This is a genomic window from Kluyvera genomosp. 1, assembly GCF_001266615.1.
Classification (GTDB): Bacteria; Pseudomonadota; Gammaproteobacteria; order Enterobacterales; family Enterobacteriaceae; genus Kluyvera; species Kluyvera cryocrescens_A.
Genome location: NZ_LGHZ01000001.1, coordinates 1 through 54,925 on the forward strand (window position 1 = coordinate 1; position 54,925 = coordinate 54,925).

The window sequence follows — 54,925 nt, forward strand, 5'->3', positions numbered from 1 at the left end:
CGTGGGCTCGGAGATGTGTATAAGAGACAGAAGCAGCGCAGCAGGCCGAAAGCGAAGCCGCGCCAGTTGACGCTGAAGAAACGGTAGACCCGCGTAAAGCCGCTGTAGAAGCCGCTATTGCACGCGCGAAGGCACGCAAAGCAGCGCAGCAAAATATCGATGAACCCGCCGCCAACGACGACTCACGCAAAGCTGCCGTCGCCGCTGCGATTGCCCGAGTTCAAGCCAGGAAAGCCGCTCAGGCCGTTAACGAGGATTAAATGGTTTTCAAAATCGCAAGTTCCCCTTATACCCATAACCATCGCCAGACATCGCGCATCATGATGCTGGTCGTGATTGCCGCCCTGCCAGGGATCCTGGTGCAGAGTTGGTTCTTTGGTTGGGGGACCGTTATTCAGCTGATGCTGGCAATTGTGAGTGCCTGGATTGCCGAGTCACTGGTGCTCCGTCTGCGTAAACAGAATATTGTTCAGACGCTGGCAGACAACTCCGCCCTGCTGACCGGGCTGCTGTTAGCTATCAGTATTCCGCCGTTTGCGCCATGGTGGATGGTGGTACTTGGCACCGTGTTTGCCGTCATTATTGCCAAACAGCTGTACGGTGGTTTGGGGCAAAACCCTTTCAACCCAGCAATGATTGGTTACGTGGTACTGTTGATATCCTTCCCGATACAGATGACCTCATGGTTGCCGCCGCATGACATTGCGGCCACCGTACCCGGTTTTGTCGACGCGATTCAGATGATTTTTACTGGCCACACCGCTACCGGTCAGGACATGACTGCGCTGAGAATGGGCATCGATGGCATCAGCCAGGCCACTCCGCTGGATACCTTTAAGACCTCGCTTCATGCGGGGCAGCCGGTTGAGCAAATCCTTAATGGCGCAATCTACCACGGCGCGCTGGCTGGCATTGGCTGGCAGTGGGTGAATATTGCCTATCTGGTCGGGGGGCTGTTCCTGCTGTGGCAAAAAGCCATTCGCTGGCACATCCCGGTGAGCTTCCTGGTCAGCCTCGCGGTCTGTTCCACGCTCGGCTGGCTGCTGCATCCTGAAAACGTTGCCTCCCCGCAGATGCATATCCTTTCTGGCGCAACCATGCTCGGCGCATTCTTTATCCTGACTGACCCGGTAACGGCCTCCACCACCAATCGCGGTCGCCTGATTTTTGGCGCGCTAGCCGGGCTACTGGTGTGGCTGATTCGTAGTTTTGGCGGTTATCCGGACGGCGTGGCCTTTGCTGTTTTATTGGCGAACATTACCGTGCCGCTGATCGACTACTACACGCGCCCGCGTACCTACGGACACCGTTAAGGACTCACCATGTTAAAAACCATGCGTAAACACGGTGTCACGCTGGCGCTGTTCGCCGCCGGATCGACAGGTCTGACGGCAGCCATTAACCAGCTCACCAAGCACACCATTGATGAACAGGCTGAAAAGCAGCAAAACGCGCTATTCCAGCAGGTGGTGCCCGCTGACAGCTATAATAATGCGCTGCTGAAAAGCTGTTTTGTGGTGACCGCACCTGAGCTAGGGAAAGGGCAACATAAAGTCTATATCGCCCGCATGGACGATAAGCCGGTTGCTGCCGTGCTGGAGGCCACCGCTCCGGATGGCTACTCTGGCGCAATTCAGCTTTTAGTCGGTGCCGATTTCAACGGCACCGTGCTCGGCACCCGCGTGACGGAACACCATGAAACACCAGGGCTTGGTGATAAGATTGAACTGCGCCTGTCGAACTGGATTACCTTCTTTGCGGGGAAGAAAATCAGCGGCACCAACGACGCCCAGTGGGCGGTGAAAAAAGATGGCGGTCAGTTTGATCAGTTTACTGGGGCTACCATTACCCCTCGCGCCGTCGTCAATGCCGTTAAGCGTGCCGGGCTGTATGCCGAAACGCTGCCAAACCAACTTTCACAACTGCAAGCCTGTGGAGAATAAATCATGAGCGAGGTTAAAGAGGTTATCGTCCAGGGGCTGTGGAAAAATAACTCCGCGCTAGTTCAACTACTAGGGATGTGTCCACTGCTGGCGGTCACCTCTACGGCGACCAACGCCCTTGGCCTGGGGCTGGCAACCACGCTGGTGCTAACCCTGACCAACCTGGCCATTTCCAGCCTTCGTCGCTGGACGCCAGCTGAAATTCGCATCCCGATTTATGTGATGATCATTGCGTCGGTGGTGAGCGCCGTGCAGATGCTGATCAACGCCTATGCGTTTGGTCTGTACCAGTCGTTGGGGATCTTTATTCCGCTTATCGTCACCAACTGTATCGTGGTTGGTCGTGCCGAAGCCTTTGCCGCCAAGAAAGGGCCTGCGCTGTCGGCGCTCGATGGCTTTGCCATTGGTATGGGGGCAACCTGCACCATGTTTGTGTTGGGATCGATTCGCGAACTGTTAGGTAACGGAACACTGTTTGATGGCGCGGATGGTCTGCTAGGAAGTTGGGCAAAATCACTGCGTATTGAACTGTTCCATACCGACACACCATTCCTCCTGGCCATGCTGCCGCCGGGCGCATTTATCGGCCTAGGCATGCTGCTGGCAATCAAATATTTGATCGATGAACGGACGAAACAGCGTCGTGCTAAAGCCGTTGCGGCTGAAAGCGTCGATGTTGATGCGGCAGAGAAAGCCTGATGAATAAAGCCAAACGCCTTGAGATCTTGACTCGCCTGCGCGACAACAATCCGCATCCGACTACGGAACTGAACTTTACCTCGCCATTTGAACTGCTGATTGCCGTGCTGTTGTCCGCTCAGGCCACCGACGTCAGCGTCAACAAAGCCACCGCAAAGCTCTACCCCGTGGCCAATACGCCGCAGGGGATGCTGAACTTGGGCGTTGATGGGGTAAAGGAATACATCAAAACTATCGGGCTGTTTAATAGCAAAGCCGAAAACGTTATTAAAACCTGCCGAATGCTGCTGGAGCTGCACGGCGGTGAAGTCCCGGAAGATCGTGCCGCGCTGGAAGCACTACCGGGCGTCGGGCGTAAGACAGCGAACGTGGTATTGAACACCGCGTTCGGTTGGCCGACTATCGCCGTCGATACACACATCTTTCGCGTGTGTAATCGCACAAACTTTGCACCAGGCAAAAACGTTGAGCAGGTCGAAGAGAAGCTGCTAAAGGTTGTTCCCGCTGAGTTTAAAGTCGATTGCCACCATTGGTTAATCCTGCACGGACGCTATACCTGTATTGCACGTAAACCACGCTGCGGATCGTGCATTATTGAAGATCTGTGTGAATATAAAGAGAAAATCGAGCTTTAGACCATTTTACGCGGTGTCGCAAGTCAGCCCACCGCGCCCTCCTCTCACGCTAAACCCACGTTTAATCCCATATAATTATTCACTATTTGGCATTTATAACGCCTATATACCGTTTTTACAGGTTAAACATGTCATCGCTAGCGAAAATTTCTATACAATCGCTGACAAGATCATGCGAGCAACACAATGTTGCATTAATGTTTCTTTACGTAGAAATGGCCTACATCATCACAATGCAACTTTTGCAATGCACAAGACGATCATCCAGCATTTTTTAAGAATTCAGCCTATATCACTATATTCAAGCGTCATCAGCAGAAGATATGGTTAATATCCAGTTTTTACCGGTCTATCTTAGAATAATAAACCATCTATTTTTAAAGCATGAAATTTAACGCTGAATAACATTTGTATTGCTGGTTAATTATACCAGTCTTTTTATTTGTAACAGAGTATTGCAAAGGCCTTGTCTGAAAGCGCAGGATAGTGAACATTACTTCCCGTTTCCCTCCAGAATAACTATAAGGTGGATGCCAAAATGAGCACTCCGCCCAGTACACCCCCCAGAGATTGGGATGTAAATAAGAGGTATATGTGTCTACTGCAAACAATAAACCAACTGAAAGCGTAAGTTTAAACGCCTTCAAACAACCTAAAGCGTTTTATCTCATCTTCTCTATTGAGTTATGGGAGCGTTTTGGCTTCTACGGCCTGCAAGGCATTATGGCCGTTTACCTGGTTAAACAGCTGGGTATGTCTGAAGCAGACTCCATCACTCTGTTCTCTTCCTTCAGTGCATTAGTTTACGGTCTGGTTGCTATCGGCGGCTGGCTGGGCGACAAAGTGCTGGGCACGAAACGCGTGATCATGCTGGGCGCCGTGGTGCTGGCAATCGGCTATGCGCTGGTTGCATGGTCCGGCCACGATGCGGGTGTCGTTTATATGGGTATGGCGACCATCGCCGTGGGTAATGGCCTGTTCAAAGCCAACCCATCTTCCCTGCTTTCTACCTGCTATTCCAAAGACGATCCGCGTCTGGACGGTGCATTCACCATGTACTACATGTCCGTGAACATCGGTTCGTTCTTCTCCATGCTGGCGACACCTTGGCTCGCCGCGAAATACGGCTGGAGCACCGCGTTCGCACTGAGCGTTGTGGGTATGCTGATTACCGTTGTTAACTTCGCATTCTGCCAGCGTTGGGTTAAACAGTATGGTTCCAAACCTGACTTTGAACCGACTAACTACCGCAACCTGCTGCTGACTATCGTCGGCGTCGTTATCCTGGTCACCGTAGCCACCTGGCTGCTTCACCACCAGGAAATCGCGCGTATGGTTCTGGGCGTCATTGCACTGGGTATCGTTTTCATCTTCGGTAAAGAAGCCTTTGCAATGCAGGGTGCAGCACGTCGTAAGATGATTGTGGCCTTCATCCTGATGCTGGAAGCGATTATCTTCTTCGTTCTCTACAGCCAGATGCCGACCTCTTTGAACTTCTTCGCAATTCGTAACGTTGAACACTCCATCCTGGGTATCGCGTTCGAACCGGAACAGTATCAGGCCCTGAACCCGTTCTGGATCATCATTGGTAGCCCGATTCTGGCAGCCATCTACAACAAAATGGGTGACACCCTGCCGATGCCAACCAAGTTCGCTATTGGTATGGTGCTGTGCTCCGGAGCATTCCTGGTCTTGCCGCTGGGCGCGAAATTCGCCAGCGACGCAGGTATTGTCTCCGTTAACTGGCTGATTATCAGCTACGGTCTGCAGAGTATCGGTGAGCTGATGATCTCTGGCCTGGGCCTGGCGATGGTTGCACAGCTGGTTCCACAGCGCCTGATGGGCTTCATCATGGGTAGCTGGTTCCTGACCACTGCTGGCGCAAACATCATCGGCGGTTATGTTGCCGGTATGATGGCGGTACCAGAAAACGTCACCGACCCGGTCATGTCGCTGGAAGTCTATGGACGCGTATTCCTGCAGATTGGTGTTGCCACTGCCGTTGTCGCCGTGCTGATGCTGCTGACCGCACCAAAACTGAACCGCATGACTCAGGACGATCCGAAGTCTGCTGCGGAGAGTGAAGCCGCTTCCGCGTAATGTCATCGGGAAACGTATAATTTTGGGCCGCTAACTTCCGTTAGCGGCTTTTTTTTTGTCCGCTCAAGCACTAACATACCTGCATATCCGCCAGCCGCCCTTCTGCTGATGGACCACAAAAATAATCATAGTCTGAAGGAGTTACCCATGAAACTGTTCTACAAACCTGGCGCCTGTTCCCTGGCATCGCACATCACCCTACGGGAAAGCGGAAAAGACTTTTCGCTGATTGGCGTCGACCTGATGCACAAACGTATGGAGAACGGCGACGATTTTCTGCAGGTAAACCCGAAGGGCCAGGTTCCGGCGCTGCTGCTGGACGATAACACCCTGCTAACTGAGGGCGTGGCGATCATGCAGTACATTGCCGACAGCGTTTCTGACCGCCAACTGCTGGCGCCGGTGGGGACCATCAACCGTTACAAGACGCTGGAATGGCTGAACTTTATCGCGACCGAACTGCATAAAGGTTTCACACCGCTGTTCCGCCCGGACACCCCGGAAGAGTACAAACCGACGGTGCGCGCACTGCTGGATAAAAAGCTGGCCTACGTTGATGAGTCACTGGCAGAAACTCAGTGGATTAGCGGCTCACGCTTTACCATTGCCGATGCGTATCTGTTTACCGTGCTGCGCTGGGCCTTTGCCGTGAAGCTGGAGATGTCGGGATATAAGAATATTGCAGACTATATGGCTCGCGTTGCTGCCCGTCCGGCCGTTGCGGCAGCCATCGCTGCTGAAGGGTTGAAATAAGACTCTACGCGATTATCGCGTTACTATGGAGCCCGGCGGTCAGAACGCCGCCGGGTACACTTCACGAATTACAGTCGCGTAGCGCTGAAGTCGTGTTCCGGCTTTGCAATCCGGTCCTGGGCTGCAACCACCTGCAGCTCGTACTCGCCCATCTCTTTTGTCGTCAGCATGATTTCATACACCGCCGCGGTAACGTGTTCAAGTGCATCGCGCAGCGACGCTCCTTGCAGCAGTTTCACCAGCAGTAGACCGCTGGTCACATCGCCAACGCCGACCGGATGACGTGCGCCGAAGTCGACAAGCGGGCGGCTGATATGCCACGCTTCTTCCGCCGTAACCAGCAGCATTTCGAAACGATCCTGGCTATAACCCGCACGCGCCAGATGTTTTACCAACACAACTTCAGGCCCCTGAGCAATCAACTCGCGCGCCGTGCGTACCGCGTCATCGACATCTTTCACTTCGTGGCCGGAGAGAATTTCCAGCTCAATTAGGTTCGGGGCAATGATGTCGCTCGCCGGCAATGCATGACGTGTGTGGAATTCAGCCACGCCTGGCGCCACGATACAGCCTTTTTCCGGATGTCCCATCACCGGATCGCAGAAGAATTTCGCCTGCGGGTTCGCCGCTTTGACCTGACGAACGATGCCGAGAATATGCTCGCCCTGCTCCGCAGAACCCAAATAACCGCTCAACACGGCGCTGCAGCGTGATAGCTGGTCGATATCTGCGATACCCTGCACAATCTCGGTCAAGTGCGCTGGCGGCATCACGCAGCCCGTCCACTTACCGTATTGCGTGTGGTTGGAGAATTGAACGGTGTTCAATGGCCAGACGTTCGCGCCCAGACGGCGCATAGGAAACTCGGCTGCACTGTTGCCCGCATGACCGAAAACAACGTGGGACTGAATGGCGAGGATGTTGTTCATTAGTTCTACTCAGACGACAAAAAAGAAGGGGGCGTAGTTTCCCACGCCCCCCTGTTTCGGAATATTACTTCCAGCAGATCAAACAGTAGTTTTTCTTACCGCGACGCAACAGCGTATAGCGTCCGAACAGTATATCACTGTCCTGGAAGAAGTATTCTGGATCGGCCTGTTTTTCACCGTTGATGGTGACAGCGTTAGAGGCGATAGTTTTACGCGCCTGGCCGCGGGACGGCTGCAGCTCGGAGTCCACCAGCGCCTGCATCAGATCTGCGCCTTTGTCCATCTCAACCATCGGCACGCCATCCTGCGCCAACTGCTCGAAGTCCGCTTCGCTCAGCGCACTCAAGGAACCGCTGAACAGACTGTCGGTGATACGTTTTGCCGCCACCAGACCTTCTTCACCGTGAACCAGACGGGTCACCAGCTCGGCCAGTACATACTGGGCGCGTGGCGCTTTACCGCTGTTTTTGTCTTCTTCTTCCAGGGCATTGATCTCTTCAATGTCCATGAAGGTGAAGAACTTCAGGAAGCGGTAAACGTCGGCGTCAGCCGTGTTAATCCAGAACTGGTAGAATTTGTACGGACTGGTTTTTTTCGGATCCAGCCATACCGCGCCGCCTTCGGTCTTGCCGAATTTGGTGCCATCAGCTTTGGTGATCAGCGGAACGGTCAGACCGAATACCTGATTCTGGTGCAGACGACGGGTCAAATCGATACCGGAGGTGATGTTACCCCACTGGTCGGAACCCCCGATCTGCAGCGCGACGCCGTGCAGTTTGTTCAGGCAGGCAAAATCATAACCCTGAAGCAGGTTGTAAGAGAATTCAGTGAAGGAAATCCCCTGATCGTCACGGTTCAGACGCTGCTTCACCGCTTCTTTGTTGATCATCTGGTTAACAGAGAAATGCTTGCCGATGTCACGCAGGAAAGTCAGCACGTTCATGCCGCCAAACCAGTCGTAGTTGTTGGCCGCGATTGCTGAGTTGTCGCCACAGTCGAAGTCGAGGAATGGTGCAACTTGTTTACGGATTTTAGCAACCCATTCCTGCACGGTGTCTTCGGTGTTCAGTTTACGCTCGGCGGCTTTAAAGCTTGGGTCACCAATCAGACCGGTCGCACCACCCACCAGCGCAACAGGTTTATGCCCTGCCTGCTGGAAGCGTTTCAGGCATAACAAAGGAACAAGATGCCCCAAATGCAAGCTGTCAGCGGTAGGATCGAAGCCGCAATAGAGCGCGATCGGGCCTTGCGCCAGTCGCTCTGCTAACGCTACCTCGTCCGTTACCTGGGCAACTAGCCCCCGCTCTTGCAGTTGTTTAATCAAGTTACTGCTTGCCATCAAATTCTCCATCTATATCCGACTGCACCTTTGCCGGTACACGACTTTTCGCCAGACGCGAAAGCCTTATAGAATAAAGCGCTGACGCTTTCTGCGCTAGCGCTTAAAACAACAAATTTCGGCGTTTACGGTGCCAGACGGTCAATTTTCCACGCGTCAGCTTCACGCTGGTATAAAAAACGATCGTGTAGGCGATGTTCACCGCCCTGCCAGAACTCCATCTGTTCAATGCTCACGCGGAAACCACCCCAGAAGCTCGGCAGCGGAACATCCCCCTGCTGGAACTTTTGCTTCAGTTCAAGAAATTTGCTTTCGAGAATCCCACGCGCTGAGATACGGCTGGACTGTTTAGATACCCACGCGCCAATCTGGCTGTCGCGTGGACGGCTGTGGAAATATTTCATCACTTCCAGCGTCGACAGGCGTTCCGCTTTACCAATGACCATCACCTGGCGATCCAACATATGCCATGGGAACAACAAACTGATGTGTGGGTTCTTTTCCAACTGATGCGCTTTGCGGCTGCCAAGGTTGGTGTAAAACACCAGCCCCTTCTCGTCATAGTGTTTGAGCAGCACAATGCGCTGATACGGTTGACCGTTCTCATCCACCGTTGCCACGACCATCGCCGTAGGATCGGCCAGACGAGCCTCACAAGCTTGCCCAAGCCAGCGTTCGAAAAGCGGGAGAGGTTCGGCGGGGAGATCGTGGCGACGAAGGCCGCCACGGGTGTATTCTCGGCGCAGATGCGCGATTTGCTGCAGATCTTCGTTATCAGACATGGCGTTTGAAATCGTTGTCAGTAGGTGGCGTTATTGTGCGCCGCCCGTCCGAAAATCTCAACGCTTGGGGTTTTGTAACTTACAGTTATTCAGCACGATATGGTCGCGTTTATAAACGGTTGCTTCATCGCCTTTCGACCAGAACACGTAGATACCGTCGGTATAACGCGCTCCTGATGCAGAGATGCCCTGCGGCAGATTCAACTGCTGATTGTCATAAACGAAGCTCACCTGCTGACGCGGGTTATTGAGTTGAACCGTTAACGGTTTTTCGTCGCACTGATATTCCAGCGTGTCGGTTTGCATACGTTCCATAAACTGGTTATAGGTGCTACAGCCGGCAAGCATCAAAGGGATAACAGCAATAAGAAGTTTTTTCATTGTATTGGGCCTTTCGACATTCCTGGTCAAGGAGTGATTTTCTCACTCACGTGTTATTTCAGTCTACAGGCCCATGGTAAAAGAAGATTTCAGTTAACTCTTATTATTCTGTGGGTTCGCGGGGAAAATAGCCCCTAAGACAGTCGCTTCAGAGGCACCGGTTACCGAAGGCAGATTCCCCGGCAGGCCAGCAACCGTACGCCAGGCAAGCCAGGCAAATGCCAACGCTTCCATATCGTCGCCGCTAATACCGTATTCATCGGTGGTGGCCACCTCTGTACCCGCCAATAGCCCGGCCAGACGCGCCATCACCAGTGGATTTCGGCTTCCACCGCCGCAAACCAGCAGACGATCGCAGCCGCCGCTCAGCAGCACCTGTTCGCTAATCGTGACGGCTGTCAGCTCCGTAAGCGTCGCCTGAACGTCCTGCGGGCGCAAACCTGGGTAACGCGCCAGCAGCTGCGCCAACCAGCCATAGTTGAAATACTCGCGCCCGGTACTCTTTGGCGCAGGAGCGGCAAAATACGGGTCGCTCAACATATCCTGCAACAGCGGCAGTATGACCTTACCTTCATTAGCCCACTCGGCATCTTTATCGTATGGTTTACCAAGGCTTCGCCAGATCCACGCATCCATCAGCATATTGCCAGGGCCGGTATCAAATCCCCTCACCGGTTGGCCCGGCACCAGCAGGGAAAGATTGGCAATACCGCCAATGTTGAGGATCATTCGTCGCTCGCTTTGGTGGGCTAACAACGCCTGGTGAAAGGCGGGGACCAGAGGTGCGCCCTGCCCACCGAGCGCCATATCACGACGGCGGAAATCCCCTACTACGCTGACACCGGTGCGAGCAGCAATAATATTGTTGTCACCAATTTGCATCGTGTGCGGCGCATCGCCCTTTGGCTCATGCCAGACCGTTTGTCCATGGCAGCCGATAGCAACAATATCCTGAGCCTTGAGATGTTCCTGGGACATTAGCGCAACAATGGCGTCGGCGAATAAATTGCCCAACCGATTATCCAATTGGCCAAGCTGTGAGAGCGTCAGCGGTTGGCCCTGGCAAATAGCCAGCACCGCTTCTTTCAGCGCAATAGGGATGGGCCATGAAAGGCTGGCCAACTGGGCCACTCTGCTTTCATCAATAGCGGCGAGGACCACATCCACACCATCAAGACTGGTTCCCGACATCACGCCTATATATCGCCCGGATTTCATACGCCGTCCTTAGTCACGTTTGCAGGGTTAACACTCCAGCATAAAGTGGCACGTAATGCTATTAAGTAATAATATTTTTTAACAATATAGGTACCAGGCACCATAATTCACTGCGCCTATAGATTTCACCGCACGTTTAACGTCGGTTAAACCTGTCCGGATTATTATTTTAAGAATAAATGCGGAGTATATGACCGCGTCGATCAAATACCATATAATTGTTCAGTAGGGATGCTCATGAGGGCAATTCTGTTGAACTGGAGATTCATAATGATGTTACGCGTATTGGCTGTTTCAATGATTGGTTTGTCCCTGGCTGGATGTGTTAGCAACAGCGGCCTGTCTGGCGATGTCTACTCTGCCTCTGAAGCGAAACAGGTCCAGAACGTGACCTACGGTACGATTGTCCACGTCCGTCCTGTTCAAATTCAAGGCGGCGACGATAGCAACGTTATCGGCGCTATCGGTGGTGCAGTGCTGGGTGGTTTCCTGGGTAATACCATCGGTGGTGGTACCGGGCGTTCGCTGGCTACCGCAGCAGGCGCAGTGGCAGGCGGCGTAGCCGGCCAGGGCGTTCAGGGTGCAATGAACAAAACCCAGGGTGTGGAACTGGAAATTCGTAAGGACGATGGCAACACCATTATGGTTGTGCAGAAACAGGGTGATACCCGCTTCTCTGCAGGTCAGCGCGTCGTGATGGCGAGCAATGGCAGCCAGGTGACCGTTTCCCCACGCTAAGACTTCCCGGCGTACGCGGTTATTTCAACCGCGTACGCTATTTTCAACTATCCGTATTTCCGCCTTTTCTGCAAATTATATTCATATGATGAATATATAAAATCCATTTAGCCACTCTATTATTTGCGCATAAACAATATTTCTTTACAGATAGTCCAGTAAACTATAAAGCATATAGGGCCAGGATGGCCAAGCTTGCAGCGCTTAGCGTAAACAGGATACATATATGCTCTTAAAATTCCCTCTCCGGCGTTTTTTGATTTTCATCACGATTACGGCGATAGGAACATTTGTTCTAAATCATCTTTCACATTCCGTCATACGACACATTCCGGCCATTGCCCCTATTCTATTTCCCACCCTGACCATTTTTTTAATGGTCTTCCACAGCATGATCGCCGTATTCATGGTCATGAAATACACCTGCGATAAGCATCAGTTGTATCTGATGCCCATCGCCTGTGCCTTCACTGCCTCAGCACTCCTGATGCTCGGGACCTTAAACAGCTACCCAGGCTGGTTCCTGTGTGGTGGACTGAATCAAACGAATTATAATGATGCGCTAATCTTCTTCTCTTTTCGCAACATCCTGATGGCGGCACTCTTCATTATTGCCGTCATCCTGTATGCGTTCAAAGAACGTGAAATGCACACCCGTAAAATACATTTAATTATCTTAAGTATGATTGTTTCCCTTAGCCTGATAATGATGTATTTAGCATGGCAATACTCCAGCAATAATTTAACGTTGCATGTCGACTTCATTGATAACATTACTTTTAAGTACACGCATATCTGGAAAGAGTTTTTCGCATGGAGTTTAATTGCAGTCTGGGTTTTCACGCTGCTAACCATATTAGTCGTAACACAATTGCATAATGTTTTTTGGTATAGCGGCGCATTCTTTTGTGCGTGCTACATATTCACATTGCTCGTTCTTATGGGCGGGGAGAACGTTGCCAGCTACAGTTGGTATCAGGCACGGCTGTTTGAAACCATTTCAACACTGTTTTTGATTTTCGTGCTCTTTAGTGATGTCTTCATGCTTTATCGGCACTCCAACGCTAAGTACCTGGACTCGTACCAGAACTCTATCCGCGATCCGTTAACACGACTGTATAATCGCAGCTATTTCTATGACTCGTTTACCGCGCTACAGCCTTCAATCGGTCATGGTCATCCGGTATCAGTTATTGTCAGCGATCTCGACCACTTCAAGCGTATTAACGATCGGTATGGCCACCTGCAGGGTGACAAAGTCATTCAGTTCGTCGCCAAAGTCTTGCAAGATTCTGTGCGTCAAAACGATATCGCCGCGCGTATCGGTGGCGAAGAGTTTGCCCTACTGCTGGTGAATACTGCGCCGGAAACCGCGCACTCAATTGCTGAACGTATACGATTGTCACTCAGTCAGCACGATGCGCTCAGTAGCAACGGTCAGTTGCCGGAGTCAATAACCATCAGCATGGGCGTGTATACGGCAGAAAGCCTATCAGTATCTGTCGAAGAGTGCGTGCGTCGAGCGGATGAGGCGATGTACCGCGCAAAAGCGGCTGGGCGTAATCGCGTTGAAGTGTGGTGTGAATTGGCCTAAAGAAAAAACCCGCGAGAGTCGCGGGTTTTTTATGTCAATCGCGTGACTGTAGGTCGATGATGTTCTGCTCAAGCTTACGAATAAGCGAAGTCAGCATCCCGAGCTCCTCAGTAGAGATTCCTGCCAGGATGTCGCCGCGAGTGTGATTAATAACCGCTTCCATTTCCTGAATCAGCGGAGCCGCTTTTTCAGTTAATTTGATGCGCTTGGCACGACGGTCACTAGCACAGGTCTGGCGAGAAATAAGCCCTTTCTCCTCCAACTGGTCCAGAGTCCGTACCAAAGACGGCTGCTCGATGCCGATCGCTTTTGCCAGTTGGATTTGCGACTGTTCAGGCGGCAGCTGATGAATATTATGCAGCGTGACCCAATGTGTCTGCGTCAGTTCCAGAGGTTTGAGGCGATGGTCAATCAGAGCACGCCAAATGCGCACCAACCGTGCCAGATCAGAACCTAATGGCGATTCCAATTTCATCTCCTTATAATTAGCTTGCTAAGTTATTATACTGATTTTAGAATAGTGTGCAGTATTTAAATTAGCAAAACAAATGAAAAGCCACGTGCGCGTTAGCCCGCCACATGCATTACACTGTTACAAATAATGTATATTTATTTCAAAAGAAGTCACACTATCGAGTCATAACGCTATAATTGCAAAGGATTTTTGTTTGTGATATCGAATCTTCACCTGCCTGGACTACCACTACAAGATCTTGTAGTCGGTGCCTCAATTTATTTTCCCCCTTTATTCAAGGCTGTCCTGCTTGGCTTCCTGTTTTGGCTAATTATCCACCGCTGCCTGCGAGACTGGATGTATGCCGGGGACATTTGGCATCCACTGTTGATGGATCTCTCTTTCTTTGCGCTTTCGGTATGCCTTGCGCTGATGATTTTGGTTTGGTGGTAATGTAATTCAATGAAAAAATTAAAATATTTCTCAACGCTACTTATCGCAGCGCTCGCAATTCTCGCCGTCTGGCTGGTGTGGAATTACTATATGCAATCACCGTGGACCCGTGACGGCAAAATCCGCGCTGAACAGGTCGATATCACTCCACAGGTTTCGGGTAGTATTCTGACGCTCAATGTCCGCGACAACCAGTTTGTGAAGGCCGGAGATGTGCTGTTTCAGATTGATCCGACGCCATGGCGCATCGCGGTCATGAACGCCGAGGCTAAGCTTGCAAAGGCGCAATCAGATCTTTCACGCGCCAGCCATGAAGCTGCCCGCCGCAAAGGTCTTTCGGCAAATTTCATTTCCGCCGAGGATTTGGATGCAGCCAATATGGCACTGAAAGCAGCACAGGCTAATTTTGATGCGGCCCAGGCTGAACGCGAGCACGCGCGTTGGCAGCTCGGCCAAACGGCAGTCAAAGCTCCCGTTGACGGATGGGTCACCAATCTCACCACCCGAGTGGGGAACTACGCGTCCATTGGTCACCCAGTGTTTGCCCTCATAGACAGCCACTCTTTCTATGTCGTGGGCTATTTTGAAGAGACCAAACTGCGCCATATTCGCCAGGGCGATCGCGCGGACATCGTCCTTTACAGCAACAATCAAAAGTTACAGGGTCACGTATCCAGCATTGGCCGCGCCATCCACGACCAGAGTCTGACGACCGACGGCACGTTAGTTGCTGACATCAAACCAACTATCCCCTGGGTACGTCTCGCCCAACGTGTACCGATTCGCATTGAATTTGATTCTCTGGATAACCATACGCTGCTTGTTGCTGGGACCACCTGCACGGTTTCTATTCAAGGTGATCGGTAATGGCATTACCCACGCTGACGTGGAAGTCATTGCCCTGGGTTAAAGCCACCCCGCCGCAGTGGCGCTATGCATTACGTAATGCCATTGCCATGTGCCTGGCGCTTATCGTCGCCTACGGGTTGGATCTCGATGAACCGTACTGGGCAATGACATCCGCTGCGGTGGTGAGTTTCCCCACCGTTGGCGGCGTTATCAGTAAAAGTCTCGGGCGTATTGCCGGCAGTCTGCTTGGCGCCACCGCCGCGCTGATCATCGCCGGACATACCCTCACTGACCCTTGGCTATTTCTGTTTGCGATGTCAGGCTGGCTGGCTTTTTGTACCTGGGCCTGCGCGATGTACACCAACAACGTTGCCTATGCTTTTCAGCTGGCAGGTTACACCTGTGCCATCATCGCCTTTCCAATGATCAATGTCGTCGATGCGACCAAGCTGTGGGAAATTGCGCAAGCCCGCGTCTGCGAAGTGATTGTCGGCATTCTGAGCGGCGGGTTGATGATGATGATCCTGCCCAGTACCTCCGACGGCAGCGCCCTATTAACCGCGCTTAAAAATATGCACGCGCGTTTACTTGAACACGCCAGCCTGCTGTGGCAACCGGTCACTACCGATGCCATTCGTACCGCCCACCAAAGCGTTATCAGCCAGATTCTGACCATGAATCTGCTGCGTATTCAGGCGTTCTGGAGTCACTATCGGCTGCGCCGACAAAATACGTTACTCAACTATCTACTCCACCAGCAGTTGCGCCTGACCAGCGTCATTTCCAGTCTGCGCCGCCTGCTGCTGAATTGGCCGGACGCGCCAGAGACAATACGTCCGGTGCTGGAGCAACTTCTGCAAGCTTTAGCAAAACCCAGCTGCGATGCTTACACCGTCGCCTGTATTATTGCCCCGCTGGCGCCGCGAGATCCGCAAAACTATCGTCACCACGCGTTCTGGCATCGACTGCGTTATTTCTGTCGTTTGTACCTCACAACCAGCCGCTGGTTACAGCGATTAGAGAATGCAACTGCGGTCACTGAATTTACGGTCCCCGCCTCCCCGGCACTGATGCGCCATACCGACCATATTGAAGCGGCCTGGAGCGGTATTCGCACCTTTTTCGCCCTTGTCAGCGTGGGCGCACTGAGCATCAGCACCCAGTGGGACTCCGGTGCGGCAGCGCTGACGCTCGCCGCCATCTGCTGCGTGCTCTATTCCAACGTGCCATCACCGTTTAGTTCACTCACGCTTTTGATGCGCACGCTGGTTCTACTCTCCATCTTCAGCTTTGGCGTTAAATTTGGCCTGATGGTCCAAATCAGCGACCTGTGGCAGTTTATGCTGTTCCTATTTCCTCTGCTGTTGACCATGCAATTACTGAAGCTGCAAGTACCCAAACAGGCCAGACTGTGGGGGTCACTTATCGTCTTTATGGGTTCATTTATTTCTGTCACCAACCCACCGGTTTATGATTTCGGTAGTTTCCTTAACGATAACCTGGCGAAAATCATCGGCGTCGGTCTAGCCTGGCTGGCATTTGCGGTGTTAACACCCGGTTCTGACGCACGTAAAAGTCGTCGTCATATTCGGGCGTTACGACGTCACTTTGTTGACCAATTAAGCCGTCACCCAACAAACAGCGAACATAAGTTTGAATCTCTGGTTTATCATCATGTTAGCCAGCTTAGCGCCAGCCAGGATGAACCAGCCCGACGCTGGCTGTTGCGCTGGGGTGTCGTGCTGCTCAACTGTTCCCATGTGGTGTGGCAACTCCGTGCCTGGGAAGCACGCTCTGACCCACTCTCGCAGGTTCGCGACCTGTGTATCAGCCTGTTGCGAGATGTCATGAGTGAACGCGGCGTTCAACAGCGGCCGCTGGCCGCAACGTTACAGGAGCTACAGCGAATTTGTGACACGCTTGCGCACCACCACCAACCGGCAGCGCGCGATCTGGCCTCTATTCTGTGGCGACTTTACTGCTCGCTTTCCCAGCTTGAAACCGCGCCAACGCCCGGCACGCTGAATGAGCAAATGGCTTAACAGGAGAGATGCAGGCGGAGGATTCCGCCTGCGTAAAGCAACTTACGGCACGTCGTAACCCAGAGCGGCTTTGCGAATGCGGAACCATTGCTGGCGGGTCATGTTGAGCGACTCTGCAACAATTGCCGAACGCACGCGCTCAATCTTACCTGAACCAATAAGCGGCAGCGGCTGCGACGGCAGGCGCATCACCCACGCGTACACAACTTGTTCAATACTGCTGGCATTAAGTTCAGTTGCGACCTTCGCCAGCTCATCACGCAGAGGCTGGAATTCATCATCATTAAACAAACGACCGCCGCCCAGGCATGACCAGGCCATCGGACGCACACGCAGCTGCTGAAGCTGATCCAACGTGCCATCGAGAATCGTCGGCTGGTGAATCGGCGAGATTTCGACCTGATTGGTTGCGAGAGTAAACGGCAGCCGTGACTGCAGCAGCGTAAACTGCGCTGGCGTGAAGTTAGAGACACCAAAGTGACGGACTTTCCCGCTCTGATGCAGCGTGGTAAAGGCCTGAGCGACTTCATCGGCATCCATCAGCGGATCGGGACGATGAATCAGCAGCAGGTCCAGGACGTCAGTCGCCAAATTACGCAGCGATTGTTCGGCGCTGTGAATGATGTGGTTGCTGTCGGTAATGTAGTGCCCAAGCGCATGTTCAGGCTTGGCGGTTGTGGCGATACCGCATTTTGTGACGATCTCCATACGTTGACGCAGATGCGGCGCCAGCTTTAGCGCTTCACCAAATGCCGCTTCGCACTGATAGCCGCCGTAAATGTCTGCGTGGTCCACAGTGGTGACACCGAGCTCCAGATGCTCCTCGATAAAGCTCACCAGCTGGCGGGGAGACATGTTCCACTCCATCAAACGCCAGTAGCCCATCACAAAACGGGAAAATTCCGGGCCCTGCGGCGCCAGGGTAATACGTTGAACCATAACCACTTCCTCAATAAATAATTTGCATCGAGTATACGCACTTTTGCGTTTAAAACAGTGAGGGCTGCTGAGGTTCTTCCGCGTCAGGCGCTTTGCCCGTGCGTAATTTGCGCAGCAATCGCTGTCGGCATAGCCGCAGCACCTCCTGCTTTTGCGCATCGCTCATCGTTTGCCAGTTAAAGCGTTCATCGCGGCTGCGGAAACACCCGCGGCAGAAACCCCGCTCATCCGACTGACAAATGCCCCGGCACGGACTTTGAACCGGGAAAAACTCCAGTTGCTCCGCCACGTTAGCCCCCTTTTACCTCGTGATACTCTCATTGAAGACGTTTAATCCGCCGGACGCAACTTTTCTCCGCCAGGGTGCGGGTCAGGCATCATTTTCAAAAAAGCGGTTGCATTAGACCAATCGGTCTATTACAGTTCCTGCCATGAGCAAATCAATTGAACATGATACCCGTGAACACATTCTGGCGACCGGCGAGCGTCTTTGCATGCACCGTGGTTTTACCGGAATGGGTTTGAGCGAACTCCTGAAGACGGCGGAAGTGCCGAAGGGATCGTTCTATCACTATTTTCGTTCGAAAGAGGCGTTTGGCGTGGCGATGCTGGAACGGCACTTTGCCGATTACCATTTGCGTCTGGTTCAGCACTTTACGCAAGGTGCGGGGAACTACCGCGACCGCCTGCTGGATTACTACCAGCACACGCTCACTCAGTTTTGCCAGCAAGGGCTTATCAGCGGTTGTCTCACCGTGAAACTCTCTGCTGAAGTGTGCGATCTTTCCGAAGATATGCGCGCTGAAATGAATAAAGGTGCCAACCAGATTATGGTTTTGCTGGCGCAAGCGCTGGAAAATGGCCGTCGTGAGGGATGCCTGAAGTTTGTGGGCGAAGCCGATGCCACCGCGCAGGTCCTTTATTCACTGTGGTTAGGAGCAAACCTGCAGGCCAAAATGGCCCGTAGCGCTGCTCCGCTTGAAAGCGCGCTGACACACGTCAGGAATCTGATTTCCGCGCCGGACTAATTACCGGCGTTTTTATTTCCTATACAACTAGACGACCGGTCTACTCAGGAGTCACCATGTCGCAAGAAAAACTGTTTACCCCACTGAAAGTGGGTGCGGTTACCGCCCCGAACCGCGTGTTTATGGCCCCGCTGACGCGTCTGCGTAGCATCGTCCCGGGTGATATTCCAACCCCACTGATGGCCGAATACTATCGCCAGCGTGCCAGCTCCGGTCTCATTATCTCCGAAGCCACTCAGGTTTCCGCTCAGGCAAAAGGCTATCAGGGTGCCCCTGGTCTACATAGCCCGGAACAAATCGCCGCATGGCAGAAAATTACTGCTGGCGTACACGCTGAAAATGGCCGTATCGCCGTACAGCTGTGGCATACCGGCCGTATCTCCCATAACTCACTGCAGCCAAACGGTGAGGCGCCGGTCGCGCCATCCGCGCTGAGCGCAAATACCCGCACCTCACTGCGCGATGAAAATGGCCACGCGATCCGCGTCGATACCTCTATGCCCCGCGCGCTGGAAACCAGCGAAATTCCAGGCATCGTCAACGATTTCCGTCAGGCGATCGCCAATGCTCGCGAAGCCGGTTTTGATTTAGTCGAACTGCACTCCGCGCACGGCTACCTGCTGCATCAGTTCCTGTCGCCTTCTTCTAACCATCGTACCGATCAGTACGGCGGCAGCGTCGAAAACCGCGCGCGCCTGGTGCTGGAAGTGGTTGATGCTGGGATTAAAGAATGGGGTGCCGACCGTATTGGTATCCGCGTATCGCCAATTGGCAGCTTCCAGAATGTCGACAATGGCCCGAATGAAGAAGCCGATGCGCTGTATTTAATTGAAGAGCTGGGCAAACGCGGTATTGCTTATCTGCACATGTCCGAGCCGGACTGGGCGGGTGGCGAACCGTACAGCGAAGCATTCCGTGAAAAAGTCCGCGCTCGTTTCCACGGTCCGATTATCGGTGCTGGCGCGTATACGCCGGAAAAAGCCGAAGACCTGATCGAAAAAGGGTTAATCGATGCCGTCGCCTTTGGCCGCGCCTACATCGCCAACCCGGATCTGGTTGCTCGCCTGCAACATAAATCCGAGCTGAACCCACAGCGCCCGGAAAGCTTCTACGGCGGCGATGCGGAAGGTTACACCGACTACCCTACGCTGTGATCCTGCATTGATAGCGGCGGCTATCCGCCGCTATACTAGGACATTATTCATAAGTTAGGACGAGGGATATCATGCGTTTACTGCATACCATGCTGCGCGTCGGCGACCTGCAACGCTCCATCGAGTTTTACACCAACGTGCTGGGCATGAAGTTGCTGCGTACCAGCGAAAACACCGAATACAAATACTCTCTGGCTTTCGTCGGTTATGGCGAAGAGAGTGACGAAGCGGTTATTGAGCTGACCTACAACTGGGGCGTGGACAAATACGACCTCGGCACAGCCTATGGCCATATCGCCCTGAGCGTAGACAACGCCGCTGAAGCTTGTGAGCGTATCCGCAACAACGGTGGTAACGTCACTCGTGAAGCCGGCCCGGTCAAAGGCGGTACCACGGTTATCGCTTTCGTCGAAGATCCAGACGGTTACAAAATCGAACTGATCGAAGAGAAAGATGCAGGCAAAGGCCTCGGCAACTAACTCTCCCACGGGCGCCATCTGGTGCCCGTTTTTATTTCCCACGTTTCCCAGCCGCGGCAAAATTTGCCATAATGCGCGCTACTTTTTCTAAGTTAAGAGATTCAGATGTCCGACAATGCACAGCTTAATGGTCTATGTGACCGTTTTCGTGGGTTCTATCCCGTGGTTATTGATGTTGAAACCGCTGGATTCAATGCCAAAACGGATGCTCTGCTCGAAATAGCAGCAATCACGTTGAAAATGGATGAGCAAGGCTGGTTGATGCCGGACACGACGTTACATTTCCACGTAGAGCCGTTTGAAGGTGCTAACCTGGAGCCAGAAGCGCTGGCCTTTAACGGTATTGACCCGAATAACCCATTACGCGGAGCGGTCAGCGAATACGACGCACTGCACGCGATTTTCAAAATGGTACGCAAGGGTATTAAAGACAGCGACTGCAACCGCGCCATTATGGTGGCCCACAACGCGACGTTCGATCATAGCTTCATGATGGCCGCCGCCGAGCGTGCATCGCTTAAACGCAACCCATTCCACCCGTTCGTCACCTTCGATACTGCCGCGCTGAGCGGTCTGGCATTAGGGCAAACCGTGCTGTCAAAAGCCTGTGCTGCTGCCGGGATGGACTTTGATGGTGCCCAAGCGCACTCGGCGCTATACGATACCGAGCAGACGGCGATTCTGTTTTGCGAGATAGTCAACCGCTGGAAACGACTGGGCGGCTGGCCGTTACCTGTCGCCGCAGAATAGACGACATAAAAAAAGCGACCCCAGGGTCGCTTTTTTGTTTCAGCATAACTGCATAGCACTCCCGACATCGAGACGCGACGCCGGGACAGATATTATTCTGCTTTAGGCTCTTCGGTGTTGTACTTCGCCGCAGTCTCTTTGATCAGAGGCTGCAGTTCACCGCGCTGGTACATCTCAATGATGATGTCACAGCCACCAACCAGCTCACCATCGACCCACAGCTGCGGGAAGGTTGGCCAGTTCGCATATTTTGGCAGTTCGGCACGGATATCCGGATTCTGCAGGATGTCGACATAAGCGAAGCGCTCGCCGCAGGCAGACAATGCCTGAACCGCCTGAGCGGAAAAACCGCAGCTTGGCAGCTTCGGGGAGCCTTTCATGTACAGCAGGATTGGGTTCTCAGCGATCTGGCGCTGAATTTTTTCAATGGTCTCGCTCATTATCTTGCTTCCTCAAACTTCTTTTTACGACAGTAGTCTGACATTGTAGCGTTTCAGACCCTGAACAGAAAATAACATTTTGTTCACGCTTTACTATTTTATCGTCTGACGCGTTAAGTTGCCTTATAAATATGACTTTATCGGCAGCTCGATGAAAAACTTGCTCATTTTTTAACAGAAGATGTATCAATTGATGTTTTTTTTTGCAGTTGCTAACGAAACAACGTTTTATCCATAAAAACACTATTAACATTTCGTGTTTTTATGGATTAGAATCGTTGGGTTTTGTAAATCATACCCAGGCAAGGATGTTTAGCCTGCATACTCAGAGGGTTGTTCAGTGGCGCAGATAAAAAAATGGTCGTTCACGCTCTGTGCATTGCTGTTTACATCGTTATCGTTCACGCCGTTGGCGCATGCAACAGGGCATGCCAAGACACCGACGGCGCAGAAGTCGCTTCCTGTAAAAGGCAGTGAACGGAAGAAAAAAAATACGGACAGTAAATCTAACGCGAAGAAAAAAACTACCGCTGTCGTCTCCAAAAAGAAACCAACACCCGCAGCAGCTAAGAAAACAGCGACTGCCAGCCGTAAAGCCTCCCCCACTCGTACCGCCAAAGTCAGTAAAAAAGGCAGTGCGTTAAAAACCGCCAATATCGTCACTACCTGCAAACCGGCACGCAAGGGCCATAAAAAGTCCTGTACCACCAGCAAGGTAGACAATCAGCCAACCACCATTGCTCAGGCGCATAAAGCACGTGTTCAGACCGCGCAGAAGACAGCCATGAATAAGCTGATGGGCCAGCTTGGCAAACCTTACCGCTGGGGCGGTAATTCCCCACGCACCGGCTTCGATTGTAGCGGTCTGGTTTATTACGCCTATAAAGATTTGGTAAATATTCGCATTCCACGTACTGCCAACGAAATGTATCACCTGCGCGACGCCCGTCCGGTTGATCGTGGTGAACTCGAAAGTGGCGATCTGGTCTTCTTCCGCACCCGCGGTCGCGGTACCGCCGATCACGTTGGCGTGTATGTGGGCAACGGTAAGTTCATTCAGTCCCCGCGCACCGGTCGTGACATTCAAATCACCTCGCTCAGCGAAGATTACTGGGTACGCCATTACGTTGGTGCTCGCCGCGTCGTAACCCCTAAGACCATTCGTTAAACACTTACCCCGTTTGTTAATAAACGGGGTAAGCTTATCTTTTATCTCACCTTTTAATTTGCTACTCTATCCACACTCAATACAAGGTTATTGGGTGTGCAAACTATAATAAGGAGAGTAGCAATGTCGTTCGAATTACCTGCATTACCGTATGCCAAAGACGCTCTGGTTCCACATATTTCCGTGGAAACCCTGGAGTACCATTATGGTAAACACCACCAGACTTACGTCACCAACCTGAATAACCTGGTTAAAGGCACCGCGTTTGAAGGTAAAACGCTGGAAGAGATCGTGCGCACTTCTGAAGGCGGCGTGTTCAATAACGCGGCGCAGGTCTGGAACCACACCTTCTACTGGAACTGCCTGGCCCCTAACGCTGGCGGCGAACCGACTGGCGCAGTGGCTGAAGCCATCAATAAAGCTTTCGGTAGCTTCGCGGAGTTCAAAGCTCAGTTTACCGACGCTGCAGTGAAGAACTTCGGCGCCGGCTGGACCTGGCTTGTGAAAAAAGCTGACGGCTCTCTGGCTATCGTGTCGACCTCTAACGCGGGCACTCCGCTGACGACCGACGCTAAGCCTCTGCTGACCGTTGATGTGTGGGAACACGCTTACTACATCGACTACCGCAATGCGCGTCCAAACTATCTGGAGCACTTCTGGGCTCTGGTGAACTGGAAATTTGTTGCTGACAATCTGGCGGCATAAGCCACGATCATCTAAGTCTTACGGTGATAAAAAAGCAGAAGGTTATCCTTCTGCTTTTTCTTTTTTACTGGCTAACGACCGCCTCTTCGCCACGGCTACGGCTGCTGAAGAACACCACCAGCAACGCCAGACCGGCGACAATCGCCCCCATCACCGGCACAAAGCTGTAACCTAATCCACCGGAAATCACCGCACCGCCGGCTACCGCCCCCAGTGCGTTGCCGAGGTTAAAGGCGCCAATGTTAACCGAGGATGACAGCCCAGGAGCCTCATGCGCAACGCGCATCACCCGCATCTGCAACGGTGGAACGACCGCGAAGGTTGCCGCGCCCCAAACGACCATGCTGATGGCGGCCCCTATCTGCGTTTGCGCAAGAAACGGGATCGCCAGCATAATCGCCATCAATAGCAGCAGAAAGCCTTTCAGCGTACCGCTAACCGAGCGGTCAGCAAACTTACCGCCTAAATAGTTACCGATTGAGAAGCCAACACCAATTAACACCAGCATCAGCGTGATAAAGCCTGAAGTCGCATGCGTAATGCTATGCAGAACCGGCGAGATGTAGGTGTAAAGAGTAAACATCGCCCCTGCCCCGAGCACGGTGGTCAACAGCGCGGCCAGCACCTGCGGACGCACCAGAACCGACAGTTCGCGTTTGACATCCGGCTTCTCCCCACTTCCCCCCTGCGGCAGAGACAACCACAGGCTCACAATAGCAATCACGCCAAGCCCGGCGGTCGCAAGGAAGGACATCCGCCAACCGATGGTTTCGCCAAGCCAGGTTGCTGCGGGCACGCCACCAATATTGGCAATCGTTAACCCCATAAACATGGTGGCAACGGCGCTGGCCTGCTTGTGCTTTGGCACCACGCTTGCCGCAACGACGGAACCAAGACCGAAAAATGCGCCGTGATTAAGGCTGGTGATGATGCGTGACAACATCAGCGTGGTGTAATCGGGTGCTATCGCCGACAGCACGTTGCCCAACGTAAAAATGGCCATCAGGAAGATCAGTGCATTGCGACGCCCGCGATGGGATAACAGCAGCGTCATGAGTGGAGCACCAACCATCACCCCTACCGCATAGGCGCTGATCAGCATTCCTGCGGCTGGAATAGAGACGTCGACGCCTTTGGCAATCACAGGGAGGAGACCCATCGGCGAGAATTCGGTAGTACCAATACCAAATGCCCCGATAGCTAATGCCAGTAAGGGGAAGTTAATTTTCATGCAATGACTCCGTTTAGCCGCGCGTAGGACGAGGCCTGACAACATAGTGCAAAAGCATGACATCAATCACAGAAAAACAGAAGTGTACAAAACTGCAAAAGATTATTGCTAAATGGGTAACAATCAGACAGGAGGGAGCGGACGCTCCCTCACAGAGGAATTAATGCAAAACAGCGGTAAAGCCTGCGGCGACGATCAGGGCCAGCGCAATAACAGTCGTGAAGAGAGACAGTTTAAGATCGGTGCTCATCAATTTTTCTCCTTTTGATTTCCACAGTAAAACTGCGTTTAATCATTTTTGCACAGTTAATCATAAAAATCTTCACAGATTTAGCAGGATGTTGTTTTTTGCTCTTCCACTTTGCGCCAGGATAAGTCAAAATTCGACGCTTATTTATAAGCGTACCGGCCATTGACCCCCTCCTGTCGTCCTGTATCGTTTTCCCGGCGAATCACAATCACTACGATTGTGTCAGGGTGTGTGAAGGCAAACGTTTTCCTTTCGATTTTGTCAGGGGCAGGCTAGGGTCTGGAGTGAGATGGAATGGCAACAATTAAAGATGTAGCGAAGCGCGCAAACGTTTCCACTACAACCGTATCACATGTAATTAACAAAACGCGTTTTGTCGCCGAAGATACGCGCGAAGCGGTGTGGGCGGCTATTAAAGAGCTGCATTACTCACCAAGCGCCGTTGCCCGTAGCCTGAAGGTCAATCACACCAAATCGATTGGTTTGTTGGCCACCAGCAGCGAAGCCGCCTACTTTGCGGAAATTATCGAAGCCGTTGAGAAAAACTGCTTTGAGAAAGGTTATACCCTGATTCTCGGCAACGCGTGGAACAACCTGGAAAAACAGCGCGCTTATCTGTCGATGATGGCGCAAAAGCGCGTCGATGGCCTGCTGGTGATGTGTTCCGAGTATCCGGAATCTCTGTTGACCATGCTGGAAGAGTATCGTCACATCCCGATGGTGGTGATGGACTGGGGTGAAGCCAAAGCCGACTTTACCGACTCGGTCATCGATAACGCCTTCGAAGGCGGCTACATGGCTGGGCGCTACCTTATTGAGCGCGGCCATCGTGACATCGGTGTTATTCCAGGCCCGCTGGAGCGCAACACCGGGGCCGGTCGTTTGGCCGGCTTTATGAAGGCGATGGAAGAAGCGTTAATTAACGTCCCGGCAAGCTGGATTGTGCAGGGTGACTTTGAGCCGGAGTCCGGCTATCGCGCGATGCAGCAGATTTTATCTCAGCATCCACGCCCTACCGCTATCTTCTGCGGCGGTGACGTGATGGCGATGGGCGCACTTTGCGCCGCGGATGAAATGGGTCTGCGCGTGCCGCAGGATATTTCTCTTATTGGTTACGATAACGTGCGCAACTCCCGCTTCTTTACACCAGCGTTGACGACGATTCATCAGCCAAAGGATTCACTCGGTGAAACGGCCTTTAGCATGTTGATGGATCGTATCGTCAGCAAGCGCGAAGAATCGCAGTCGATTGAGGTGCATCCGCGCCTAATCGAACGTCGTTCCGTGGCCGATGGTCCGTACCGCGACTACCGCCGTTAATGCTCGCAGTGGACGCCTTACTCAGGCGTCCGCAACCACTCCTCATTTAACGTTTCACTGTCGCCCAAATACTCCAAAAGCCAGTTTAATGCGGGTGAAACTTCACTTTGTTGCCAGGTCAAACAGCAGGCTGCATCCGGGAACGGATTTTCCAACGTTAACGCGACCCACTCACCGCTATCCAACCACGGTTGCGCCCGATGCCCAGGCACCATAGCCGCACATAGCCCCGCTGAAATACAGGTTTCCGAAGACTCCCAGTCCGGAACCACCACCCTTTTTTGATTATCCAACAGCCAGGTTGTGCGCTTAGGCAGTGAACGCGAGGTGTCTTCGCGCACCAAAGACGGCCAGTTGCGCAACACGTCATCGCTAAGCGGCCCGTCCATCTTTGCCAGAGGATGAGAGCTTGCGACCACGCAGTGCCAGTTCAGCATCCCCATATCACGGAAAGCAAAACGCTCCCCTACCGGTATCGCCTGAGTTGCGCCGATGGCCAGTTCCACCCGGCCATCCGCCAGCGCGTCCCACACGCCGTTGAAGACTTCCTGGAAAACGATAAGCTCAACATCATTGAAGTGACGATAAAAATCGACAATCAGCTGACGAGTACGTTCCGGCTTAACAATGTTATCCACGGCAATGGCTAGCTGCCCGCGCCAACCGTTGGCTATTTGCTGGCACTGCTGGCGGGTGATCTGCATTTTTTTGATGACAGAGCGCCCCTCTTTCAAAAACCAGGCCCCGGCAGGTGTTAATTCAACGTCCCGATGCCGCCGCTCAAACAGCGGAACCGCCAGCCATTCCTCCAGTTGACGGACCGTATAGCTGACAGCCGACGGCACGCGGTGCAGTTCCTGCGCCGCGGCGCTAAAGCTACCGTTACGCGCCACCGCATCAACCACTTCCAGTGAATATTCAGACCACATTTTCTGCCTGCAAAAATTTTGAACGCATGACTCAAATATTAGCGTTTCACAACCGCGATTGCACTCTCTACACTCTGCCGGACTGTTTACTCACGATAAAAAGGGCGATTTATGCAACCTGGGAAAGGATTTTTAGTTTGGCTCGCGGGGCTTAGCGTGCTGGGCTTTCTGGCAACCGATATGTACCTGCCAGCCTTTGCAGCCATTCAGGAAGACCTGCAAACGCCGGCATCGGCCGTCAGCGCCAGCTTAAGTTTGTTCCTCGCAGGCTTTGCGGTAGCACAGCTGCTTTGGGGACCGCTGTCCGACCGCTATGGACGTAAACCGATTCTGCTGACCGGCTTAACCATCTTCGCGATTGGCTGCCTTGGTATGCTGTGGGTACGCGACGGCACCACCCTGTTGGTGCTGCGTTTTGTACAAGCCGTCGGCGTCTGTGCCGCTGCCGTCACCTGGCAGGCGATGGTGACCGACTATTATCCAGCGCATCGCACCAACCGCATTTTTGCCACCATCATGCCGCTGGTCGGCCTGTCTCCTGCTCTGGCACCGCTGCTCGGTAGCTGGCTACTGGCTCACTTCGACTGGCAGGCCATTTTCGCAACCCTATTCATCATTACGCTGGTGTTAATGCTGCCCACACTGCGCCTAAAACCGGCGCATAAGAAAATCACCACCAGTGAAGAGAAACTGACGTTTATGCGTCTGCTGCGCAGTAAAGACTATCGTGGCAACGTGCTGATTTATGCCGCCTGCTCTGCCAGCTTCTTCGCCTGGCTAACCGGTTCGCCGTTTATCCTGCATGAAATGGGCTACAGCCCGACCGTGATTGGCTTGAGCTATGTTCCTCAGACCATTGCCTTCCTGATTGGTGGATATGGCTGTCGTGCAGCGCTGCAAAAATGGCAAGGTTCACAGCTTTTGCCATGGCTGTTGGTTATCTTCGGCGTTAGCGTTATTGCAACCTGGGCGGTGGGTCTGATGGAGAACGCATCACTCACTGCGCTGCTGATTCCTTTCTGTGTCATGGCTATCGCCAACGGTGCGATTTACCCTATCGTGGTCGCACAGGCGTTAAAACCGTTCCCACAGGCGACCGGCCGCGCCGCAGCATTACAAAATACACTGCAGCTGGGCCTGTGTTTCCTGGCAAGTCTTGCGGTATCAACGCTGATTGCCACTCCGCTGTTGACCACCACCTGCGTAATGCTGGCCACCGTGCTGCTGGCAGCCATCGGTTACCTCATGCAGCGTTCAGCGCGCCGCGCAGAAAGTTTGGCTGAACACTCTACTTCCCACGCGTAATCATCACGCATATCAATGCCATAGCACATCGTTAGGACGCTAAGATTTTTTGTTGAATCAACCAACTTAGCGTCCTATACTGGATCGGCATCACATAATTAATATACATTGGACTTATTGAGCGGCGGCAGGATGCCTCCCGTTAAACCATGGACAGGTTTTCGGTAAGGGGTTCTTCCCTTTCCTTGCGTTACGTCGGATAGCAGGCTCACGAATTTTTCGTGACATTTCTCACAACCAGAAAAAAGCGTCTACGCTGTTTTAAGGTTCTGATCATCAGGTCGGGATGGAGAAGCTATGAGCTCATCGTGTATAGAAGAAGTAAACGTACCGGATGATGACTGGTATCGTATCGTTAGCGAACTGCTTAGCCGAGCTGGCATTGAAATCAATGGCAATGCGCCCTGCGATATACAGGTCAAAAATCCACAGTTTTTTAAACGGGTACTGCAAGAAGGTTCGCTAGGTCTTGGCGAAAGTTATATGGATGGTTGGTGGGAATGTGACCGTCTCGATCTCTTTTTCGACCAGGTACTACGTGCCGGATTAGAAAACCAACTCCCCCATCACTTTAAAGATACGCTCCGTATTGCGGGCGCACGCTTATTTAATCTACAAAGCCGAAAACGCGCCTGGCAGGTCGGCAAAGAACACTACGACCTCGGCAACGATCTGTTCACACGTATGCTTGACCCTTATATGCAGTACTCCTGCGGTTACTGGAAAGAAGCCCAGTCTCTGGAAGCGGCACAGGAAGCCAAACTGGAACTCATTTGCCAGAAACTGCAGCTAGAGCCCGGTATGCAGGTGCTGGATATCGGCTGTGGCTGGGGTGGTCTGGCGGCGTACATGGCGAAAAATTACCGCGTGAGCGTCAAAGGCGTGACCATTTCAGCCGAGCAGCAAAAATTGGCTCAGGCGCGCTGCGAAGGACTCGACGTCGAGATTTTGCTCCAGGATTATCGCGACCTTAACGCGCAGTTTGACCGCATTGTCTCCGTCGGGATGTTTGAGCACGTGGGGCCCAAAAACTACGACACCTATTTTTCCGTCGTCGATCGTAATTTAAAACCTGACGGTCTTTTTTTACTGCACACCATCGGCTCGAAAAAAACCGACAACAACGTCGACCCCTGGATTAATAAATACATCTTTCCGAATGGCTGTTTACCTTCAGTACGCCAGATTGCACTGGCCAGTGAACCTCACTTTGTGATGGAAGACTGGCACAACTTTGGCGCTGACTACGATACAACGTTGATGGCCTGGTACGAACGCTTTGTCGCCTGCTGGCCGGAAATCGCGGACAACTATTCTGAACGATTCAAACGTATGTTTAGCTATTATCTCAACGCCTGTGCAGGTGCTTTCCGCGCACGAGATATTCAGCTGTGGCAGGTCATGTTCTCTCGTGGGGTAGAGCAAGGTCTGCGCGTCGCGCGCTAGTGATAAGCGCCTGCGCCGTTCTGGCGCAGGCGTTCTTTTAGGTATTACTCTGCCGCAGCCTGCGTGGCTGCTTCTTTTGCCGCCATCACACGCTCAACGGTATCAACAACCGCCTGCGTTTGTGGGTCGATTTCAATGTTCACACGATCACCCAGACGCTTTTTGCCAAGCGTTGTGCGCTCAAGCGTTTCCGGGATCAGATGAACGCAGAAACGAGTTGCCGTGACTTCGCCAACCGTCAGGCTGATACCATCAATTCCGATAAAGCCTTTATACAGGACATACTTCATCAGCGCGGGGTCCTGAATTTTAAACCAAATCTGCTTATTATTTTCCGACGTCAGAATTTTCGACACTTCAGCGGTGGTCATAATATGGCCAGACATTAAATGTCCGCCAATTTCATCGCTGAATTTCGCCGCGCGCTCAACGTTGACCAGATCCCCTTCTTTCACGTCGCCCAGATTGGTGATGCGCAGCGTCTCTTTCATTAAGTCAAAGCTAATCTGGTCACCGTTAATTTCCGTCACCGTTAAGCAGCAGCCGTTATGGGCTACCGATGCACCGGTTTCCAGCCCTGCCAACATGTGTTCCGGGAGCGCAACGACGTGAGTGCGGAAGTTCGGTTTTTCATCAATGGACACGATTTTTGCCGTGCCCTGCACAATACCAGTGAACATGCAGTTAACTCCTGTTAATCATCATTTCGGTACGTCTACCGATTCATCTGCTACGCACAATAGCAGTTGATAAAACAGGTTGCTACCTTCCACGACCTGCCTCTCATTTTTTGACTAGATTAATAGCAAATCCTCGCTACAATATTGGAGCAATTCCTCTATTTATTCTTCTCGCTGCCGGTTAAGGCGGCTTTTCTGTCTCCCGTACCCGCCGTACGGCGAGAATAAATAACAACAAGACAGGTGTTAACGTGCAGAAGTACTTTGTCGAAGCGCGTCAGTTATTATCTCTGGCTATCCCGGTTATCCTTGCGCAGGTTGCCCAAACGGCAATGGGATTCGTCGATACCGTTATGGCAGGTGGTTACAGCGCCACTGACATGGCTGCGGTAGCGATTGGTACCTCTATCTGGCTGCCGGCCATTCTTTTTGGCCATGGTTTACTGCTGGCGCTGACGCCAGTTATCGCCCAGCTAAACGGCTCAGGCCGTCGCGACCGCATTGCGCAGCAGGTGCGTCAAGGCTTTTGGTTGGCAGGATTTGTCTCGGTGCTGATCATGGTCGTGCTGTGGAATGCGGGCTACATCATCCGCTCAATGCATAACATCGATCCGGCACTGGCCGACAAAGCCGTAGGCTATCTGCGCGCGCTGCTATGGGGCGCGCCGGGCTATCTCTGTTTCCAGGTGGCTCGTAACCAATGCGAGGGCTTAGCAAAAACCAAGCCGGGCATGGTGATGGGCTTTATTGGCCTGCTGGTCAATATTCCGGTGAACTACATCTTTATCTATGGTCATTTCGGTATGCCGGAACTGGGCGGCGTTGGCTGCGGTGTGGCGACGGCCTCAGTTTACTGGGTGATGTTCTTCAGTATGTTCTACTACGTTCGCCATGCTGGCTCGATGCGCGATATCCGCAATAAAGAGCGTTTTGCTCGCCCGGACCCGGTCATTCTCAAACGTTTGACGACCCTGGGGCTGCCGATTGCGTTGGCGCTGTTCTTTGAAGTGACGCTCTTCGCGGTAGTCGCTCTGCTGGTGTCGCCGCTGGGTATTGTTGATGTTGCAGGTCACCAGATTGCGCTGAACTTTAGCTCGCTGATGTTCGTACTGCCGATGTCGCTGGCGGCAGCGGTGACTATCCGCGTCGGCTACCGTCTTGGGCAAGGCTCTACGCCAGATGCGCAGGTCTCCGCACGTACAGGGCTTGGCGTCGGTATTTGTATGGCGATGTGTACCGCGATTTTCACGACAGTGATGCGTACCCATATTGCGCTGCTGTATAACGACAATCCTGAAGTTGTCACGCTGGCCGCTCAGCTGATGCTGCTGGCTGCGCTGTATCAAATATCTGACTCGGTGCAGGTTATCGGCAGCGGTATCCTGCGTGGGTATAAAGATACACGTTCGATTTTCTTTATTACCTTTATCGCATACTGGGTACTGGGTCTGCCGTGCGGATATGTGCTGGCACTGACCGATCTGGTCGTCGAGAGAATGGGCCCGGCTGGCTTCTGGTGGGGCTTCATTATTGGCCTGACGTCGGCGGCAGTACTGATGATGCTGCGTATGCGTTTCCTGCAGCGCCAGCCCGCGGCAGTTATTTTGCAGCGTGCAGCACGTTAAACCTGGCCCTCGTTAGATTCAAGCCCGGCGATCTCTCGCCGGGCTTGTCATTTATAGGCATTAGTGGTGCAGCATCTCATCCACAACCTGCTGTTTAGTCAACTGGTACGGATAATAGGTTGGCCAATTATCCATCTCCGCCAGCAGCGCTTCTTGTGACTGATTCCCCATAAAGATATGGAAATGCGCAGACTTACGCGGCGCAATGATATGGTCGCTAAACTGCACGTACTTTGGCGCACCGGTATTCGCCTGCTGGCATTCAAACAGATAGCGCACGCCCTGTTTCCCTGAAGCATAGGTCAGTACTTTATGCCCGCTGTAGCGATATTCACAGGTACTGACCTTGTCACCGACGTGAAACTCCATCACACCGTTTTCAATACCAATCATGTTGACGTCGGTTGCATACCCTTTGCGATAGTACTCTTTGATCTGCTCAAAGGTTTTGCCTTGCTGTTTCTCCGCCTTCTGACGGAATACTGGGTCTAAATCCCCCGACAGCAAATAACCATTGACCGATTCCCATACCCCTTCCCAATCAGCCAGCGGGCGATCCTTCACATCTTTGAGCTCAAAAATGCCCTCCGCCGCTTTTTGTTCGACTTCCGTTAATGGTTTTCCGTGATCGTGATGCCCGTGCGCCAGGACCGTACCACTAACCAACAGCGCCACAACAGCAACAGCAATTTTACCTGAATGTTTCACCCGTAATATGTCCTTGTCCGATACATGAGGTGTAAAATGTTATAACATAACATTTCAACCTGCAACAGCGGGTGTCAAAATGGGTCTTGTGTAGAATGGGTTGTGCCACGATGAAAAACACTGGAAGTAAAACCGAGGGAGATCAACGCAATTACACGCATTGCAGCAAAATACGCCAGAGATGGGCAAAAGTTCTCCAGTCGCGTGAAATCACACATTTTCCGCTTGCCACATCCGGAGTCTGCCGCTAATATTCGTCCCCGTTGCCGCAAGCAACAATGCGTTCGTAGCTCAGTTGGTTAGAGCACCACCTTGACATGGTGGGGGTCGTTGGTTCGAGTCCAATCGAACGCACCATTATGCGTTTATAGCTCAGTTGGTTAGAGCACCACCTTGACATGGTGGGGGTCGTTGGTTCGAGTCCAATTAAACGCACCATTATGCGTCCGTAGCTCAGTTGGTTAGAGCACCACCTTGACATGGTGGGGGTCGGTGGTTCGAGTCCACTCGGACGCACCATATCTTCTCTGATATGGTGCATTATCTTCCAGTCTTGTTTACTTCCCCTGATTTCTATAACTGAGTTAAGCGTTGAACGCTGATGCTTTCTAACTTGCCATCTAACGTTTCCAGAAAATCATCGTGATATGACATCGCGACGTGCTTCACCAGGTCCTCTTCAGATTTCCAACGCTCGATAAAAACAAATGACACTGCGCCCTCGTTTGCCAGCTCGCGAACATCGGGAATGGCCCGGCTCTCATGCAAATCGTATTGCAGACATCCAGATTCCTGGTGCGTTAACGGCACCATGGCTTGTGCCGCCTTGCGGATAGTGTCGATGTGTTCAGGGAAAGGTGTCAACGTGGCAACAATCTTAACTTCGCTCATTGGAAATCCTTGCGATATCGATGATGCCCTGAGACAAAATCCCAGAGCCTGAATGATTCAGGCTAGCAGCGCGAGGGCGTTTTCGCCAACGGCCGCTAACCTCAATGAGACTCTGGATTTAGCGAGTAAAGTGTATTGCTCACGTACAGCGGTGGGTTACTTAACTAACGTGGTTTTCTTCTCAACGTCTTTCAGACCACCTTCATTCACCGCATTTTTATAGCCCATTTTCTGTAGCAGCGTTTCAGCTTTTGCCGACTGGTTGCCGGTATTACAGTAAAGATACAGCGTGTCGTTTTTATCCTGGGTGACTTCACCAATCCGCTGCGACAGCTCTTTGAGCGGAATATTTACCGCGCCCTGCACGTGCGTCTCCTGAAACTGCTCTGCGCTACGCACATCAATCCAATGTTCTGCGGCCCATGCGGTCGTAGAAGCCATTACAATAGCGCCGGCCATAACGGCATTTTTCAGTAATCTAACGGGTGTTAACATGGTTTCCCTCTCCTTTGGATGAACAACGCATTATAGCCGTGTAATCCATGGGGTTTAGGCGATAACACACACAAAAGCGAGAATTAGCGGCAGACGCGATTTTTCCCACTCCCCACCATTCGTTACGGTAACTGCTGATATTCTTCATCACTCACGGCTTCAAGCCATTCGTTCGACGCACCTGCAGCCGGAACTTCTACCACAATATGCGCAAACCAGCTATCGTGCGCCGCGCCATGCCAATGTTTAGTCCCAGCTGGAATATTCACCACATCACCGGTTTTCAGCTCCCGCGCTGGTTCGCCCCATGCCTGATACCAACCCCGTCCACCGGTCACCAACAAAATCTGTCCACCTTCATGGTGAATATGCCAGAAGTTGCGACAGCCAGGCTCAAAGGCGACGTTACCGATGGTGACACCTTCACGCGATAGCATGGTCAGATAGCTCATGCCGGTGAAATATTGCGCGTAGGCTTCATTTTTCTCACCGCGAGGGAAAACGCTATTACCATCAAATGTCTCGTTCATTGCTGCTCCGTAGTCTCTGATTATTGGGAAATTTCACTGAGGAATTGCGACAGCACCGCTCTGGCATTTTCAGCTATGTCAGCGGAGCATTTCCCCGCCAGTACAGCGATAAAGGCTTGAAACTGTTCAGGTGTGATGCCGTTATTTAGGCTAATCGCAAAATGACTTTTAAGCTGGCTTTGCGCACCGGGCACTGCCGCTAACGCCGAAATGGTTGCCAGTTCGCGAGCCACCCAATCCAGCACATCGCGCTGGAAAATATCGCCAAACAGATGCGCTTTGAGGTACAGATCAATTGCCGGAGCAAACTCAAACAATGGGCCGCTGACCGGCTTTCCAACCAACTGCGTCTGCGTCTGCGTACCGGCGACCAGGCTATCCCAGTCCGTCGGAGGAGGCGTCGCAACGGCCCCCTCTTCATCCGTCATCCCCGCGGCTTTACGCGCGTTAACCACTGTCATAAAACACCCCAGTGCATTCAGGCTGCGCGGAAAACCGCAGTAGGCATAAAGCTGAATAAGCACTTCTTTGATTTCATTCACGCTGAGCCCAGCATCGAGCCCGTCATTGAGCGCGACGTTCAATTTTCCCATATCACCGCTCGCTGTGAGCGCTGCGATAGGGATCATCGCCTGCTGACGAAGAGTAAGTGCACTTTGCATGATGTTATCTCCAGAAGAATGGCGGGCAATACGCGAAACTGAATGAATGAGGGAAATTATAGAGAGCGATATCGCGTTTGATTAGACGGGGAAATCAGAACTGACCTATGAGTACAATTCATTAATATTGAGAGGCCATATGTGTGTATACAGGATCTGAAAGAATGGAAAACGGGCACCTGATTGTGCCCGCCGTTTACGAAAACGGGCCACTCGGCCCGTTATTTTTTAACATACTTCTAGCGTTTGCTCTTTCGCCCTTACGGCCTGCGTTCGGTAATGTTCATAGCGCTCGCGGAACCATGCACCCTGCTGTTCGCTCATATTACCCGTGACTGCACGGATATCGACAGGTTGACCCAACGACTGCATACGCGCAAAGCTGCGAGCCAGAAAATCAAAATTGGCTAATTCCTGTGGAGTCTGTTTCTGCATTGCATATCCCTCCGAACTGATTATGTTTTCAAGGTTATATGCTTTCCTGTTTCCAGTATTCGCTTGTTATCGACTAATTTTTGTACTCAACGTGCGCTTTTCGCCGCACCACATCACACTTTTGGAACACCACTCACTATCGACGCGCGCTTTGTGCTGCAATCGCGTCTGATGTCATTCGTGGCTACATCAATCAACATTTTTGCAATATACTGTGACGAGTGTAGAACAATTTGAATACAGGTGACGAATGGAAATAGATCTCGATAATCTGGTCTTTGATGGACTGGAAGAAGCGCAAGAGCGTAATGCAGAACGTCTGGACGATGCAGATAAGAAGGCACAAGCGATTATCGCTGACGATGACTGCGGCGATGCCTGTAAAATTTAATAAAAAACCGGCATAAATTGCCGGTTTTTTTATTTGTTGAGATGCATTTCCATTTTCATCCAAATCATCGCTCATCCCTCACCCGCCTCATGGCACAATGATATGCGCCATTACGCACTGACCGACGCAGCACTGCTGCAATAGCATGCACGCTTCCGCGCACCACTTTTTGCTCCAGCGGGCTAAGCCGTAAATCCAGCATCTCCTGCGCCCATAGCGGGAGGAGATCGATTCCTGCTTTCATGAAAATCGTCCCTGCGGGCTGCGTCAATCTTCCCGGTAGCCGGGTTGTCATCAGTACCCGTGCAACTTCTCGTGTGCGTTCATCGCATCGCAGCTGCGGTTTCATGTTTTCAAGATAATCATGTACCGCCTGCGGTGTTTTCGGCACATTCCGCGCTCCCAGGCGTTCAGCAATGCTCGCTGACTCAATGAAATACTGCGCTTGACGTGACAGTGTCACCACCGTACGACGATAGCGTAAATGAGACGCCATAAACGAGCTGCACTCCGCAATATGCACCCACGTTAACAGATCCGGATCGCTTGCCGCATAGGGTGTACCGTTGGTATCGATACCGTTAACCCGCAGATGAATCGCTTTCACTTTATCGATCAGCCGCTCGGCATCCGGTACAGTGGCAAAGGTGGTGGCGGAGATAAACTGGCTGGTTCGTCGGAGGCGACCGAAAATATCATCACGGAAAGAGGAATGATCCCAGACACCCGCTAGCGCCAGCGGATGCAGCATCTGTAGCAATAACGCGCTAATTCCGCCGCAGAGCATAGAGGTAAAGTCACCGTGCACCGGCCAGATGGCCGACTGCGGGCCAAATAACCCCGACTCCCCCTTAGGATTTTCAAAATCAATTTCATTGAGCGCCATCCCTGTCAGGCCGAGCACCTGCTGCTCAATGCGTTGACGTAGCCATTCCATTGCCACCTCCCTTAGCGCTTAAGCCTGTCGCGCGTTATCAAGCCAGGCATATACCGCCGCCAGATCCTGCTCGGCAAGCCCGTCTTCCGCGGCCTGTGCCCACAGGTTTGTGATGCCATCCATCATCGGCATCGTGCCTTCAGGGGCATTCGCCAGCGCCAGATGCGCGTCTTTTAGCGCATGCTGCAGCTGCATCTGCGGGGTGTAATCATCGCGGCGAATCATCTCCAGTTTGCCCTTCACGTACGGTGCGGCCAGTGGCCCGCCTTCGAGGGTTTCCCACAGTTGATTAGGCGTAAAACCAAACTGTTTAGCCAGTTGCATGCTTTCGGCAACACCCTGCATCATGGCGATGAGCCAGGCATTAATCACCAGCTTCATCTTCTGGCTACTACCCGCCTCGCAGTACCACTGAGTACCGCGAGAGATTGCATCAAACACCTGCTGTGCCGCATGTGCACGCTCCCGATCACCGCTGGCCATCACCAGAATTTGCGCATTTTCCGCCGGCGCTTTGGTCCCGGACACAGGGGCATCGAGATACAGCATATCCGGGCGGAGGGTTTCTAAAAGCGCGATTGCTTGCGTCGTTTCATCAATACCGATGGTTCCCATCTGACAGAAGGTCGCCCCTTGCGGACACGATGGCGCAATAGTGTGGATAGTCGTCTGAGTGGCTTCACCGTCCGTTAGCATGGCGATAATGACCTGAGCATCCGCCACCGCTAGCGTCGCATCGTTGCACAGCTGTAAACCCTGGCTCTGCAGATCTTCGCCGCGTCCCGGAGTGCGGTTCCAGCCGTAAACCGTGAAGCCTTTTTTCAGCAGATTGGCAGCAAATGCGTGCCCCATCGCGCCTAATCCCAGAACAGCTACCGCAGGCAATGCTTTCATTTCACTTTCCTCATACATTCGGTCGTTTTTGCTAGCCTGATGATTATCCGGACAAAATGCAAACGGATAATCGAGTCAGCAAAGATAGATTCGAAATATGAGTGCGGGCGGCATTTAGCCTTTGCGCCCGCCTGATTTACCAATTGCCTTATGCAAATCATTAATCCGTTTCATGGAGCGAATCGTCCGCTGCGAGGCGGTTGAGGCAACCGACAGCACCAGCATTTCGAGGCACACCATCACCGTGCCGTGCAATGGCACACGGCCATTTTCACCTCGTGGTACGTGGATAACCACCTGCGACAACTCGCTGAATCTCGAATCAGTAGCCTGAGTCAGGAGAATCGTTGGGATCCCCAGTCGTTCGGCTTCCCGCAGTGTCGTCAGCCCTTCACGATGCGGCGATTTCTGCGCCATCATGATTAGCACGTCGCCACGCTGAAGGGAGACAATCTGCTCCGCCAGGCTAAAGCCGGTGCGGTTTAAAACGTATGAAGGCAAGCCAATACGGCTAAATAGGCGGGCGGTATACTCGGTTAAAATTCCCGATGCACCAATACCAAACAACGCCACCTGGCGGGCGTCGGTCAGCAGTGCAACCGCTTGGGCGATAGCTGAACGGTTCTCCGTACTCGCCAGCATTTCACAGGCGCGAAGATGCCCTTCGAGAACAAAATCGATACTCGAATTCACATCGCTGGTCAGCGCCCCCACGGTGGACGCCATTTTTTCTGATGAAGTGATGGTTGGGCCAAACCAATGCTGAAGCGTCTGCTTAAGATCGCGGAGCCCGGCAAACCCCAGCGCCTGAATCGCACGAACCACCGTCGCATCTGACGTCTGCGTCGCAGCCGCAATCTCCATCGCCGTATGATCGAGCACGGTTTCCCGATTGTCGTCAATCCAGTTCACCACCGCCAGCAGGCGGGGTGAAAGCTGCGTTGCCCGGCTACGCAGACGCTCACCAAACAGATCCACCCGGCGTTTTTCTTTACGGGCTGCTGTCGGATTCATTTGCCCTCCTGAGGCATCGGACGCCCGGCGATTTGCGACTGCACCTCGGCCACCAGCAGGCTCAACGCCGCGTAGGAGTTAGAAATCACCTCTTCGCGAGGCAGTAAAATATAGTGCCCACTGCGGCAGGCCTTCATGAAATCGCACCAGCCAGGCATCACTTTTTCCATATCGTTCAGTTCATCCTGCGGCTTGCCGCCGGTGTCAGAGCGCCAGGTGGCAAACACAAAATCAGCGTCGAGTTCAGGAAGCTGCTCGGCGCTGACATCGATACGTTCACCGTCTGGAATACGTTCGATAAACGGCGGGAAACGGAATCCGGCATCGCGCAGCACGCGGCCAAGGGAGTGGTAAGAGTGATGAACGGTGACTTTGCCATTGTTTGCCTGAATCACCGAAACGCTGATTTTTGCGGTATCGATGGTCTGCTTAAGCTGTTGAATCTGAGCCTGGTAACGATGGTCGAGCACCGCCAGCCGCGCCTGCGTCCCGGTTAGCTGTGCCAGCCTGGCGTAAATACGCGGCGCGCTGCCAAGCAGATGATCGATGCTGACCGTCGGGGCAATTTTTTCCAGTTGTTCGATGGGCACGTTACGGTTGGGTTCGGTGATGATAAGGTCCGGTTTGGCCGCCGCAACCGCTTCGAGGTCAATATCCGCCGTACCGATAAATTGGATATCACTATTGTCAAAATCGATACCCGTGAGCATCGCGCTGGAACGAAGGAAATGGCTGCCATCGGGACGCGTACGTCCGTGGCTGGCGACTGGTGGTATCCCCAGTTCAATAAGCGGAATAGTAATATCGAGATCGTGCATCGAAACAATGCGCTGCGGATGTACCGGCACCTGCACCACTCGCCCAAGATCGTCGGTAAACGCCTGAGTTTGCGCAAAAACGGAAGCGCTAAACAACCAAAAAACAGACAACAGGCCACGCATGGTCATCCCTACTCCTCATAACGCGTCGCGACGACGCCATAACAGCACGATAAAAAATGGGCAGCCAATCAATGAAATGATGATCCCTGCCGGAATTTGCAACGGTGCAAAGGCCAATCGACCAATTGTGTCGGTTAACAGCACCAGCAGCGCGCCAATCAGCGCGCTTCCCGTCAGCAATGCGACCTGACCGCCGCGCAGTAAAAACCGCGCCATATGGGGCGCCATCAATCCCACAAAGCCGAGACTGCCGACGCAGGAGACGCTCGCTGCGGTTAACAGCACCGGGGCCAAAAAACGCAGCAGCGTCAGGCGTGATAGCCGCACGCCTAACCCGCTAGCTACCTGATTCCCCATCAGCGCAACGTCGGCAGCTCGCGCGGTGAGATACAGCATCACCACCGCCGGTAGCGCCCAGGCAGCGGCTACCGCCAATAGCGGCCAGGTCGCCGCATGCAAGCTACCCGCAAGCCACGTCATAGCCGTCTGCACATCGCGAATATCCGCGGTGGTGACAAACAGCCCCATTGCCGCCGACAGCGCCCAGGAGACGCCAATGCCAATCAAAATAAAGCGCGGACGAGAGAGATCCCGCGCCAGCACGATGACCAGCAGCGCCACCAATAAACCGCCAACCATTCCCGCCAGCGGCCGCCAGGCAAGGCTTAGAGAGGGGAACACCAGGATCAGCGTCAAGACGACAACGCTGGTACCCTCCTTCACGCCAATCAGACCAGGATCGGCAAGACCATTACGGGTAATTGACTGCATTGCGGCACCTGCAAGCCCGAGCATGCCGCCGCAAAAAATCGCCATCAGCAGCCTTGGCAAACGGATATCGCGCACGATATACACCTGCTGAGCGCTAAGCGCTTCCGGGTAGAAAATTGACCGGCCAATGGCACTGGTGGGGATCGGCAGCGTACCGCGGGTAATACCGTAAATGAGTAGCAGCGTGATGATCGCCACCATGATGGCCGCGATTTTCAGTAAGCGTGGGCGCAGCAGCAGACGCAGCGGCCCAAGCGTAAGCGGACGAAACCCCGCTTTAATGACGGCTCGCATTATTTAAAAAACCTCACGGCAATGGCAATAAACACCGGGGCGCCCACCAGCGCAGTCATCACGCCGGTCGCCAGTTCCTGTGGCGCCAGCAGCCAGCGAGCAAGAATATCCGCCAACAGCAGTAGCAGAGCACCGGTAGGTATCGCTAACAGCAAACCGACGCGGATATCCTGCCCCGCCCAACGACGAATCGCATGCGGTACCACCAGCCCAATAAAGCCAATTGGCCCTGCGACCGACACCGCCGCACCGCACAGCAGCGCGATGGCGATCACACCCAGAATACGGGTTCGCGTCACCGCCACGCCCAGCCCGCTGGCCACGCGGTCGCCAAGCGCAAGAATATTAAGCCGGGGTGAAATTAACGCCGCAAGCAGCACGCCCATTAGCGCGGGGATGCTGGCAATTTGTAGGGTTGTCAGTGAAATACCGGCAAGATCCCCTGCAAGCCAGGTGCGCATGGCTTGCAGCGTTTGCTCGTCGAGAATAAGAATGGAGGCGGTGACTGCCGACGCAAACGCCGATAACGACACGCCGCACAGAGTCATTTTCATCGCCGTGGCGCCAGAGCATCCGGCGCTTGCCAGCAGCATCACCAGACCAAACAGCGTGGCGGCCCCGCAGGCTGCAGTGAGCGGACGATTGATACCCCAATCACCAAACGAAACGCCCGCCGCCGAGCAAGCGACCACCGCCAGCGTTGCTCCGGCGTTAAGCCCGAGAATATGCGGTTCGCCTAGCGGATTCCGCACCACCGTTTGCAACAGCAAGCCTGCGGCACCCAGCGCTGCGCCGGTCAGCAACGCGGCCAGCAGGCGAGTGAGACGCAGGCTTACAATAATGCGATGTTCAAAATTACGCGGATCGTAATGCAGCAATGCCTCCATCACCACGCGAGGCGCAATGGCTCGCGCCCCTAACCCCAGATGAATGACAGCAGCCGCACAAAGCAATGCGCTCACCACCAGCAATGCCCACAGCGGTCGCACTGAACCTCGGCGCGGTAGCAAGATCTGCGTCGCCATCAGCAAGGCTCCGGGCGAGCACAGAATGGCATAAACAGCGGTTTACCGGTCTGCGGATTTTGCAGCATCTGCACGTCAACCTCGAAAACCTGTTTGATGATCTCGGGCGTACAGGGCGTCGCCTCATCCACAATACGGGCAACCTGCCCCTGCTTCATAAAGATCAACGTATCGGCGTAGTTAACGGCAAAGTTGAGATCATGCAGGACGGTAATCACCGTTCGGCCATGTTCACGCGTCAACTGCTGGAGCAATTCGAGAATTTCTACCTGATAGCGCAGGTCAAGCCAGGTGGTGGGCTCATCAAGGAGAATGGTCGCGGTTTGTTGGGCTAACGCCATGGCTATCCAGCAGCGCTGGCGCTGGCCGCCGGAGAGACTGTCTACCGGCAGATGTGCATATTCCAGGGTCCCGGTCAGGCGCAGCGCTGCTTCTACCGCCTGCTCATCTTCGGGCGACCACTGGCGGATAAGTCCTTGCCACGGATAGCGGCCACGCGAGACCAATTCGAAGACGGTAAGCCCTTCTGGCGTCAGAGGCGACTGCGGCAGCAGCCCAAGCTGGCGCGCCACCTGTTTGGTCGGCTGTTGATGAATGTCGCGCCCATCCAGGCGAACGCTGCCGCCCAGCGGTTTTAACATCCGCGCAATGGTATTCAGTAACGTGGATTTGCCTGAACCGTTGGCGCCAGCCAGGACTGTCATCTGCCCCACCGGGATGGTCAGGCTGATATTGTCAACGATGCGCTGGTTACCATAACCCGCGCTGAGGGACTCCAGCACTATCCCGCGTTCTGACGAGGCGTCTTGCCGCTGTGGCATGTTTCTCTCTCTCCGGCCGCAACGACGTGGTATCGTTCTGCACTATAAATAAATCTCATTCTCTTTTGATCATGCAGCGTTGGAATGTAGTAGTCAAGCGCACTACATTACCGTTTCATTTCATAGGGTTTTTACCGTCACGCTCGTATTGACACTCAAAAAATCAAAATAATAAATCATTTTAAATCAATAAATAATGAAACAACCCCACATAAGCACTCGTCATCACCCTGCGTTTTTTTCGCCCCGGATAAATTTATTCTTGCCTGCATTTACTACTACATTTCTGCGTGTTTGAATGATTCTCAATTACACATCCTGAACGCCAGTTGGTGGCGTGAACGGAGTCGTTTTGCGATTCAGGGCAATGACTTTTTATCACTTTTGGCTGCTGCGATAAGGCAGTTTTTTCATGGGAAACAGACAGATGACACAGCTCTCCCCGACGTTCACGGGAAAAACCGGGCGCGCACTTTTTTCACTTCTTTTTGTTGGAGCGGTCAGCTCCCCTTCGCTGATGGCGGCGGAGACAAAAACCAGCGTTGATGAAGCTAAAAAAGAAGAAGCGATGACGGTTGTCGGCACCTCGCAGGCCGACCAGACCGTGACCGACGGCTATCAGCCAATCAGCAGCTCAACGGCAACATTGACCAATATGCCGCTGCTGGATATTCCACAGGTAGTGAATACGGTCAGCGATAAAGTGCTGGAAGATCAGCATGCCACTTCACTTGATGAAGCGCTATACAACGTCGCCAACGTGGTGCAAACCAATACGCTGGGCGGCACCCAGGATGCCTTTACCCGTCGTGGTTTTGGCGCCAACCGCGACGGCTCCATCATGACTAACGGCCTGCGTACCGTTCTGCCACGCAGTTTTAACGCCGCGACGTCACGCGTTGAAGTGCTTAAGGGACCGGCTTCAACGCTGTACGGTATTCTCGACCCTGGTGGGCTCATCAACGTCGTCACCAAACGTCCTGAACGCACTTTTTCCGGCGATATTTCTGCCACCTCCAGCAGCTTTGGCGGCGGCACGGGCCAGCTGGATGTGACCGGTCCGATTGAGGGCACGCGCCTTGCCTATCGTCTGGTTGGCGAATACCAGAACGAAGATTATTGGCGCAGTTTCGGTAAAGAACGCAGCACGTTCATCGCGCCATCGCTGACCTGGTTTGGCGATGACGCCACGGTTAACGTCTCCTGGTCACATCGCAGCTACCATACCCCATTTGACCGGGGTACGATTTTTGATCTGGATACCGGGCACGCAGTAAACGTTCCGCGTGATGAACGTTTTGATGAACCGTTTAACGTCACTAACGGTGATTCTGATTTGGCGCAGGTGAACGCGGAATATCGCCTGAACAGCGAGTGGACCGCCCGTTTTGATTACGGTTTCAGTCAAGACATGTACAGCGATAACCAGGCCCGCGTCATGGCCTATGATTCGAAAACCGGCAATCTGACGCGCCGGGTCGATGCCACCCAGGGCTCCACGCAGCGCATGCATTCAACCCGCGCGGATTTACAGGGTAACGTGGTCATTGGTGGCTTCTACAACGAAATTCTTGGTGGGATTGCCTACGAAAATTACGATCTGCTACGCACCGATATGATCCGCTGTAAGAACGTAAAAGGCTTTAATATCTACAACCCGGTGTATGGCACGTTGGATAAATGCACCAGCGTTTCCGCCTCCGACAGTGACCAGCGTATCCAGCAGGAAACCTACGCCACCTACCTGCAGGATGCGCTCTACCTGACTGATAAATGGATTGCTGTTGCCGGGGTTCGCTACCAGTACTATACCCAGTACGCAGGTAAAGGCCGTCCGTTTAACGTCAATACCGACAGTCAGGATGAGAAGCTGACGCCGAAATTTGGCATGGTCTACAAGCTGACGCCAAGCGTTTCGCTGTTCGGCAACGTTGCGCAGTCGTTTATGCCGCAGTCGTCAATTGCCAGCTACATCGGCAATCTGCCGCCCGAAGAGTCTACGGCCTATGAAGTCGGTGCGAAGTTTGACCTGTTTAACGGCGTGACCTCGAACATTACGTTCTTCGATATTCATAAGCGAAACGTGCTGTACACCGAAACCATCGGTGACGAAACCTACGCAAAGACAGCGGGAAAAGTACGCTCCCAGGGTGTTGAAGTCGATGTTGCTGGCTCGTTGACTGATAATCTGAATGTGATTGCCAGCTACGGTTACACCAACGCCAAAGTCACGGACGATCCGGATTACGCGGGTAAACCACTGCCTAACGTTCCACGCCATACCGGTTCGCTGTACCTGACCTATGATTTTAACAACGTTTACGACAGTGACACGCTGACTATTGGTGGTGGCGGCCATGCGCTGAGCCGTCGCTCCGGGACCAACGGTGCCGATTACTACCTGCCGGGTTATGCGGTCGCCGATGTTTTCGCCGCGTATAAGATGAAGCTCCAGTATCCGGTCACGCTTCAGGTTAACGTCAAAAACCTGTTTGATAAGACCTACTACACCTCGTCTATCGCCAGCAACAACCTAGGTAACCAGATTGGCGATCCGCGCGAAGTACAGTTCACCGTCAAAATGGCCTTCTGATTGGCCTGCGGCCCCTTTCACGGGGCCGCCTTTACATACTCTTTCAATCGCCCTTCACTTCCCTACAGTTCCCTTCCGCATAATAGTCGCTTTAACTTTTAAGCAACATTTTTTGACCTTGAGGGATTAAAGTGAAACGACAAACCCGGCAATTTTCGCGCTGGCTGATGGGATTTATTCTCGTCGCAAGCGTGGCGCTGCCTGCCAGCGCCAACACCTGGCCATTACCGCCTGCAGGCAGCCGCCTGGTGGGTGAAAACCGTTTTCATGTGGTGGAGAACAACGGGGGTTCGCTGGAAGCAATTGCCAAGAAATACAACGTCGGTTTTCTGGCATTACTGCAGGCTAATCCAGGCGTTGACCCTTACGTGCCTCGCCCAGGCAGCGTATTGACGATCCCGCTGCAAACCCTGCTCCCGGACGTCCCGCGCGAAGGGATCGTGTTGAATCTCGCCGAGCTGCGTCTTTACTACTATCCACCGGGAAGCAATACCGTCACCGTCTATCCGATAGGCATTGGCCAGCTTGGTGGAACCACCGTTACGCCCACCATGGTGACCACGGTTTCCGACAAACGCGCCAACCCGACCTGGACACCAACGGCCAATATCCGCGCGCGATATAAAGCACAAGGCATTGATTTACCCGCTGTAATGCCCGCAGGTCCGGATAATCCAATGGGCCATCATGCTATCCGTCTGGCGGCGCACGGTGGTGTCTACTTACTGCACGGCACCAACGCGGACTTTGGTATCGGTATGCGCGTAAGCTCCGGCTGTATTCGTCTGCGCGATGGCGACATCAAAGCGCTGTTCGACAAAGTGACGCCGGGCACCAAGGTCAACATCATTAATACCCCCATCAAAGCCTCGGTTGAGCCTAACGGTGTACATCTGGTTGAAGTCCACCAGCCGCTGTCAGAGCATATTGACGATGATCCGCAGACACTGCCTATCGTACTCAACGCCAGCATGCAAGCGTTTAGTCAGAAAGCCAATACCGATGGTGACGTGATGAATAAAGTGATGGATATCCGCTCCGGGATGCCGGTGGATGTGACCCGTCATCATGACGTTGCGCAGCAGAATATGTAACGAAAACGAGAAAAGAAAAGGCCCTGAGAGGGTTAAGCTCAGGGCCTTTTTTATTGCAGTGACATAAGCATTATGAGGGTTTAACGCTTATTTATTTGTAGATTACCGCGGTACCGTGGAGGGCGTTCGGACCGCTGACAGAAGTGATACGGTAGGATTTAGCACCCATCTCATCCGCTTTCTGTGACAGCTGTTCTTCTAAGGACTCCAGGTTTGGACCCGCGGAAGCGGCAATGTTACCCACTTTATGCTGATCGGCCGGAGTAGACTGCACCTGAACAGCAGCAAAGCTGGCAAATGACAGAGAACTAAGAACGGCTGCGATGGCCAGAGTTTTTACGTTTTTCATGATTTTTACCTTTGCAGATGAATTTTGTAGGTCAGACGTTATTAACTTAACGATCGATAAGATAATGATAATGAGATCTGCGTCACACGTCAACGGTATTTTTATAACGACCGTTTAATTAATTAGAATCCATATATTTTTCATATGTATATGCATAATTTATTTTTATCACGGAAGCGCTAGCCCCTGCTGTCGATTATTTTTATAATGAATGCTCACTAAAACCGACTAAGGTAGGCGGCACGATGACAACTGACACGCAAAGTTGCGCGAAAAAAGGCCGTGGTCGACCTAAAGTATTCGACCGGGAAGCGGCGCTTGATAAAGCGATGACGCTATTCTGGCAGTATGGCTATGAAGCAACATCACTCTCCGACCTCGTTGAAGCAACGGGAGCCAAAGCGCCAACCCTGTACGCAGAGTTTGCCAATAAAGAGGGGTTGTTCCGTGCAGTCCTCGATCACTACATCACTCACTTCGCCTCTAAAAATGAGGCATGCCTGTTTTGTGAAGAGCAGACTGTTATCGAGGCGTTAAGAAACTATTTCACCGCCGTCGCCACCTGCTTCACCAGCAAAGATACGCCCGCGGGTTGTTTTATGATCAACACCTCTGCGGCACTGGCGGCTTCGTCGAAGGATATCGCGAAAACCATCAAGTCCCGACATGCCGTACAGGAACAAACGCTAAGCCAGTTCCTGCAGCTGCGCCAAACGCGCGGTGAGATTCCGGCACAGAAGAACGTCAAGGAGCTGTCGCTCTTCCTGGGCTGTATTTTGCAGGGTATGTCGATTAGCGCCCGCGAAGGGGCAAGCTTTGAAACGCTGATGCAGATAACCGAAACCACGCTGCGCCTGTGGCCGCAGATGATTGCGGTAGAATAAAAAAACGCCCCTCAATCTGTGTGATTGAGGGGCGAATAGCACACTAACGCTTTTTTAGACTTTATTCAGTACAAGCTGGCCATTGTTATCCAATGGGATCTGGTTTCCTGGGTTTTTATCCATGCGGATTTTCCCCTGCTGGTCGCCGATTTTATAGGTGACATCATATCCAAGGGTTTTCTCAGACTTGTCGTATACCGTCTTACAACGCTGCTCCGTTGTGGTGTAGGTATCATTGTTCTGCAATGCGCCCTGCGCCTGGTTACCGGCATAGCCGCCGCCTAACGCGCCGACAACGGTCGCGACATCTTTACCTCGCCCACCACCAAACTGATGGCCGATAACGCCCCCAGCGACAGCTCCTAATACAGAACCGGCAATACGGTTTTCATCCTGAATGGGGCGGCGGTGCGTCACCGTTACGTTACGGCACTCCTGGCGTGGATTTTTGACGGTTTCCTTGATTGGTGTGGCGGAGACAACTTGCGCATACTGCGGGCTACGTTCGAACACATTCATGCTCGCCACGGCGGCAACCCCGAGTGCGGCTGCAACGCCAATACCAATACCCGCCAACATTGATTTATTCACGGGACTTCCTCCTTTGTTGCTATTGCTAACAATTGTGCAACCGATCGTTAGCAGAGCCAATCAGACAGAAGCCTAAAAGCAGAGTATTGTTTGGGAAAACAGCGGTTTCAGAGAATTCTGAAGGGAGAAAGGCACCCGGCAACGCAAGTGCGATGCCGGGATAAATCCGAGGATTAATGCAGTTTCAGACGCGGACGGATCACGCGGTTAATACTGCCGACCAGCATCATCAGGCCTGTTTTGCAGTAGCCGTGCAGCGCAATCTGGTGCATTCGGTACAGTGAGATGTAGACCATACGAGCAATACGCCCTTCAATCATCATCGAACCGCGCATCAAATTGCCCATCAGGCTGCCGACAGTCGAGTAGTTGGACAGAGAAACTAAAGAACCATGATCTTTATAGCTGTACGACTTCAGATCTTTACCCTTCATCTGCGCCAGAATGTTGTTCAGCGCACAGGTCGCCATCTGGTGCGCAGCCTGAGCGCGCGGAGGCACAAAGCCGCCTTCCGGACGGGCGCAGGAAGCACAGTCACCGATAGCATAGATATCCGGGTCACGGGTCGTCTGCAGCGTTGGCTCAACCACCAGTTGGTTAATACGATTGGTTTCAAGGCCGCCGATATCTTTCATAAAGTCTGGCGCTTTGATCCCTGCGGCCCAGACCATCAGATCCGCTGCGATGTATTCCCCATCTTTGGTGTGCAGGCCGCCTTCATCCGCGCTGGTGACCATCGTCTGCGTCAGTACGCGCACGCCCATTTTGGTCAGTTCGTTATGCGCAGCGCCGGAAATACGCGGTGGCAGTGCAGGCAGAATACGCTCACCGGCTTCCACCAGCGTCACGTTCAACGCTTCGTTGCTTAAACCTTTATAGCCATAGCTGTGCAGCTGTTTCACCGCGTTATGCAGTTCCGCAGACAGCTCAACGCCGGTTGCGCCACCGCCAACAATCGCGATATTCACCTTGCCGTTAGCACCCAGGTTCGCCGAGTACTTCAGGAACAGGTTCAGCATTTCCTGGTGGAAACGACGCGCCTGATGCGGGTTATCGAGGAAGATACAATGTTCTTTCACGCCCGGGGTGTTGAAGTCGTTAGAGGTGCTGCCCAGCGCCATCACCAGCGTGTCATAGGCCAGCTTGCGCTCAGGTACCAGCAGTTCACCTTTCTCATCGCGCAGTTCAGCGATGGTCAGAGTTTTGGCTTCGCGGTTGATGTCCATCACCGATCCAAGCTGGAACTGGAAATGATGGTTACGTGCGTGGGCCAGGTAGCTCAGCGCATCCACACCTTCGTCCAGAGAACCCGTAGCCACTTCGTGCAGCAGCGGTTTCCACAGGTGACTGTGGTTACGATCTACCAGCGTGATTTTCGCTTTTTTACCCCGGCCAAGCTTTCTACCCAGTTGAGTAGCCAGTTCCAGGCCGCCCGCACCACCACCGACAATGACAATTTTCTTGATTGGCGTAGTCATGAGACCCCCTTCAAATTTATTAACCAATTGTTAATTAAAAGTTATAAATATAGCCTTTAATTAACAACAAGTTACTTACAAGAAACCATTCAGCTGCAATGAGAATAACATGAATGGTGCATTGGTCATACCAAAATTGATGTGTATCAAGTTTTATCGCGCAGAAGTTGAGCGGAGGGTATTTTCGCCACCAAACTGAGGCTAAGAAAGGTTAAAAATTAACAAAAAAAAGCCCCGACTGCGTTTCCGTAGTCGGGGCTTTTTGTGTGTTATCAGCCGAGGGTTTTGAAAGCTTTTATCCGCTGTAGATGCGGCGAAATATTCTTAAACTTGTGGCCCTGCTCTTCATCCCAGATGATTTCATAGTAATGATGTAGCACGCTTGCCGACCGCTGGCTGTCCAGCGCATCGTCATGGCGAGAAAGGATAGCCAGGCAGCGATCGCGGTTTTTCTCGCGGAAGTTATTCACGCACTTGGTCGCAATGTCCATGTACTCTTCCGGGCGGTCAATCTTGCCGTCCATGTTCTCATCCGGGAACAGATTCGGGTTGAACACCACCTGCCGAATATCACACAGGAAACCAATGCGCTCTGCCCAGAAGCCGCCAAGCCCGACGCCGCAAATCAGCGGACGTTCATCGGCGTTGAGCTGTAGCATTTTGTCCACTTCTTTCAGCAGATGCTGCATGTCGTGTTTCGGATGCAGCGTGCTGTAGCTAATCAACCGCACGTCCGGGTCGATGAACTGTAGCTGCAGCACCTTTTCATGGTTTCCTGGGCTATTTGAGTCAAAACCGTGTAAATAGATAATCATCGTATCCTCACCACACCATTACTCCCACACCGGGAGGGTTAATGACCAGCCTTCACTTCCTGCCAGCGTTCATGGAGTTGTTCCAGCTGAGCGCTAACCGTTTTCCAGCGGGCGGAGTCCATCAGTTCCTGACGGCTAAATGAACCTTTATGATACAACTTCGTAACACGTTCTGCGTTGATCGGCGACAGGTTATCCAACACGCTAACGGCCCCTTTACGATTATTGCAGACGAGGATCATATCGCAACCTGCGTCGAGAGATGCCTGGCCACGCTCCGCATAGCTGCCCATAATGGCGGCACCTTCCATGGAAAGATCATCAGAGAAGATAACCCCATCAAAGCCCAATTCGCCGCGCAGTACGGTCTTCAACCAGTAAGGGGAACCGCTTGCTGGACGCGGATCAACGGCATCATAAATCACGTGCGCAGGCATAATGGCATCCAACGCATTCTCAGTAATCAGCGTCTGGAACACCGCCATATCTTTAGCACGAATTTCAGCGTCCGAGCGCGGATCGTGCGGGGTCTCTTTGTGCGAATCCGCGGTGACTGCGCCGTGGCCCGGGAAGTGTTTACCGGTGGTTTTCATGCCTGCATCGTGCATGCCGTCGATAAAGTGGCGCGCCATCGCCAGCGCCTTATGCGGATCCGCATGATAAGAGCGCTCACCGATAGCGGTACAGATATGGCCCACATCAAGCACCGGTGCGAAGCTAATATCGATATCCATGGCGATCATTTCGCTCGCCATTAACCAGCCAGCATCCGCCGCCATACGGCCACCCGCCTCTTCACCCAAAACGGCGGCAAAGGATTGTGCAGCCGGCAGCCGGGTAAAACCCTCACGGAAACGCTGTACACGGCCACCTTCCTGATCCACCGCCACCACCAGGTGATTGCGTGAGGCTGCACGGATCTGGCGAACCAACTCACGAAGCTGCTCAGGATCATGATAGTTACGGGTAAACAGAATTAAGCCACCTACCAGAGGATGTGCAAGGATCTCACGTTCCTCAGCGTCCAATTCGTAACCTTCAACGTCCAACATTACTGGCCCCACACGGCCTCCTTTTTATTCTGTAACTGTTGCCAAACGTCGTTGGCTAACGTGAAAAATTGTTCGTCGCCGGTCTGTTGCCCACGACACTCAAACCACCCGGCCATCAGCATCAGCACCCAAGGCCGCCAGCGCATCACCTGCCGCCAGAGCATATCTGGCGACATCTGCGCGCGTTCAGCATAAGCCAAAGTGAGCTGATGGCGCTGTGTATTGTCCGTTGCCCACACGGCCGCTAGCTCCAGCGCGACATCGCCATCACCGGCATATTCCCAATCAATAAGTTTTAGCCCCTGAACGGTATGGACAATGTTTCCGGCATGTACGTCCATATGCAGCGGCGCCAACCGCATCGCGCGGGGTTCGCCCTGCTTACGCAAACGCTGCAAACCACGTAGCCAAAATGGTGTACGCCGTGCCGGATCGCATTGCTGCCAGTACTGTTCCAACAGCGGCAGTAAGGCAATCGGCCAGCCAAATCGAGGCTCTCGGTGTAAATCATACAGGAGTGCAGCAAGAGGACGATGGGCCGGGAGCACGCTTTTGATCTCACCGGCTAAATATTCAACCGCCATCCAACCTGATGTATAAAAAACAGGCTTGGGCGCGAGCGTGTTTGGCAGACGTTGCAGTGCGTGATATTGGCGAAGGAAATCGCTCTCTGGTGCGTCAGGGGCATGATGCTGGCGTAATACCAACCGCCGTTCACCGTTTTGAAGGATACAGCTGCTGCCGCTCAGCCCCGAAGTTTCGGGGCTGGCGACGATGCGATAGTGCGGAAAACAGCGTGACAGGACGTCGTCACGCGTGAGCTTATTGCTGCGCAACCGCACCCTTTCCTGACCAGATGATTTCCCCGGTCTGTACCTGCATCAGCTGCATTTGCAGGGTTGGCGTATTGACGTTACCGGTCGCATTGGAATACAGAACGTACTGCGCACCCACGTTGCGGGCAATGCCCATCGCTTTGCTGCGCGAACCAAGGCTATCCTGAGGCGACAGGCCCAGCTGCTGTTTCGCAACAGCCAACTGCTGCGGAGACACGAGGGTAAATTTCGAATTGCCAGAAAGCGCATTATGCAGCGCGGTAGTGGCTTCACCCGCATTCAACGAACCATTGGTACGGTTATTCACGCTATCCACCAGCAGAATGCTGCCCGCATTTACGCCACCGGCCTGCAACATTTTGCCGACCAGCGGTTGCGCCGCACCGTTCCAGTCATAGTGACGAACGCGCGGTGTTGGCTGAGCTGGTGTTTCACCACCGTGCTCAATCGGCCCAGGCTGCGTTGGCACTGTTGGTACCGTCGGAACCGTCGGCACCGGCTGCTGCGGCTCGGTTGGCTGCTGCGGTTGCTGCGGATTGACCGTTTCAACCGGTGCCGGTTCTTCGCGCACTACGCACCCAGCAAGCAACATCGCCAGGGAAGCAATTAATGCATAGCGACCCAATTTACTCATTCCAGATTACCCCTCACAGATAAAGATAAAGCCGGGCTTTATGCGCCCCTAAACCATTGGCCGTCCCGTACAGCGTGACCGAGCCCATCGGAGGAACGGTGATGCTGCGCGGCGCTTCTAGCGGGTGCATTTCCAGCCCTCTGGCGTCATACCAATAAAAACGATAGTGAACGGTGACCGGCTCTCGCCTTTCATTGAACAGCTTCGCGCTGGCGGTAGCCTGAATATCCGACGAGGTAATTTCAGGCGCTTGCGCACTGATCCCAGCGGCCAGAACATTCGACTCCATGACCAGCGATTGCTGCTCGCTGACGGCAATTTCCGGGCGCGAATGGCACCCGGCAAGCAGCGTCGCGCAAAGCACAAGACCCAGACATCCCGATTTCATAGGTTAACCTTTATGCGCCAGCATTGGACCCAGCGGGCGTCCACCCAGCAGATGCATATGGATATGGTAAACTTCCTGTCCACCGTGGCGGTTGCAGTTCATGATCAGGCGATAGCCATCATCGGCAATCCCTTCATCGCGCGCGATTTTTGCCGCGACAGTCACCATGCGACCCAGTGCCTGTTCATGTTCGGCGGTCACGTCGTTGGTCGTGGCAATGAGCGTATTAGGGATAATCAGGATATGCGTTGGCGCCTGTGGAGAAATATCGCGGAACGCGGTAACCAAATCATCCTGGTAGACGATGTCTGACGGGATTTCGCGACGAATGATTTTGCTGAAAATCGTTTCTTCTGCCATTAGAACTTCCTTTATTATTCTCTTATGTTGTCGGTAAAACCGTTGCCGACGAACAGGTTATATGCGGAGAGTATGAGCGAGTTACATCCCCGGTTTCAACTGGAATACCGTTTTTCTTACATCAGCTTAGCCGTTACTTGCGTACCCACTGGCCGTTGATGCCCTGAACGTATTCACCCTGCTGCGCTTTCTCAATCAATTTCTTACCCGCCAGCCGCGCGACTTCCTGCTGCGACAAGCTGTTACTCTGGGCAAGCTGCTGATAGCTTTCGCTGCGCGCCTGGTTTATTTTTTTCACCAGCGCCAGCGTATCGCTGTCCTGCTTAATCGCCGCCAGATAGCCGCCCTGAGTTTCACCCACGCGTCCCTGCTGACGAGCATCCGTCAGCGTTAAGGCCAGTGCTTGCGTACTTAACAGGCTAAGAGCCAGCAGCGCGATAATCCCTCGTTTTCGCATCATGACCTCAGAATAAGTCGCTACGTGATTTCAGCAAATCCTCAACGTCCTTATCGGCCTTGATGCGGATTTCATGCTCAATTTTCACGTTCATGTTGATGGTAATCGGCTCTTTCGGCGCCGCCACTTCAATGCGCGGTACGCATCCCGATAGCAGCCCGCAGGTCATCAAACCCACCAGGGCGATGGATAATTTCATTATTGCTCCTTACATTCCGTGCCGCTGC

Annotated in this window: 64 protein-coding genes and 3 tRNA genes (1 of these 67 cut by a window edge); 28 read left to right on the forward strand and 39 right to left on the reverse strand. The window is 53.0% G+C overall.

The genetic code is table 11. From position 1 onward, the window contains the following. Positions 1–260 precede the first annotated feature (260 nt). From rsxD to gstA, 6 genes are all read left to right on the forward strand, one after another. Positions 261–1,313, forward strand: coding sequence for an electron transport complex subunit RsxD (gene rsxD, locus KP80_RS00005; RefSeq protein WP_052281518.1), 1,053 nt, complete (start codon positions 261–263; stop codon positions 1,311–1,313). A gap of 9 nt (positions 1,314–1,322) precedes the next feature. Continuing rightward, positions 1,323–1,943: an electron transport complex subunit RsxG gene (rsxG, locus tag KP80_RS00010; RefSeq protein ID WP_052281519.1), complete on the forward strand. Its 621-nt coding sequence runs from the start codon at positions 1,323–1,325 to the stop codon at positions 1,941–1,943. 3 nt (positions 1,944–1,946) lie between these two features. Next, positions 1,947–2,642 (forward strand): electron transport complex subunit E, encoded by a 696-nt coding sequence (locus tag KP80_RS00015; protein WP_052281520.1) that lies wholly within the window; start codon positions 1,947–1,949, stop codon positions 2,640–2,642. Continuing rightward, complete coding sequence (gene nth, locus KP80_RS00020) at positions 2,642–3,277, forward strand: endonuclease III (RefSeq protein WP_052281521.1); 636 nt, start codon at positions 2,642–2,644, stop codon at positions 3,275–3,277. Before KP80_RS00015 ends, nth begins: the two co-directional genes overlap by 1 nt. 594 nt (positions 3,278–3,871) lie before the next feature. Next, a complete protein-coding gene (dtpA, locus tag KP80_RS00025; RefSeq protein ID WP_052281522.1) occupies positions 3,872–5,377 on the forward strand; it encodes a dipeptide/tripeptide permease DtpA in 1,506 nt (501 codons plus the stop codon). 147 nt (positions 5,378–5,524) lie between these two features. Beyond that, positions 5,525–6,130 (forward strand): glutathione transferase GstA, encoded by a 606-nt coding sequence (gstA, locus tag KP80_RS00030; RefSeq protein WP_052281523.1) that lies wholly within the window; start codon positions 5,525–5,527, stop codon positions 6,128–6,130. 68 nt (positions 6,131–6,198) lie between these two features. On the opposite strand, the gene pdxY is transcribed toward gstA, so the two are convergent. From pdxY to anmK, 5 genes are all read right to left on the reverse strand, one after another. Beyond that, positions 6,199–7,059: a pyridoxal kinase PdxY gene (gene pdxY, locus KP80_RS00035; RefSeq protein ID WP_052281524.1), complete on the reverse strand. Its 861-nt coding sequence runs from the start codon at positions 7,057–7,059 to the stop codon at positions 6,199–6,201. Between the two features lie 64 nt (positions 7,060–7,123). Continuing rightward, a complete protein-coding gene (tyrS, locus tag KP80_RS00040) occupies positions 7,124–8,398 on the reverse strand; it encodes a tyrosine--tRNA ligase (protein WP_052281525.1) in 1,275 nt (424 codons plus the stop codon). Between the two features lie 125 nt (positions 8,399–8,523). Continuing rightward, positions 8,524–9,180, reverse strand: a complete 657-nt coding sequence (gene pdxH / locus KP80_RS00045; protein ID WP_052281526.1) for a pyridoxamine 5'-phosphate oxidase — start codon at positions 9,178–9,180, stop codon at positions 8,524–8,526. A 57-nt stretch (positions 9,181–9,237) separates the two neighbouring features. Beyond that, positions 9,238–9,561: a C-type lysozyme inhibitor gene (gene mliC / locus KP80_RS00050; RefSeq protein WP_052281527.1), complete on the reverse strand. Its 324-nt coding sequence runs from the start codon at positions 9,559–9,561 to the stop codon at positions 9,238–9,240. A 93-nt stretch (positions 9,562–9,654) separates the two neighbouring features. Beyond that, complete coding sequence (anmK, locus tag KP80_RS00055; protein ID WP_052281528.1) at positions 9,655–10,779, reverse strand: anhydro-N-acetylmuramic acid kinase; 1,125 nt, start codon at positions 10,777–10,779, stop codon at positions 9,655–9,657. A gap of 270 nt (positions 10,780–11,049) precedes the next feature. Here anmK and slyB point away from each other — a divergent pair, with 270 nt between their 5' ends. Both slyB and KP80_RS00065 read left to right on the forward strand, forming a co-directional pair. Beyond that, entirely contained in the window at positions 11,050–11,517 is a 468-nt protein-coding gene (gene slyB / locus KP80_RS00060) for an outer membrane lipoprotein SlyB (RefSeq protein ID WP_052281529.1), read from the forward strand. A gap of 226 nt (positions 11,518–11,743) precedes the next feature. Next, on the forward strand, positions 11,744–13,111 hold the full coding sequence (locus KP80_RS00065; protein WP_052281530.1) for a GGDEF domain-containing protein: 1,368 nt from the start codon (positions 11,744–11,746) through the stop codon (positions 13,109–13,111). A gap of 34 nt (positions 13,112–13,145) precedes the next feature. On the opposite strand, the gene slyA is transcribed toward KP80_RS00065, so the two are convergent. Further along, positions 13,146–13,586, reverse strand: a complete 441-nt coding sequence (gene slyA / locus KP80_RS00070; RefSeq protein ID WP_052281531.1) for a transcriptional regulator SlyA — start codon at positions 13,584–13,586, stop codon at positions 13,146–13,148. Positions 13,587–13,781: 195 nt separating this feature from the next. On the opposite strand from slyA, the gene KP80_RS00075 reads away from it, so the two are divergent. From KP80_RS00075 to KP80_RS00085, 3 genes are read left to right on the forward strand one after another with little or no spacing between them, the layout of a single operon-like run. Next, positions 13,782–14,018, forward strand: a complete 237-nt coding sequence (locus KP80_RS00075; RefSeq protein ID WP_052281532.1) for a DUF1656 domain-containing protein — start codon at positions 13,782–13,784, stop codon at positions 14,016–14,018. A gap of 9 nt (positions 14,019–14,027) precedes the next feature. Continuing rightward, positions 14,028–14,885, forward strand: coding sequence for an HlyD family secretion protein (locus KP80_RS00080; RefSeq protein WP_052281533.1), 858 nt, complete (start codon positions 14,028–14,030; stop codon positions 14,883–14,885). Next, complete coding sequence (locus tag KP80_RS00085; protein ID WP_052281534.1) at positions 14,885–16,909, forward strand: FUSC family protein; 2,025 nt, start codon at positions 14,885–14,887, stop codon at positions 16,907–16,909. The genes KP80_RS00080 and KP80_RS00085 overlap by 1 nt, the downstream gene beginning before the upstream one ends. 42 nt (positions 16,910–16,951) lie before the next feature. On the opposite strand, the gene KP80_RS00090 is transcribed toward KP80_RS00085, so the two are convergent. After that, the gene (locus KP80_RS00090) at positions 16,952–17,848 is read right to left on the reverse strand and encodes an aldo/keto reductase (protein WP_052281535.1); all 897 of its coding nucleotides are present in this window, start codon (positions 17,846–17,848) and stop codon (positions 16,952–16,954) included. 49 nt (positions 17,849–17,897) lie between these two features. After that, entirely contained in the window at positions 17,898–18,137 is a 240-nt protein-coding gene (locus KP80_RS00095) for a DUF1289 domain-containing protein (protein ID WP_052281536.1), read from the reverse strand. Positions 18,138–18,279: 142 nt separating this feature from the next. On the opposite strand from KP80_RS00095, the gene KP80_RS00100 reads away from it, so the two are divergent. From KP80_RS00100 to rnt, 4 genes are all read left to right on the forward strand, one after another. After that, entirely contained in the window at positions 18,280–18,876 is a 597-nt protein-coding gene (locus KP80_RS00100) for a TetR/AcrR family transcriptional regulator (protein ID WP_052281537.1), read from the forward strand. A 56-nt stretch (positions 18,877–18,932) separates the two neighbouring features. Beyond that, complete coding sequence (locus KP80_RS00105) at positions 18,933–20,030, forward strand: alkene reductase (protein ID WP_052281538.1); 1,098 nt, start codon at positions 18,933–18,935, stop codon at positions 20,028–20,030. Positions 20,031–20,101: 71 nt separating this feature from the next. Further along, positions 20,102–20,509 carry a lactoylglutathione lyase gene (gene gloA / locus KP80_RS00110; RefSeq protein WP_052281539.1) on the forward strand — a complete coding sequence of 136 codons (408 nt, stop codon included), beginning with the start codon at positions 20,102–20,104 and terminating at the stop codon, positions 20,507–20,509. A 105-nt stretch (positions 20,510–20,614) separates the two neighbouring features. Next, positions 20,615–21,259: a ribonuclease T gene (gene rnt, locus KP80_RS00115; protein ID WP_052281540.1), complete on the forward strand. Its 645-nt coding sequence runs from the start codon at positions 20,615–20,617 to the stop codon at positions 21,257–21,259. Positions 21,260–21,351: 92 nt separating this feature from the next. Here rnt and KP80_RS00120 read toward each other — a convergent pair whose 3' ends face one another. Continuing rightward, positions 21,352–21,699: a Grx4 family monothiol glutaredoxin gene (locus KP80_RS00120; protein ID WP_052281541.1), complete on the reverse strand. Its 348-nt coding sequence runs from the start codon at positions 21,697–21,699 to the stop codon at positions 21,352–21,354. Between the two features lie 340 nt (positions 21,700–22,039). Between KP80_RS00120 and KP80_RS00125 the strand changes: the two genes are divergently transcribed. Next, entirely contained in the window at positions 22,040–22,867 is an 828-nt protein-coding gene (locus KP80_RS00125) for a C40 family peptidase (protein ID WP_052281542.1), read from the forward strand. A gap of 123 nt (positions 22,868–22,990) precedes the next feature. Next, positions 22,991–23,572 carry a superoxide dismutase [Fe] gene (sodB, locus tag KP80_RS00130; protein ID WP_052281543.1) on the forward strand — a complete coding sequence of 194 codons (582 nt, stop codon included), beginning with the start codon at positions 22,991–22,993 and terminating at the stop codon, positions 23,570–23,572. Positions 23,573–23,636: 64 nt separating this feature from the next. On the opposite strand, the gene KP80_RS00135 is transcribed toward sodB, so the two are convergent. The 3 genes from KP80_RS00135 to KP80_RS00140 form a co-directional block, all read right to left on the reverse strand. After that, entirely contained in the window at positions 23,637–24,803 is a 1,167-nt protein-coding gene (locus tag KP80_RS00135) for an MFS transporter (RefSeq protein WP_052281544.1), read from the reverse strand. 160 nt (positions 24,804–24,963) lie between these two features. Further along, positions 24,964–25,053: a YnhF family membrane protein gene (locus tag KP80_RS22950; protein ID WP_156315535.1), complete on the reverse strand. Its 90-nt coding sequence runs from the start codon at positions 25,051–25,053 to the stop codon at positions 24,964–24,966. After that, positions 25,037–25,216 (reverse strand): hypothetical protein, encoded by a 180-nt coding sequence (locus KP80_RS00140; protein WP_052281545.1) that lies wholly within the window; start codon positions 25,214–25,216, stop codon positions 25,037–25,039. The genes KP80_RS22950 and KP80_RS00140 overlap by 17 nt, the downstream gene beginning before the upstream one ends. A gap of 131 nt (positions 25,217–25,347) precedes the next feature. On the opposite strand from KP80_RS00140, the gene purR reads away from it, so the two are divergent. After that, positions 25,348–26,373 carry an HTH-type transcriptional repressor PurR gene (purR, locus tag KP80_RS00145; RefSeq protein WP_052281546.1) on the forward strand — a complete coding sequence of 342 codons (1,026 nt, stop codon included), beginning with the start codon at positions 25,348–25,350 and terminating at the stop codon, positions 26,371–26,373. A gap of 17 nt (positions 26,374–26,390) precedes the next feature. Here the strand turns inward: purR and punR are convergent, their stop codons facing one another. Beyond that, a complete protein-coding gene (gene punR, locus KP80_RS00150; RefSeq protein WP_052281547.1) occupies positions 26,391–27,302 on the reverse strand; it encodes a DNA-binding transcriptional activator PunR in 912 nt (303 codons plus the stop codon). Positions 27,303–27,413: 111 nt separating this feature from the next. On the opposite strand from punR, the gene punC reads away from it, so the two are divergent. Continuing rightward, the gene (punC, locus tag KP80_RS00155; RefSeq protein ID WP_052281548.1) at positions 27,414–28,607 is read left to right on the forward strand and encodes a purine nucleoside transporter PunC; all 1,194 of its coding nucleotides are present in this window, start codon (positions 27,414–27,416) and stop codon (positions 28,605–28,607) included. 297 nt (positions 28,608–28,904) lie between these two features. Beyond that, a complete protein-coding gene (gene cfa / locus KP80_RS00160) occupies positions 28,905–30,053 on the forward strand; it encodes a cyclopropane fatty acyl phospholipid synthase (protein ID WP_052281549.1) in 1,149 nt (382 codons plus the stop codon). A gap of 44 nt (positions 30,054–30,097) precedes the next feature. Here cfa and KP80_RS00165 read toward each other — a convergent pair whose 3' ends face one another. Continuing rightward, on the reverse strand, positions 30,098–30,733 hold the full coding sequence (locus KP80_RS00165) for a riboflavin synthase (RefSeq protein WP_052281550.1): 636 nt from the start codon (positions 30,731–30,733) through the stop codon (positions 30,098–30,100). Between the two features lie 251 nt (positions 30,734–30,984). Between KP80_RS00165 and mdtK the strand changes: the two genes are divergently transcribed. Next, on the forward strand, positions 30,985–32,358 hold the full coding sequence (gene mdtK / locus KP80_RS00170; RefSeq protein WP_052281551.1) for an MdtK family multidrug efflux MATE transporter: 1,374 nt from the start codon (positions 30,985–30,987) through the stop codon (positions 32,356–32,358). Between the two features lie 60 nt (positions 32,359–32,418). Here the strand turns inward: mdtK and zinT are convergent, their stop codons facing one another. After that, positions 32,419–33,066 (reverse strand): metal-binding protein ZinT, encoded by a 648-nt coding sequence (zinT, locus tag KP80_RS00175; RefSeq protein WP_052281552.1) that lies wholly within the window; start codon positions 33,064–33,066, stop codon positions 32,419–32,421. Positions 33,067–33,346: 280 nt separating this feature from the next. Between zinT and KP80_RS00180 the strand changes: the two genes are divergently transcribed. From KP80_RS00180 to KP80_RS00190, 3 genes are all read left to right on the forward strand, one after another. After that, positions 33,347–33,423, forward strand: a tRNA-Val gene (locus tag KP80_RS00180). Between the two features lie 4 nt (positions 33,424–33,427). Next, a tRNA-Val gene (locus KP80_RS00185) sits at positions 33,428–33,504 on the forward strand. Between the two features lie 4 nt (positions 33,505–33,508). Continuing rightward, a tRNA-Val gene (locus tag KP80_RS00190) sits at positions 33,509–33,585 on the forward strand. A 54-nt stretch (positions 33,586–33,639) separates the two neighbouring features. Here the strand turns inward: KP80_RS00190 and KP80_RS00195 are convergent. The 5 genes from KP80_RS00195 to KP80_RS00215 form a co-directional block, all read right to left on the reverse strand. Further along, entirely contained in the window at positions 33,640–33,957 is a 318-nt protein-coding gene (locus KP80_RS00195) for a putative quinol monooxygenase (protein WP_052281553.1), read from the reverse strand. A 156-nt stretch (positions 33,958–34,113) separates the two neighbouring features. Continuing rightward, on the reverse strand, positions 34,114–34,452 hold the full coding sequence (gene pspE, locus KP80_RS00200) for a thiosulfate sulfurtransferase PspE (RefSeq protein ID WP_052281554.1): 339 nt from the start codon (positions 34,450–34,452) through the stop codon (positions 34,114–34,116). A gap of 122 nt (positions 34,453–34,574) precedes the next feature. Then, entirely contained in the window at positions 34,575–34,982 is a 408-nt protein-coding gene (locus KP80_RS00205; protein WP_052281555.1) for a cupin domain-containing protein, read from the reverse strand. 20 nt (positions 34,983–35,002) lie between these two features. After that, entirely contained in the window at positions 35,003–35,644 is a 642-nt protein-coding gene (locus KP80_RS00210; protein WP_052281556.1) for a carboxymuconolactone decarboxylase family protein, read from the reverse strand. A 228-nt stretch (positions 35,645–35,872) separates the two neighbouring features. Further along, positions 35,873–36,079: a glycogen synthesis protein GlgS gene (locus tag KP80_RS00215; RefSeq protein WP_052281557.1), complete on the reverse strand. Its 207-nt coding sequence runs from the start codon at positions 36,077–36,079 to the stop codon at positions 35,873–35,875. Between the two features lie 250 nt (positions 36,080–36,329). Here KP80_RS00215 and KP80_RS22955 point away from each other — a divergent pair, with 250 nt between their 5' ends. Next, a complete protein-coding gene (locus KP80_RS22955; RefSeq protein WP_100250004.1) occupies positions 36,330–36,470 on the forward strand; it encodes a hypothetical protein in 141 nt (46 codons plus the stop codon). Positions 36,471–36,534: 64 nt separating this feature from the next. On the opposite strand, the gene KP80_RS00220 is transcribed toward KP80_RS22955, so the two are convergent. The 7 genes from KP80_RS00220 to KP80_RS00250 all read right to left on the reverse strand — a co-directional run bounded on the left by KP80_RS00220 (position 36,535) and on the right by KP80_RS00250 (position 43,167). Next, entirely contained in the window at positions 36,535–37,407 is an 873-nt protein-coding gene (locus tag KP80_RS00220) for an oxygenase MpaB family protein (protein WP_052281558.1), read from the reverse strand. A gap of 18 nt (positions 37,408–37,425) precedes the next feature. After that, a complete protein-coding gene (locus tag KP80_RS00225; RefSeq protein ID WP_052281559.1) occupies positions 37,426–38,301 on the reverse strand; it encodes an NAD(P)-dependent oxidoreductase in 876 nt (291 codons plus the stop codon). Between the two features lie 114 nt (positions 38,302–38,415). After that, positions 38,416–39,315, reverse strand: a complete 900-nt coding sequence (locus tag KP80_RS00230) for a MurR/RpiR family transcriptional regulator (protein ID WP_052281560.1) — start codon at positions 39,313–39,315, stop codon at positions 38,416–38,418. Continuing rightward, positions 39,312–40,262, reverse strand: a complete 951-nt coding sequence (locus tag KP80_RS00235) for an ABC transporter substrate-binding protein (RefSeq protein ID WP_419772946.1) — start codon at positions 40,260–40,262, stop codon at positions 39,312–39,314. The genes KP80_RS00230 and KP80_RS00235 overlap by 4 nt, the downstream gene beginning before the upstream one ends. 9 nt (positions 40,263–40,271) lie before the next feature. After that, positions 40,272–41,324: a FecCD family ABC transporter permease gene (locus KP80_RS00240; protein WP_052281561.1), complete on the reverse strand. Its 1,053-nt coding sequence runs from the start codon at positions 41,322–41,324 to the stop codon at positions 40,272–40,274. Beyond that, positions 41,321–42,346: a FecCD family ABC transporter permease gene (locus KP80_RS00245; protein ID WP_052281562.1), complete on the reverse strand. Its 1,026-nt coding sequence runs from the start codon at positions 42,344–42,346 to the stop codon at positions 41,321–41,323. Before KP80_RS00245 ends, KP80_RS00240 begins: the two co-directional genes overlap by 4 nt. Beyond that, the gene (locus tag KP80_RS00250; RefSeq protein ID WP_052281563.1) at positions 42,346–43,167 is read right to left on the reverse strand and encodes an ABC transporter ATP-binding protein; all 822 of its coding nucleotides are present in this window, start codon (positions 43,165–43,167) and stop codon (positions 42,346–42,348) included. Before KP80_RS00250 ends, KP80_RS00245 begins: the two co-directional genes overlap by 1 nt. A gap of 427 nt (positions 43,168–43,594) precedes the next feature. Here KP80_RS00250 and KP80_RS00255 point away from each other — a divergent pair, with 427 nt between their 5' ends. Next, positions 43,595–45,760 carry a TonB-dependent siderophore receptor gene (locus KP80_RS00255; protein WP_052281564.1) on the forward strand — a complete coding sequence of 722 codons (2,166 nt, stop codon included), beginning with the start codon at positions 43,595–43,597 and terminating at the stop codon, positions 45,758–45,760. A gap of 167 nt (positions 45,761–45,927) precedes the next feature. Continuing rightward, the gene (ldtC, locus tag KP80_RS00260) at positions 45,928–46,854 is read left to right on the forward strand and encodes a L,D-transpeptidase LdtC (RefSeq protein WP_052281769.1); all 927 of its coding nucleotides are present in this window, start codon (positions 45,928–45,930) and stop codon (positions 46,852–46,854) included. 91 nt (positions 46,855–46,945) lie between these two features. Here the strand turns inward: ldtC and bhsA are convergent, their stop codons facing one another. Then, positions 46,946–47,203: a multiple stress resistance protein BhsA gene (gene bhsA / locus KP80_RS00265; protein WP_052281565.1), complete on the reverse strand. Its 258-nt coding sequence runs from the start codon at positions 47,201–47,203 to the stop codon at positions 46,946–46,948. A gap of 245 nt (positions 47,204–47,448) precedes the next feature. Between bhsA and KP80_RS00270 the strand changes: the two genes are divergently transcribed. After that, positions 47,449–48,087, forward strand: a complete 639-nt coding sequence (locus tag KP80_RS00270; protein WP_052281566.1) for a TetR/AcrR family transcriptional regulator — start codon at positions 47,449–47,451, stop codon at positions 48,085–48,087. A gap of 54 nt (positions 48,088–48,141) precedes the next feature. On the opposite strand, the gene KP80_RS00275 is transcribed toward KP80_RS00270, so the two are convergent. From KP80_RS00275 to KP80_RS00325, 11 genes are all read right to left on the reverse strand, one after another. After that, on the reverse strand, positions 48,142–48,678 hold the full coding sequence (locus KP80_RS00275) for a glycine zipper 2TM domain-containing protein (protein WP_052281567.1): 537 nt from the start codon (positions 48,676–48,678) through the stop codon (positions 48,142–48,144). Positions 48,679–48,851: 173 nt separating this feature from the next. Then, complete coding sequence (gene ndh, locus KP80_RS00280) at positions 48,852–50,156, reverse strand: NADH-quinone dehydrogenase (RefSeq protein ID WP_052281568.1); 1,305 nt, start codon at positions 50,154–50,156, stop codon at positions 48,852–48,854. 272 nt (positions 50,157–50,428) lie between these two features. Continuing rightward, complete coding sequence (ycfP, locus tag KP80_RS00285) at positions 50,429–50,971, reverse strand: alpha/beta hydrolase YcfP (RefSeq protein WP_052281569.1); 543 nt, start codon at positions 50,969–50,971, stop codon at positions 50,429–50,431. Between the two features lie 38 nt (positions 50,972–51,009). Further along, positions 51,010–52,035 carry a beta-N-acetylhexosaminidase gene (gene nagZ / locus KP80_RS00290; RefSeq protein WP_052281570.1) on the reverse strand — a complete coding sequence of 342 codons (1,026 nt, stop codon included), beginning with the start codon at positions 52,033–52,035 and terminating at the stop codon, positions 51,010–51,012. After that, positions 52,023–52,865, reverse strand: coding sequence for a thiamine kinase (thiK, locus tag KP80_RS00295; protein ID WP_052281571.1), 843 nt, complete (start codon positions 52,863–52,865; stop codon positions 52,023–52,025). The genes nagZ and thiK overlap by 13 nt, the downstream gene beginning before the upstream one ends. Then, positions 52,846–53,484, reverse strand: coding sequence for a penicillin-binding protein activator LpoB (lpoB, locus tag KP80_RS00300; RefSeq protein ID WP_197276125.1), 639 nt, complete (start codon positions 53,482–53,484; stop codon positions 52,846–52,848). The genes thiK and lpoB overlap by 20 nt, the downstream gene beginning before the upstream one ends. A 22-nt stretch (positions 53,485–53,506) precedes the next feature. Continuing rightward, positions 53,507–53,881, reverse strand: coding sequence for a YcfL family protein (locus tag KP80_RS00305; protein ID WP_052281573.1), 375 nt, complete (start codon positions 53,879–53,881; stop codon positions 53,507–53,509). A gap of 3 nt (positions 53,882–53,884) precedes the next feature. Further along, positions 53,885–54,241 (reverse strand): purine nucleoside phosphoramidase, encoded by a 357-nt coding sequence (gene hinT / locus KP80_RS00310; protein ID WP_052281574.1) that lies wholly within the window; start codon positions 54,239–54,241, stop codon positions 53,885–53,887. 133 nt (positions 54,242–54,374) lie between these two features. Then, positions 54,375–54,698 (reverse strand): YdbL family protein, encoded by a 324-nt coding sequence (locus tag KP80_RS00315; protein WP_052281770.1) that lies wholly within the window; start codon positions 54,696–54,698, stop codon positions 54,375–54,377. 7 nt (positions 54,699–54,705) lie between these two features. Next, entirely contained in the window at positions 54,706–54,897 is a 192-nt protein-coding gene (locus KP80_RS00320; RefSeq protein ID WP_052281575.1) for a YnbE family lipoprotein, read from the reverse strand. After that, positions 54,897–54,925, reverse strand: partial view of a YdbH family protein gene (locus KP80_RS00325; protein ID WP_052281771.1) — the final stretch only. The gene runs 2,611 nt beyond the window's last position; the window shows 29 of its 2,640 coding nt (coding positions 2,612–2,640); the start codon falls outside the window, past its right edge — the gene reads right to left on this strand; it ends in the stop codon at positions 54,897–54,899. Before KP80_RS00325 ends, KP80_RS00320 begins: the two co-directional genes overlap by 1 nt.

What these genes read in the sequence shown, in the direction of transcription:
- pdxH (WP_052281526.1), bottom strand. Translation starts at nt 9,180, where the DNA reads ATGTCTGATAACGAAGATCTGCAGCAAATCGCGCATCTGCGCCGAGAA.
- gloA (WP_052281539.1), top strand. Translation starts at nt 20,102, where the DNA reads ATGCGTTTACTGCATACCATGCTGCGCGTCGGCGACCTGCAACGCTCC.
- ldtC (WP_052281769.1), top strand. Translation starts at nt 45,928, where the DNA reads ATGGGATTTATTCTCGTCGCAAGCGTGGCGCTGCCTGCCAGCGCCAAC.
- pdxY (WP_052281524.1), bottom strand. Translation starts at nt 7,059, where the DNA reads ATGAACAACATCCTCGCCATTCAGTCCCACGTTGTTTTCGGTCATGCG.
- punC (WP_052281548.1), top strand. Translation starts at nt 27,414, where the DNA reads ATGCAACCTGGGAAAGGATTTTTAGTTTGGCTCGCGGGGCTTAGCGTG.
- slyA (WP_052281531.1), bottom strand. Translation starts at nt 13,586, where the DNA reads ATGAAATTGGAATCGCCATTAGGTTCTGATCTGGCACGGTTGGTGCGC.
- KP80_RS00195 (WP_052281553.1), bottom strand. Translation starts at nt 33,957, where the DNA reads ATGAGCGAAGTTAAGATTGTTGCCACGTTGACACCTTTCCCTGAACAC.
- KP80_RS00065 (WP_052281530.1), top strand. Translation starts at nt 11,744, where the DNA reads ATGCTCTTAAAATTCCCTCTCCGGCGTTTTTTGATTTTCATCACGATT.
- KP80_RS00315 (WP_052281770.1), bottom strand. Translation starts at nt 54,698, where the DNA reads ATGCGAAAACGAGGGATTATCGCGCTGCTGGCTCTTAGCCTGTTAAGT.
- KP80_RS22950 (WP_156315535.1), bottom strand. Translation starts at nt 25,053, where the DNA reads ATGAGCACCGATCTTAAACTGTCTCTCTTCACGACTGTTATTGCGCTG.
- KP80_RS00090 (WP_052281535.1), bottom strand. Translation starts at nt 17,848, where the DNA reads ATGGTTCAACGTATTACCCTGGCGCCGCAGGGCCCGGAATTTTCCCGT.
- KP80_RS00270 (WP_052281566.1), top strand. Translation starts at nt 47,449, where the DNA reads ATGACAACTGACACGCAAAGTTGCGCGAAAAAAGGCCGTGGTCGACCT.
- KP80_RS00210 (WP_052281556.1), bottom strand. Translation starts at nt 35,644, where the DNA reads ATGCAAAGTGCACTTACTCTTCGTCAGCAGGCGATGATCCCTATCGCA.
- KP80_RS00220 (WP_052281558.1), bottom strand. Translation starts at nt 37,407, where the DNA reads ATGGAATGGCTACGTCAACGCATTGAGCAGCAGGTGCTCGGCCTGACA.
- KP80_RS00225 (WP_052281559.1), bottom strand. Translation starts at nt 38,301, where the DNA reads ATGAAAGCATTGCCTGCGGTAGCTGTTCTGGGATTAGGCGCGATGGGG.
- KP80_RS00205 (WP_052281555.1), bottom strand. Translation starts at nt 34,982, where the DNA reads ATGAACGAGACATTTGATGGTAATAGCGTTTTCCCTCGCGGTGAGAAA.
- KP80_RS00080 (WP_052281533.1), top strand. Translation starts at nt 14,028, where the DNA reads ATGAAAAAATTAAAATATTTCTCAACGCTACTTATCGCAGCGCTCGCA.
- KP80_RS00085 (WP_052281534.1), top strand. Translation starts at nt 14,885, where the DNA reads ATGGCATTACCCACGCTGACGTGGAAGTCATTGCCCTGGGTTAAAGCC.
- ndh (WP_052281568.1), bottom strand. Translation starts at nt 50,156, where the DNA reads ATGACTACGCCAATCAAGAAAATTGTCATTGTCGGTGGTGGTGCGGGC.
- KP80_RS00320 (WP_052281575.1), bottom strand. Translation starts at nt 54,897, where the DNA reads ATGAAATTATCCATCGCCCTGGTGGGTTTGATGACCTGCGGGCTGCTA.
- KP80_RS00235 (WP_419772946.1), bottom strand. Translation starts at nt 40,262, where the DNA reads ATGACCATGCGTGGCCTGTTGTCTGTTTTTTGGTTGTTTAGCGCTTCC.
- KP80_RS00255 (WP_052281564.1), top strand. Translation starts at nt 43,595, where the DNA reads ATGACACAGCTCTCCCCGACGTTCACGGGAAAAACCGGGCGCGCACTT.
- slyB (WP_052281529.1), top strand. Translation starts at nt 11,050, where the DNA reads ATGATGTTACGCGTATTGGCTGTTTCAATGATTGGTTTGTCCCTGGCT.
- KP80_RS00135 (WP_052281544.1), bottom strand. Translation starts at nt 24,803, where the DNA reads ATGAAAATTAACTTCCCCTTACTGGCATTAGCTATCGGGGCATTTGGT.
- KP80_RS00140 (WP_052281545.1), bottom strand. Translation starts at nt 25,216, where the DNA reads ATGGCCGGTACGCTTATAAATAAGCGTCGAATTTTGACTTATCCTGGC.
- KP80_RS22955 (WP_100250004.1), top strand. Translation starts at nt 36,330, where the DNA reads ATGGAAATAGATCTCGATAATCTGGTCTTTGATGGACTGGAAGAAGCG.
- anmK (WP_052281528.1), bottom strand. Translation starts at nt 10,779, where the DNA reads ATGAAATCCGGGCGATATATAGGCGTGATGTCGGGAACCAGTCTTGAT.
- KP80_RS00015 (WP_052281520.1), top strand. Translation starts at nt 1,947, where the DNA reads ATGAGCGAGGTTAAAGAGGTTATCGTCCAGGGGCTGTGGAAAAATAAC.
- KP80_RS00165 (WP_052281550.1), bottom strand. Translation starts at nt 30,733, where the DNA reads ATGTTCACTGGTATTGTGCAGGGCACGGCAAAAATCGTGTCCATTGAT.
- cfa (WP_052281549.1), top strand. Translation starts at nt 28,905, where the DNA reads ATGAGCTCATCGTGTATAGAAGAAGTAAACGTACCGGATGATGACTGG.
- gstA (WP_052281523.1), top strand. Translation starts at nt 5,525, where the DNA reads ATGAAACTGTTCTACAAACCTGGCGCCTGTTCCCTGGCATCGCACATC.
- KP80_RS00305 (WP_052281573.1), bottom strand. Translation starts at nt 53,881, where the DNA reads ATGAAATCGGGATGTCTGGGTCTTGTGCTTTGCGCGACGCTGCTTGCC.
- rsxD (WP_052281518.1), top strand. Translation starts at nt 261, where the DNA reads ATGGTTTTCAAAATCGCAAGTTCCCCTTATACCCATAACCATCGCCAG.
- KP80_RS00245 (WP_052281562.1), bottom strand. Translation starts at nt 42,346, where the DNA reads ATGGCGACGCAGATCTTGCTACCGCGCCGAGGTTCAGTGCGACCGCTG.
- hinT (WP_052281574.1), bottom strand. Translation starts at nt 54,241, where the DNA reads ATGGCAGAAGAAACGATTTTCAGCAAAATCATTCGTCGCGAAATCCCG.
- KP80_RS00230 (WP_052281560.1), bottom strand. Translation starts at nt 39,315, where the DNA reads ATGAATCCGACAGCAGCCCGTAAAGAAAAACGCCGGGTGGATCTGTTT.
- KP80_RS00215 (WP_052281557.1), bottom strand. Translation starts at nt 36,079, where the DNA reads ATGCAGAAACAGACTCCACAGGAATTAGCCAATTTTGATTTTCTGGCT.
- KP80_RS00100 (WP_052281537.1), top strand. Translation starts at nt 18,280, where the DNA reads ATGAGCAAATCAATTGAACATGATACCCGTGAACACATTCTGGCGACC.
- purR (WP_052281546.1), top strand. Translation starts at nt 25,348, where the DNA reads ATGGCAACAATTAAAGATGTAGCGAAGCGCGCAAACGTTTCCACTACA.
- KP80_RS00120 (WP_052281541.1), bottom strand. Translation starts at nt 21,699, where the DNA reads ATGAGCGAGACCATTGAAAAAATTCAGCGCCAGATCGCTGAGAACCCA.
- bhsA (WP_052281565.1), bottom strand. Translation starts at nt 47,203, where the DNA reads ATGAAAAACGTAAAAACTCTGGCCATCGCAGCCGTTCTTAGTTCTCTG.
- tyrS (WP_052281525.1), bottom strand. Translation starts at nt 8,398, where the DNA reads ATGGCAAGCAGTAACTTGATTAAACAACTGCAAGAGCGGGGGCTAGTT.
- nth (WP_052281521.1), top strand. Translation starts at nt 2,642, where the DNA reads ATGAATAAAGCCAAACGCCTTGAGATCTTGACTCGCCTGCGCGACAAC.
- sodB (WP_052281543.1), top strand. Translation starts at nt 22,991, where the DNA reads ATGTCGTTCGAATTACCTGCATTACCGTATGCCAAAGACGCTCTGGTT.
- ycfP (WP_052281569.1), bottom strand. Translation starts at nt 50,971, where the DNA reads ATGATTATCTATTTACACGGTTTTGACTCAAATAGCCCAGGAAACCAT.
- KP80_RS00250 (WP_052281563.1), bottom strand. Translation starts at nt 43,167, where the DNA reads ATGCCACAGCGGCAAGACGCCTCGTCAGAACGCGGGATAGTGCTGGAG.
- KP80_RS00105 (WP_052281538.1), top strand. Translation starts at nt 18,933, where the DNA reads ATGTCGCAAGAAAAACTGTTTACCCCACTGAAAGTGGGTGCGGTTACC.
- pspE (WP_052281554.1), bottom strand. Translation starts at nt 34,452, where the DNA reads ATGTTAACACCCGTTAGATTACTGAAAAATGCCGTTATGGCCGGCGCT.
- rsxG (WP_052281519.1), top strand. Translation starts at nt 1,323, where the DNA reads ATGTTAAAAACCATGCGTAAACACGGTGTCACGCTGGCGCTGTTCGCC.
- punR (WP_052281547.1), bottom strand. Translation starts at nt 27,302, where the DNA reads ATGTGGTCTGAATATTCACTGGAAGTGGTTGATGCGGTGGCGCGTAAC.
- rnt (WP_052281540.1), top strand. Translation starts at nt 20,615, where the DNA reads ATGTCCGACAATGCACAGCTTAATGGTCTATGTGACCGTTTTCGTGGG.
- mliC (WP_052281527.1), bottom strand. Translation starts at nt 9,561, where the DNA reads ATGAAAAAACTTCTTATTGCTGTTATCCCTTTGATGCTTGCCGGCTGT.